We start from the raw sequence: 56,128 nt of genomic DNA on the forward strand, positions 1-56,128 counted from the left end.
CGCGGTGGCTGCCAGGATCGGCCTGATGTGTCCGCCCCACTCGGAGGTGGCCATCCAGCGCCCCTCTTCGGCGGCCGGATAGTCGTTGGCGCCGGCCCAACCGCAACCGCACCGGGCCCGGTAGCCGACGGTGTCGGCCGGTGCGGTGGCGTCGGTACTCAGCGTCCCGTCCGGCAACCGGAACCCGATGAGGTTCGCGTGCCCCGGAACCATCTCCTCCGCCATCCCGCAAGCATATGCATGTCAGGGTTCCCTGACTCGCTATGTCAGGATAGCCTGACGCCAGTTGTCCGGGCTGGTCGTCGTCCGGGCCCGACACTCCCGAAGGAGAGCACATGTCCGTGGTCAGCGGCACCGTGGCACCGGGTTACGAGCCGGTCCGAGAGGCGTTCCTGGCGAACTTCGACACGCGGTCCGAGATCGGCGCGGCCCTCAGCCTCTACCGGCACGGCCGGGAAGTGGTTCACCTGTGGGGCGGGTTCGCCGATCCCACCACCGGCCGCGCCTGGCGGGAGGACACCCTCCAGGTGGTCTTCTCGACCACCAAGAGCGTGCCGGCGGCCTGCGCACACCTGCTGGCCCAGCGCGGGCAACTCGACCTGAACGCACCCGTCGCCGAGTACTGGCCAGAATTCGCGGCTGCCGGCAAGGGCATCATTCCGGTCCGCTGGCTCCTCTCCCACCAGGCAGGGCTACCGGTGCTCGACCGTCCGGTCCCGCTGGCGGAGGCACTCGCCTGGGAGCCGGTCGTCGCCGCGCTGGCCGCCCAGCGACCCGCCTGGCAGCCGGGCACCGCACACGGCTACCACGGGCTCACCTACGGCTGGCTGGTCGGCGAGGTGGTACGCCGCGTCTCCGGCCGTACCCTCGGCACGTACTTCGCCGACGAGATCGGAAAACCACTCGGCCTGGACTTCTGGATCGGCCTGCCCGCCGCCGAGGCACACCGGGTCGCTCGAATCGTCGATCAACCGGTCGCCCCGCCCACCACCGCCGGGGTGGTCCCGGAGGCGCTGCGGGAGGTGCTCGCCGCGTACACCGATCCAACCTCGCTGGTGGTCCGGTCGATGATGGTGACCGACCCGCCGCTCGACCTCGCCGAGCCACGTACCTGGGCGGCGGAGATCCCCGCGGTCAACGGCATCTGCACCGCCTCGTCGCTGGCCCGCTTCTACGCCGGACTGATCGGCGAGGTCGACGGCGTCCGGATCCTCGACGCGACCACTCTCGCCGCCGCCACCCGTGAGCAGGCCAGCGGAGTCGACCGGGTGCTGATGGTGCCGACCCGACCGGCGCTCGGCTTCGGCCTGCCACTACCGGAACAGCCATGGTGGTCGCCCACCGCCTTCGGCTTCCCCGGCCACGGCGGCTCCCTCGGCTACGCCGATCCGGCCAGCGGTATCGCCTTCGGGTACGTGATGAACGGACTCCGCGTCACGATGGCCCCGGACCCCCGCACGACCAGCGTGATCGAGGCAGTCCGAGCGGTCGCGTCCAGCCAACCGGCCTGACCCCTGCCAACGACACCCTCAGCGGACCCGGTCAGTTGCGGTTGACGTACGCGGCGAGGCCGCCGAGTTCCTCGTCGGCCAGGAACACCGAACGGACGTTGATCAGGGCCTCTTCGACGTGCTCGGCGCAGCTCCACGCGGAGTCGCCCCACGAGTCGGCGAGCTTCAGCTCCGCCGGTCGGGGGCAGGGGTTGCGGGCACCGCCGAGCTGGCAGTGCTCCGGGTGCGGCACCCGGCGGTGGACCGAGGCGGCGTCGCGTACGCGGGTGGTCAGGTCGGCCGTGGCGGCGACCGCGCGCCGCTGCGCGGCGGCGGCGAGTTCCCGCTCCGCGCGTACGGCGAGGATAGCGGCCAGGCGCAGGTCCAACTGCTTCGTGACCAGGGCGGCGAGCTGGGTCAGCACCGCCGTCTGGTTCCCGGTGACCTGCCGGCGTTTGCGGTCGATCACGTTGACCGTGCCCAGCCGGAACCCGTCGGCGGTGACGATCGGTGCCGCCGCGTAGAACCGCACCCCGAGTTCGCCCCGGACCAGCGGGTGGTCGCGGGTGCGCGGGTCGAGCGCCGCGTCGTCGACGACGTACGGGCCGTCGGCGAGGAGGGCCGAGGCGCACAGGCCCGGTTCGGTGCCGAGCTCGGTGACACCGTCGAGGCCCTTCGCGGCGGCGAACCAGAGCCGGTCGGCGTCGACGATGGTGACGGTGGCGATCGGGGTGCCGCAGACCATCGCGGCCAGCTCGGCGATCTCGTCGAACGTGCCGTCGCGGGGCGCGTCGAGTATTTCGTAGCGACGTACGACCGCCAGTCGGGCGGCCTCGTCCTCCGGCGACAACACGGGGGCTTCGAAGGGCAAGAGGTTACCGCTTTCCGGGTCGGGGATGGGCAGGGACGGAAAGCGGGAACGCCAGGTGACCGGATAGATGGCGATCTGTCACTGCCGACTCCGAGGTTATACCCTGCGGAACCGGACGGCACACCGGCCGACGCCACCAACGCGGGGTGTCACCGCTCACTCACCCGGCACCCGGCGACCGGCCGCCGGTCGACGTGGTGCCCCGGTTGACGTGCATCCGGCTGCGCCGGCCGGGGCGTACGCCCCACGCCGCGTCCGCCGTCAGCACCACGCCGAGCAGCACCCACCAGCCGCTGACCTCACCGCGCAGCCAACCGGCCACGACCAGGGACAGAATCGGTACGAACAACAGCAGGCGCAGCCCGCTGAGGATCCGCCGCCACCTCGCTCGGGGATGGTAGTGATCACCCCGTGGCGGCTTCGCCGTGTACTCGCGTACGGAGTGGACCACGGCGGCGGCGAAGCCCAGCCGTTCGGTGCGTACGGCACCGGGGACCGTGGCCGCCCAGTCCGCCAACTCCCCGGCGGTCCGGCCGATGACGTCGACCGGTACGTCGAGCAGTTCCCCCAGTTCGGTGAGGGCCGCCACCGGTGCCAGGTCGGTACGCCGCAGCAGGGCGGTGACGGTCAGCGCCTGCTCCGGCACCCCGAACTCGTCGGCCAACTGGCGGCCGGTCCGCGCGGTCGCCTCGGGGGTGACCGGGGCGGCACCGCCCCACTCGTGTGCCCCGGCGACCCGGCTGTGGCGGGTCAGCACGAAACCGGCGGTCCGCTCGGACCACCAGTAGGCCAGGGTGGCCCAGCGTTTGTCGGCCAGCACCTCGGCCGCCAGCGCCAGGCTGGCCCGCTTGCCCCGACCGTCCCAGAGGTGCAGGCTGCGCAACGCGTCGACCGGTACCGTCCAGGCGGACTGGGTGGTCAGCGGGGCGTCGGCGGCGGCGACCACCGCGGGCGCGTACACCAGGACCACGCCGACCTCGGGTGCGGCCGGCGGCGCCCCGATCACGGTGACCGGTGCGGGCCCGGTGGGGGTCAGCAACTCCAGCGGCAGGCCGAGGGCGCGGCAGGCGTCGGCGAGCCGGGCCGCCGGGTGGTAGCCGGTCGACGGGCTGGTCAGCGCGCGGTGCAGCACGGCGGCGCCGTCCGGCAGCCCGAACAGGGTGGCGACCGACAGCGCGTCCGACTCGGCGCAGGTGTTGTCGAGCGGCCCGACCGAGGCACCGTCCGGCCCGTACGCGGACAGCCGCAGCCCGCCGTCGGCGTCGACCCACAACCGGCAGGCGGGGGTACGGGCGGCGACGGCGAGCCCGCCGAGGTCCACCCCGTCGGGGTCGGTCGGGCGCAGCCGGGTCCAGCCGTCCGCCTCGGCCAGCACCGGCAGAGGACCGGCTCCGGCTCCGGCCAGCACACCGAGGCGGTACGCGGTGGCCCGGACCACGCTGATCGTCTCGTCGGGCTCCGTCGCCGAGTCGGTCATGTCAGGACCGGGCCAGCAGCCGGCCGAGCAGGCCCCGGTGCGTCGGGTCGACATGCTCGGCCTCGTAGAGTCCGGGTTCGTCGCCGACGAGCATCGACCGTCCGACCGCCACGTCCGGCAGGTCGAACACCCGGCAGACCCGCCGGAGCAGGTCCGCGACCAGCGGCCGGGGTTGACCGGGTACCGGGTCGTTGCGGATCAGCGCCAGGTCGCCGCCCCGGTCCGGGTGACCGTAGGCGGTGGCGATCTCCCCGCAGTAGACGTCCCAGGCCTTGCGGTCGGAGAGGTACTCGGCCGGCTCCTCCGGCGGCTGCCAGTCCGCCGCCCACTGGAGGCTCTGCTGCCCGCCGTCCGGGGTCAGCATCGTCGCCTCCGCCAGCGACTCGTTCGCCAGCAGCATCCAGGCCGGCACACCGGTGTGCCGGACCAGGTCGCCGGCGGGTCTGGCCAACCGGCGACTGCTGGACCTGCTACCCGGTGGGGAGTCGAACAGCACGATGCTGCCGAGCGGATCGGGTGCGACGAAACCACCGACCCGGCCCGCGTGTACCGCGTCGCGTACTCGGGTCAGGGGTGCCTTCGTCACGACCGCGTACGTTCCCACTGCCGGTCTCCCGTCATCGGTCTTGGCTGCGGAAGCTACCCCAGCGTGGTCGATCGGTCCATGGCCCGGTGTGTGTCGTTTCCGGCGCCGACAAGAATCGATCATCTATGCACCGCCCGTACGCATTCGCCGCCCTCCCGGCCGGCGGATTGTTTGTGCTGCTGGTCGATGGTCCGACCCGACCGGGCGGCGGGCGGAACTGATGATCGGCTCAGTCGGGGAATTGTTCCGGACATCCGGGGTTCCGGCACTAATCCGTCGCCGTTTCCGACCCGGTTGAGTACAGTCCCCGAGCCGACGATGGTGAGGAGAACCGTGGAACCGACCGGGACGATCGGTGCGCGACGCACCGGACAGGCGCTTATCTTCGACGCCGACGACACGCTCTGGGAGAACAACATCCTGTTCGAGCGGGTGATCGACGACTTCCTCGAATGGGTGGCCCACCCGACCCTGGACCGGGTCGAGATCCGCGCCATCCTCGACGACATCGAGCGGGCGAACGTGGTGACCCACGGGTACGGCAGCGCGATCTTCCTGCACAGTCTCGGCGACTGCCTGGCCCGGCTGCGGGAACGGCCGGCCACCGAGGCGGAACGGCGCCAGATCGAGCAACTCGCGGTGGCGCTGGTCGAGCGCCGGGTGGAACTCGTACCGGGGGTGGCGGAGACGCTGACCGAACTGGGCCGACGGCACGACCTGCTGTTGCTGACCAAGGGAAACACCGAGGAGCAGCAACGCAAGATCGACGCGTCCGGGCTGGGGCACCACTTCCGCCAGACGTACATCGTGACCGAGAAGAACGTCGAGGTGTACCGGCAGGTCGTGGCCGAGCACGGGCTGGTGCCGGACACCACCTGGATGATCGGCAACTCCCCGAAGTCGGACATCCTGCCGGCGCGGGCGGCGGGAATGAACGCGGTCTACATCCCGGACCCGTACCCGTGGGCGTTGGAGCACGCCGACCTCGATCCCGACGACAACCGGATCCTCACCCTGTCGACCTTCCCCGACCTGCTCGACCACTTCTGACCGGGGACGCGTGGCCGGGTGCTGCGGCTGGTCGACTGGGAGACCCGGTGGCCCGGCCCGTTCCGTCAGCGCCGGGGCGGCAGGGTCTGCTCGCCGAGTCGGGGGCCGGACTGGGAGATCTCGAAGCCGACCACCACCGCCAGGACGACCCCCGCCAGTCCGCTGGACGCCAGCGTGGGCAGGCCGACCATCGCCGGGGCGGCCAGGATCAGCACCGCCAGCCCGACCAGGCGGGGCATGGCCGCACGGGTGAACACCCGCCGTCCGAGCAGCGTGTGCCCGGCGAGGAACAGGGCCGGGCCGCCCAGGATGGTCGCGACCCCGGCCACCGAGGCCGAGTCGTTCGGATGCAGGATCACCATCTCGTCGCCGACGGTGATGCCGACCACGCCACCCACCATGATCAGGTGAGCCAGGGCGGCTTCCTTACTGCGGTAGCCCGGCTCGTGCGCGGCGGAGAAGGCCGGGCCCAACTTCTCCCGGATACGGTGGAAGTAGATCCAGTACAGCGACACGGTGACGCAGAAGGCCAGGACGAACGCCGTTCCCCGGTGCAGGCTGAAGTCGCTGGCGTGGAAGGTCCGGCCGGTGATCGCGACCGTCTCGCCGAGCGCGATGATGATGAACAGCCGGTACCGCTCGGCGATGTGCTCGTCGGCCAGGTTCCACTCCGCCGAGCCCGTCCGCCCCAGCTTCGGCACCGGCCAGCCGACCAGCGCGGCCACGTAGTCGATCACCAGCGCCACGCCCCAGAGCACCAGCCGGCCGCCATCCTCGACCAGCGCACCGGCGAACCAGGGCAGCGCCGAGACCGCGAACCAGACCGCGCCCCGCAGTGGCCGGCGGCCCAACTCGTGGTGCCGCAGGGCGAACGCGAGGACCGTACTGCGCCCCAGGTTGATCGTCACGTACGCGATCACGAACAGCAGCCCGCGCTGCTCGAACGCCTCCGGGATGGCGGTCGAGATCACCAGGGCACCGAACATGGTCGCGATGACCAGCGTCTGCAAGCGCAACAGCCGCGAGTCCAGGGTGTCGGTCAAGAGATTGGTGTACGACCACACCCACCAGACCGCCATCAGCAGGATCACCGTCTGGTAGACCCCGACCCAGTCCAGCCGGGCCTGCAACGCCTGGGAGAGCCGGAACAGCGTGAAGACGAACACCAGGTCGAAGAAGAGCTCGATGTAGGTGACGCCCTTCGGCTGGCCCAGGTCACGGAGCAGCCCGGAGCCCGGCCCCGTCTCCATCGCCACCCGTTCGCCACCGCCCGACGCTCCGACCGCTCGGAACAGTCGTACCACTCCGGTCGGGCGGCGGACCGGAGATTGCGCCGATCCGCCGCCCGACGACGAAGGGAATGGTCAGCGCAGGGCGGCCCGGGCGGCGACCGCGGTGTCCGGGTGGTCGCTGAACACGCCGTCGAGGCCGAGGCTGAAGAACAGCTCGTACTCGGCCGTGATGTCGCCCCGGGCGTTCGGGTCGGCGCCGAGCCGGAAGTCGGTCGGCAGGAACTGGTTCTCCGCCCGGAACGTCCAGGCGTGCACGTCCAGGCCGACCCGGTGGGCGTCCCGGACGACGTTGGTGGGGGCGAGCAGCTTGCCGCTGGCGTCACGCGGCACGAGCAGGTTCTTGGCCGCGCCGATCCCGTCCGCGTACGTGCTGATCCACTTCAGGTTCTCCGGCTTGACCAGGTCCTGGTAGGTACGCGGGTCACCGGCGACGGTGAAGTCGTACGGCCGGCCGGAGGCGTCGAGCAGCTGGCCCAGGCGTACGTCGGTCAGCTTGCTCAGCTTGCGCAGGTTGGCGGTCTCGAACGACTGGACGAACACCGCGTCCTTGCGACTGTCCAGCCCGTTGCGGTCCAGGACCCGGACCAGCGGCTCCTCCAGGGCCAGCCCGATCGACTGGAAGTAGGTGGGGTGCTTGGTCTCCGGGTAGATGCCGATGGTCCGGCCGAGCCGCCGGCTCTCCGACTTGGCCAGGTCGATGACCTCCTGGAGGGTCGGGATCTCCAAAGTGCCGTCGAAGGCGGTGTTGGTCGGGCGGACCTGCGGCAGCCGCTCCTTGGCCCGCAGCGTCTTCAGCTCGGCCAGGGTGAAGTCCTCGGTGAACCAGCCGGTGACGGCGGTCCCGTCGATGGTCTTGGTGACCCGGCGGCCGGTGAACTCCGGGTGGTCGGCCACGTTGGTGGTGCCGGAGATCTCGTTCTCGTGCCGGGCGACGAGCACCCGGTCGCGGGTGGACACCAGGTCGGGCTCGATGAAGTCGGCACCGAGGCGGATCGCCAGCCGGTACGACTCCAGGGTGTGCTCGGGCCGGTAGCCGCTGGCGCCACGGTGGGCGATCACCAGTGGCTTCGCCGAGGCGCGGGACGTGTCCGCGTGCCGCGCGCCCGACTCGTCGTCACGGGCGGCGTACGACGAGGTGGGGATGGCCACCACCGTCGCCAGCATGACGCCGGCCAGGCCGAGAATGGAAAGGGTACGTCGCACCGAGGATCTCCTGACATGGGTTCGGGTGGAACCCGATCCAACCGCCGACGGGCGACGGTCAGGAGGTCGATGGTTGACCGTGAGATGAATATCTGTCCGGTTCGATACCGGGTGACCTGCGGCGACGGTCAGCCCGTGGCGAGGAGTTGGTCGACCGGGGCGTACTCGTCGGTGAGTACGATCGCGTCGTCGACGAACCCGTCGAGGTCGGGCCCGTCGAGCACGGTGACCGGTTCGTCGGTGGCGCCCAGTTGGAGCCGGAGCGCGTCGAGCGGCAGTGGATGGTCGGCGGCGACGATGAGGAAGTTGGCGCCCCGCGCGCCGGTGATCGCGTTCGGCGGCGCGACCAGCGCGACGTGGGGGAACTCGGCCATCACGGTGGCCAGTTCGGCGCGGATGAACCGCAGCGGCGGGTAGTCGATGACGTTCTGCACGTAGATGCCGCCGGGGCGGACCACCCGCCGGATGTCGGCCGCCATCTCCCGGGTGGCGAGGTGCCACGGCACGACGAGGTGCCCGAAGGCGTCGCCGACCACCAGGTCGGCGCTGTCGTCGGGCAGGTCGCCGAGCAGCATCCGGGCGTCACCGACCACCGCGCGCAGCTCCGGGCCCGGCCGTACGCCCAGTTCGCGGCGACCCAGCTCGACCAGCTCGCCGTCGATTTCGAACACCGTGTTGACGGTGCCGGGTCGGGTGGCGGTCAGGTACGTCGGGATGGTGAACCCGCCGCCGCCGAGGTGCACCGCGTCCAGCCGTTGCCCGGCGGGAGCGGCCACGTTCGCCACCGCGCCGATCCACTGCGTGTACGCGAACTCCAGGTGCGTCGGGTCGGCCAGGTCGACGTAGGAGTGCCAGGCCGAGTTGAGGATGAGCAGCCGGCCGTCCGGGTTCTCCGCGTCGGCCTCGACGCTGGCGCAGTGGTACGCGGTCTCCACGTCGCACGGGTTCGGTGCCACCGTGGCCAGTCCCGCCCCGACGAGTCCGAGCAGCGCCAGCGCGGCCTTGACGCCGGGCCGACCCGGCACCGAGGTCCGCTCCTGCCGCCACAGGTACCAGCCGAGCCAGAGCCCGGTCAGCCCGAGCAGGACCGCGAGCCCGACCATGATGACGGTGCTCGGCAGCGCCGCGACCAGCACGAATCCGGTGCCGAGGGTGGCGGTGATGCCGCCCAGGGTGCCGATGCTGGACAGTCGGCCGACCACCTGCCCGGTCCGGCGCAAATCGCTGAGCTGGAGTTTCACCACCAGCGGCGTGACGGCGGCGAGCAGCGCGGCGGGCAGGAAGACCGCCAGCGCGGTCAGCAGCAGGATGCCGGCGGTGGCTCCGCCGCGCAGCACCTCGCCGGCGTACCGGACCACGGGCAGGGTGATCGCGGTGCTGATGCCGGCGAGGACGAGGGCCGGGGCGAGCAGCGTACGCGGGTCGCGCCGGTCGGCGAGCCAGCCGCCGAGCCAGGCCCCGTACGCGATCGCGCCGAGCGCCACCCCGATCACCGAGCTGGTGACCTGGAGGGTGACGCCGAGGTACGGGCCGACCAGGCGCAGGGAGACGGTCTCCAGTACGAGCACCGCGCCGCTGGCGAGGAAGACGAGGGTGGCGGCAAGGCCGTTCGGCAGGGCGCGGGCCCCGGCCGCCTCGGTCACGGGTGGACCGGTCGGTGTCACGGGCGCGTCCGCCGGGGCGGGTACGTTAGCGGGTGTTGTGTCCATCGGTGGGATGGTACGCAGGCCGGCGGGCGGTTCGCGTCAAACCATCGAGAGATGAACATGGTTCGTGTGGTCGCCGGCCGGGCTGCCGCCGCCGTTGTAGGACCGCCAACCGGTGCCGGGCATCCAGATCTGTCGGTACCAGATGACGTAGAGCACGCCGAGCGAGCCGGCGTTCTTCACGTAGTACGCGGCCAGGTTGTTGCCGTACGTGCGGTCGCCCCCGGTGGCGTCGGCGTCCTTGAAGCCGTCGGTGGCGGAGGAGAAGTCGCAGGCGCGGCCCTTGGGGTGTTCGCCGCCGCCGCTGGGGCGGTGGCAGGAGACGTACCGCTTGTAGCCGGCGGCCTTGGCCTGGTTCATCGCGTGCAGGGTGCGCGGGGTGATGCAGCCAGAGGTGGTCGGGTCGTCGACGCTGCACGACTCCTTCGGCCAGGAGCCGTCGGAGTTCTTCTGTGCCGGCTTGGCCGAGGGCGAGTTGGCGGCGACGAAACCGGCCGCGTTCTTGCCACCGACGGCGGCGAGGGCGCGTTCGGCGTCGGTCTTGCGCTTGGCGATGACGGCGAGCTGCTTCTGCTGTTCGCGTACCTCGTTGTCGATCGCGGCCTTGGCCCGGGTCGCTTCCTCGCGGGCGGCGGTGAGCGCCCGCAGCTGCTTGTCGTCGCGCTGGGCCATCACCTCCAGCCCGGCGGCCCGTTCCAGGAACGCCTCGGGCGAGGCGCTGTTGAGCAGGGTGGCGACGGCGCTGAGCCGGCCGAGCCGGTACGACTCGACGGCGACCTCGGCGACGACCGCGTTCAGCTCGACCAGTCGGGCCTCGACCTTGGTCAGTTCGGCGGTGAGCTGCGCCTGACGCTTGACCGAATTGTCGAGTTTGGCCTTGGCCTCGATGTGTCCCTTGGAGACGGCTTCGAGCGTGTCCCGCAGCGCCTTGCTACCGCCCTCCTCGCCGGGACCGCTCGGCGCGAACGCGAGTGGCCCGTGACCGAGAGTGCGCGCGGCCGGCGCCACGGCGGCGGCGGGGGTTCCGGTGGCGACCACCACGGCGGCGAGCGCTGCCGCGAGCGTTACCGACGCGCGGCGCCGGATCCTGGCCGTCCTGCGAGGCACGAAAGCCATTCCTTCCGTCGGCCGCCTACCCCCGTTACCTGGTAGCTCTTTCGGCGGCGGCCTCCGCCGGCACCGGATGCGGCGCCTTCGGGCGAGAGACCGGAGGTCACACTACCGGACCCCGGTCGCGCTGTCGGCCCTGAGCGCCTACCACATTGCACGGTCCCCGGTGAATGAAACACGTCATTCACTCTGTGTATCAGCGATCACACCGAAGGTGCCGTTGATCGCACCGAACGCATCGATCAGACGACCGGGATCAGCGTCTCGCGCACCGTGTGCCAGGTCCGCTCGTCGGCGGCGACGAGCAGGCCGTCCCGGTCGTCGGCCGGGTGGTACGGCTCCCCGTCCAACCGTCGCGCCACCCCGCCCGCCTCCCGCAGCAGCAGCACACCGGGCGCGTGGTCCCAGGGCAGGGTGCGCCAGAACAGGGCGAACTGCTGGACCCCGGTGAGGATGTCCGCGTACTCGCGGCCGGCGCAGTGCTGGCCGGGCAGGACCGTACCGAGCCGGTGGGTGCCGGCCTCGACCGAGGACCGCCAGGCCGCCGGCAGGAAGCGGGTCATCACCGCGCCGCGCAACGCCGTCGCCGGCTCGACCGTCGGCCGCGCCACCACCCCGTCGACGTACGACCCGTGCCCCGCCTCGGCGGTCAGCAGCCGGTCAGCGATCGGGTCGAGGATCCAACTCGCCCGGATCACCCCCGCCTCCAGCAGCGCCACCATCACCGCGAACGGCTCCCGTCCGGCAGCGAAGTTGGCGGTCCCGTCGAGCGGGTCGACCAGCCAGACCGGGACCGTACCGTGCAGGTGCGTCAGGAGCGCGGGGTCGGCGGCGACACCCTCCTCGCCGACCACGACGGACCCGGGCAGCAGCCTCGACAGTCCCTCGCCGAGCAGTTGCTCGGCCCGCCGGTCGGCGACCGTCACCAGCTCACCGGGAGCCTTCTCGGACACGTCGGCCCGCCCCAGATGACCGAAGAGCGGCAGGATGACCTCGGCCGCGACGGTCCTGAGCAACGCACCCACTTCGTCGATCATGGCGTCAGCCCCGCGGCGGGAGCTTCACCACACTGACGAAGAACTCGTCGATCTGCCGGACCACGGTGATGAACCGATCGAAGTCGACCGGCTTGGTCACGTACGCGTTCGCGTGCAGCTGGTAGCTGCGCAGGATGTCCTCGTCGGCCTGCGACGTGGTCAGCACCACCACCGGGATCCGGCACAGCTGCTCGTCGTTCTTGATCTCCCGCAGCACCTCCCGGCCGTCGCGGCGGGGCAGGTTGAGGTCGAGCAGGATCAGGTCCGGCAGCATGACGTCCGCGTACTGGCCCTCGCGCCGCAGGTAGGCCAGCGCCTCGGCGCCGTCGGAGACCACGGTCAGCCGGTTGCGCAGCTTGTGCTCCTCGAACGCCTCCTGCGTCATGAGCACGTCGCCGGGGTCGTCCTCGACGAGAAGAACCTCTATCGGACTCTTCCCGTCCGCCGGTGCCGTCATGCCACGATCTCCTTTGTCTCACCGGGCTTCGAACCGGCCGGCCCACCGGCCGCCGGGCCGCCCGGCCCATCCGAGTTGTTGTCGTCCTGCTCCCCGGCCGACTCCGGCCCGCCGTCGGCCGGCAGCCCGTCCGGGCCACCGGACTGCTCCGGTACGGCCGGCGTACCGGCCAGCTCCGGCTGTCGGGCCTGGACCGTCACCGGCAGGGTGAACCGGATCACGGTCCCCTCGGGGACGTCCAGGTCCACCCAGATCCGCCCGCCGTGGTACTCGACGATCTTCTTGACGATCGCCAGCCCGATCCCGGTGCCCGGGTACGCGTCCTTCGAGTGCAACCGCTGGAAGATCACGAAGATCTTGTCGACGAACTCCGCCTCGATCCCGATGCCGTTGTCCGCGCAACTGATCTCCCACTCGTCGTCGACCCGGCGGGCCGAGATCCGTACCCGAGGCGGGACGTCCGGGCGGCGGAACTTGAACGAGTTGCTGACCAGGTTCGCCAGCAGGTTGGTCAGCAACGCCTCCTCGCCCAGCACCACCGGCAGGTCGGACCAGGTCAGCTCGCCACCGGCGTACTGCCGGGCCGCCTCGGTCTGCCCGGCGACGTCACCCATCACCTGGTTCAGGTCGACCTCGACGAAACCGGTGGTGAGCCGGCCGATCCGGGAGAAGGCGAGCAAGTCGTTGATCAACCGCTGCATCCGCTGGGCACCGTCGACCGCGAACGCGATGTACTGGTCGGCGCGCTCGTCGAGCTGGCCGGCGTACCGGCGTTGCAGCAGCTGGCAGAAGCTCGCCACCTTGCGCAGCGGCTCCTGGAGGTCGTGCGAGGCGACGTAGGCGAACTGCTCCAGGTCACGGTTGGACCGGACCAGCTCCTCCGCCTGCTTCTGCAACTGGCTGTTGACCCACTCGATCCGGGTACGCGCCTCGCGTACCTCCGCCAGGTCGGCGGCGATCTTGCGGCGCATCGCGTCCACGTCCCCGGCGAGCTGGGCCAGCTCCGGCGGACCCGCCTTCTCGATGTCGCGCTGGTAGTCGCCCCGGGCGACCGCGCGCACCTGCTCGGCCAGGTTGGTCACCGGACCGATCACCGTACGGTTCAGCGACACCAGCAGGGCCACCCCGGCGAGGACCACCACCACACCGGCGAGGATGAGCAGCAGGACCAGGGTGTTGCCGGTCTTGCGGGCCTTGACGGCGACCTCGTTGCGCAGGTCGAGGATCAGATCCTGCAACCGGTCGGTCGAGCCGCGCAGCGCGTCGAACTGCTGCCGTCCCCGCTCGTTGACCAGGGCCTGCCCAGCACTCGGACCACCGCTGGCGGTCGCGTCCACGATCGGCTGGGCCACCTCCGCCCGCCACTGGGCCGCCTGGTCCCGGACCAGGTGCAACTGCCGGCGGATCTCCGGATGGTCGTCGAGCAGCGCGTCCATCCGGGCGATCAGGGCAGCCTCCTGCTTCCGCCCGTCGTCGTACGGCGCCAGGTCCGCCCGGTCGCCGCTGACCGCGTAACCGCGTACCGCCGTCTCCTGGTTGACCAGGGCGGTCGGCAACGACTCCGCGTCGGTACGCAGCGGCCCGGTCTTGGTCAGCAGGGTGTCCAGGTGTGAGCGGTTCGCGTTCGCCACCACCGCCTCGCCGACGGCGAGCAGTGCCAGCACCGAACCCACCACCACGAGCAGCGCGGTCACCCGGCGACGCAGGCTCCAGCCGTACGGGCGCAGCGCCGAGGTCGTCGTGTTCATTCCCATCTGCATCAGCGGCCCCCGCCCCGGGTCACCAGCAGCATCGCCACGTCGTCGGCGAGCGGGCCACCGTTGAGCTCCTCGGCCCGGCTGACCAGCCAGCCCGGCAGGTCCGCCAACGGCACCGCCCGGCCTTTCGGGTCGGCGACCAGCCCACCGAGCCCCGGTACGTCGAGCCGGTCCGGCCCCTCGCCGATCCGCCCCTCGATCAATCCGTCGGTATACAGCAACAGGGACCAGTCCTCGGTGTCGAATGCCAGGTCGAAGGCGATCGGCGGGCGGGGACGAACCCCGAGCAGCAACCCGCCCGGAACCGGCACCGGGGTGACCCGGCCACCGGAGAAGAGCAGCGGCGGCGGATGTCCGGCGAGCCGAAAGGTGGCCCGGTTCGCGGCCAGGTCCAGTCGTACGGTGGCCACCGTCGCGAAGATCTCCCGGAGCCGGCGCTCGCTCATCAGCACCTGCTCCAGCGCGGGCAGCACCTCGTCGTCCGGCACCCGGGCGAGCACCAGGGCCCGCCAGGCGACCCGCAACTCCACGCCGAGCGCCGCCTCGTCCACCCCGTGCCCGCAGACGTCGCCGACGATCAGGTCGACCCGGTTCGGCGTGGTCTGCACCACGTCGTAGAAGTCGCCGCCGATCAGCGCGGCGTGCCGGCCCGGCCGGTAGAAGGTGTGCACCTCGACCTGGTCGGTGTCCATCAGCGGCTGCGGCAGCAGGCCGCGCTCCAGCCGGGCCGACTCCGCCTGGCGCAGCTCCACCTCACGCAGCCGCCGCGCGTTCTCGTCGGCCCGCTTGCGCTCGACCGCGTACCGCAGTGCGCGGGACAGCAGGACCCCGTCGACCTGCCCCTTGACCAGATAGTCCTGGGCGCCCTCGGCGACCGCGTCGACGCCGAGCCGCTCGTCCTGGCGGCCGGTGAGCACACAGACCGCCGCACCGGTCGACATGGCGAGGACCTGACGGAGCCCGTCCAGCCCCTCGGCGTCGGGCAGACCGAGGTCGAGCAGGACGCAGTCGACCCCGGCGATCTGCTGCCGGGCCTGGTTGAGGCTGGTCGCCACCAGCAGCTCGATCGCCGAATGGGTCTCGGCGAGCAGCTCACCGACGAGGAAGGCGTCACCCTCGTCGTCCTCGACCAGCAGCACCCGCAACCGTTCACCCGCCGGCAGGTTGGGGTGCCGGCCGAGCCCGCCGTGCGGGTAGGTCCGCTGTGGCACCACGGAGGAACCGGTCATGCCGGCACTCCGCACCGCCGCGGACCGGTCCCGGATCGGGGGTCCTCGATACTGATCTCCTGCTCCTTCGCGATCAACCTGCTGATCCTGTACCACCCCACGCTGCCACACAACACGGGGAACGCGGCGACCCGCGCCGATCGGCCGATCATCCGAGCGGTCCTCCGTCCGGTGACATCCGCGCGGCCCGGGCGGCGATCACCTCGCCGAGGATCCCGTGCAGCCGACCGCAGTCGAGACAGTGCAGGTTGTCGTCCAGCCGGCGGCTGCCGCACTGCGCGCAGCAGCCCCGGTCGGCCGGGTCACGATAGCCGGCCAGCGCGGCGCCCAGCGCCCGGACCAGGTACGGAGTGAGCGAAAGACGCTCGGTGGCGTGCCGGTGCCGAAGCTCTACCGAAGCCACCGGGGTAGCCGACGGATCCGGGTCGTACGGCGCCACCCGCTCGACGAACTGCCGCAGCAACTCGATCGGATCAGGCTCATGGACCGGGGTCATACGCCCAACGCTATGCGACAACCGGGGCCAACCGTCAGTCACCCACCGGCACCCGACCCCGGACGGGATGGCGCACACCGTACGCGCCGGTAACACTGATCACCCACGCCCCAGGAAGCCCTCTTCCCCCAGGAGGAACCGTGGCCGCCCCCGTCCAGTCACCGCCCGAACACGCACCATCCCGAGCGGTCCGGCCCGCCCGACGCTGGCCGGCCGCCACCGCCGCCCTGGCCGTACTGGTCGCGATCGGTGCAGCCGCGCTGCTCGACCTGCGTACCCCCGCCCCGGTCGGCGCAGACGCACCCGCCGGCCGGTTCAGCGCCGGCCGGGCCGCCGGACACCTGGGAATCGTCGCGGCGCGTACGCACCCCGCCGGCAGCCCCGCCAACGACGAGGTACGGGCGTACCTCGAACGAACCCTGCGCGACCTCGGCCTGCCCACCGAGGTTCAGGACACGGTGGCCGAGGAGGCCGGCGAACTCAGCGGCGGGGCCGGCGGCGCCACCCTGGCCCGGGTACGCAACGTGGTGGCCCACGTCCCCGGCACCGACCCGACCGGCCGGGTGTTCCTGGTCGCCCACTACGACTCGGTGCAGTCCGGCCCCGGCGGCAACGACGACGCGGTCGGGACCTCGGCCATCCTGGAGGTGGCCCGCGCGCTGAGCACCGGTCCCCGCCCCCGCAACGACATCGTGTTCGTGCTCACCGACGCCGAGGAGGCGTGCCTCTGCGGCGCGTCGGCGTTCGCGTCCGACCACCCGCTCGCCGCCGACGGCGGCGTGGTGCTCAACGTGGAGGCGCGCGGCAGCACCGGGCCGGTGATCATGTTCGAGACCTCGGCGGACAACGCGGGCCTCGTCGGCGTCTTCGGCCGGGCCGCACCACACCCGGCCGGGACGTCGTTCGCGGTCGAGGTCTACCGGCTGCTGCCCAACGACACCGACTTCACCGCCTTCCTCGACCACGGCTTCACCGGCCTGAACTCGGCCTACCTGGACGGCGGGGCGATCTACCACACCCCACTGGACACCCCGGAGACCGTCGACCGGGGCAGCCTGCAACAGCACGGCGACAACGCGCTGGCACTGGCGCGCGAGTTCGGTGCCACCGACCTGGCCGACCTGCGCGCCGGCGGCGACGCCACCTACTTCCCGGTGCCGGGCGCCCTGGCCCGCTACCCCGGCTGGCTGACCTGGCCGCTGGCGCTGCTCGCGGTCGTCGCGGTCGGACTGTTCGGCTGGTTCAGCCGGCGCCGGGGGCACGCCTCCTGGCCCCGGATGGCCGCCGGCTTCGGGCTGGCCCTGCTGCCGATCGTGGTCGCACCGGTGCTGGCGCAGCTGCTCTGGCTGACCGTCACCACCATCCGCCCCGGTTACGCCGAACTGCTCGACCCGTACCGGCCGCTGGCGTACCGGCTGACGGTGCTGGCGCTGGCCGCCGCCGTACTGCTCGGCTGGTACGCGCTGTTCCGCCGCCGGATCGGGGCGGCGGCTCTGGCCTTCGGCGGGTTCGGCTGGCTGGCCGTACTCGGGGTGCTGCTCGCCGAGCTGACTCCGGGCGGGGCGTACCTGGCCACCCTGCCGGCGCTGGCCGGCGCGGTCGGCGGGCTGGTGGCGCTGGCCGTACGGCCGGGCAGCCGGTGGGCGGTGGTCGCGGTGACCGCCGGTGCCGCCGTCGGGGTGGTCGTCCTGCTGCCGACCGTCATGCTGCTCTTCCCCGCGCTGGGCATGGCGATGGGCGGGGTCGCGGCGCTGTTCGCCGTGATGCTCGGGCTCGGCGCGCTACCGGTCCTCGACCTGCTCCACCCCGCACCGCCCGCCGAGGCGGCGACGGCCATGGGAAAGCGGTGGCGGGTCGCGGTTCCGGGGCTCGTGGCGGCGCTCGCCGCCCTGGTGCTCGCCGGGACCGGCCTGGCGGTCGACCGGTTCGACGCCGCGCACCCGGTGCCGACCCACCTGATGTACGCCCTCGACGCCACCACCGGCACCGCCCGCTGGCTCAGCCACGAGACCGAACCGCAACCCTGGACCGACCCGTACGTCGACACCCCCGTGTCGCTCGTGGCCGACTTCCCGGCGCTCGGTGGCGAGACGCTGCTCGCCGGCCCTGCACCGGCGGCCGCCCTGCCCGCCCCGGCACTGACCGTGCTCGCCGACTCGACCGACGGTGCCGCACGCACCCTGCGGCTGCGGCTGACCCCGCAACGGCAGGTACGCCTGACCACCCTGCACGTGGCCGCGTCGACGACGGTGGTGCGGGCGACGGTGGCGGGGCGCAACGTACCCGCGGGTGGCGGCGGGACCGACCGGCCGTGGGGGTTCGGGCTGGTCTTCCACGCCCCGCCGGCCGACGGGATCGAGATCGAGCTGGTGCTCACCCTCGGGGACGGCCCGGTGTCGCTGCGCGCGATGGACGCCAGCGACGGCCTGTCCGGGCTGCCCGGTTTCCGTCCCCGCCCGGCCGGGGTGGGCGTGGTCGGCTCGCACAGTTCGGAGATGGTCGCCGTCGCCCGCACCTACTCGTTCTGAGCGGCGAGTTCGTTCTGAGCGGCGAAGACTCGTTCTGAGCTGCGCGGAAGGGCCCTTCTCGGGCAGGGGCCCTTCCGCGCAGCCGGGTCAGTGGTGCCGGTGGGCGTCCCCGTTGTCCTGGTCGGCGACGAACGCCGCGATCCAGGCCAGCGGGGCGTTCCAGTTGATGGTCAGCTCGTTGGTCGACCAGGACTCGATGTCGTCGAGGTAGCAGAACTGCGGCGCGCAGCCTTGCAGTTTCTGCTGCGCCACCGGGTCCTGGATGGCCGAGTTCGGGCCGCCGGAGAGGGTGCCCCGGGGCGGGTTGGGCAGGTCCGGGTTGAGTTGGCGGGCGTACCAGCGGCTGTGCTGGTTCTGCGCGGCGACCTCGCCGTAGCCGGTGACGTACGACTGGTTCAGCGCGTTGCGGCCGAACAGGTAGTCCATCGCCTTCAGCACCCCGTCGCGGTAACGGTCCCGGCCGGTCAGGTCGAAGGCGGTGGCGAGCACGATCGCGTTGTTGACGATCAGGTTGTTGGAGCCCCAGTCCCACAGGTTGTCGGCCGGCGCGTACGGCACCCCGTACGGGTGGGCCTCGATCGTGGCCAGGTAGCGGTCGGCGCCCTGGACCACCGAGGCGCGTACCCGGTGCCGGTCCGGCAGTGAGCTGGGCAGCGTGGCCAGGTCGAGCCGGCCGAGTGCGGCGGTGTTGCCCCAGTCGAAGCCCCGGTCCCGCCAGACGTCGGCGGTGTGGTGCGGCGAGGCGAGGACCGCGTCGCGGTATTCGCGTGCCCCGGTGGTGAGGAACAGTTCGGCGGCGGCCCAGTAGAACTCGTCGCTGACGTCGTTGTCGTTGTAGGCACCGCCGCCGTTGGCGTCGGCCGGGTCGGCGTAGATCGTCGGGTTCGCCACGGCCGCGGCCCAGGCGGTCTTCGCCGCGCGCAGGTTCCGGTCGGCGAAGGCCCGGTCGTACGGGCGGAAGACGCGCGCCGCCTGGGCTGCGGTCGCGGCCAGGTTGAGCGTCGCGGCGGTGCTCGGCGGGTGCAGTTCACGCCGCTTGTCGTCCAGGTGCGGCAGCAGCGGCAACCCGGTCCACGAATCGTCGTGGATCTTGTGGTGGGCCATGCCGGCCTTCGGTTTGCCGGCCGGGACCTGCATGCTGAGCAGGAACTCCTGTTCCCAGCGCGCCTCGTCGAGGATGTCCGGCACCCGGTTGCCGCTCTCCGGCAGGTCGAGGGTCCGGTCGCCGAGCCGCTCCGGCTGCGCGGTGTCGGCCCGCCGGGAGCGCTCGTACTCGCTCATCAGCTGGTGCACGGAGATGCCACCGTTGACGACGTACTTGCCGTGGTCGCCGGCGTCGTACCAGCCGCCGGAGACGTCCAGGGTGTAGTCGCAGACTCCGGGTTGGCAGGGTACGGCGGTGTCGCCCTGGTTCGGGGCGAGGCCGACGTGACCGGCCGGGCGGCCGTAGCCGGGGCGGAGTCGGTCGAGGATCTCCACCCCGCTGCGCTGGGTGTAGTAGAACTTCAGCGCGTCGGTGCGCAGCCGTTCCCAGAAGTCGGTGCCGAGGTCGAACGGCCGGCTGGTCTCCCCGTCGGCGACCAGGGTGTAGCCGGTCCCGGTGCCGGTGTAGCGGCCGAAGTCGATCGAGTGGACCCGCTGCCCGGAGGAGGGGTCGAGCCCGCGCGGGGTGGTCCGGCCGGTGGCCACCACCCGGCCGGCCCGGTTGCGCAACGACCACGGCAGCGCGGCGGCGGCGTCGGTGACGACGGTGGCGTTCTTCGGCCCCTTGGGCAGGTAGCCGACCTGGTTGACCCGGACGCGCGGGCCGGTCTCCGGTACGTAGACGTCGGGTGCCGCGCCACCGCGCAGCGAGACGTTGTCCAGGCAGACCGTCCACGGCTCGACACTGCCGCCGAGTTGGAAGGCGACCTGCGCGTTCGGCAGGTCGACCGGGGAGGTGAAGGTGTAGCGGTAGTCGTTGCCGGAGACGCTCAGCTCGGGATTGGCCGAGAGATACTGCGTGTACGGGTCGACCGGCAGTTGCACCAGCGCCTTGCCGACCTTGTTCGGGGTGGCGGTGCCGAAGAACCGGAACTCGTACGTCTCACCGGCGACCAGCGGGACGTTGTCCTGGCCGATGATGACGTCCCACGGGTTGACCGTGCCACCGGGTACGGCGGCGCAGAGCCGTCCGCTGCTGCTGTCCAGGGTCAGGTTGCCGGTGCCCCACCAGGGGACGTGACCACTGTCGAAGGTGCCGTTGACGATCTGCTCGGGTCCGGGCTCGGGGTCTTCGGCGTACGCGGCCGGTGCGCTCAGTGCGGTGCTGGCCAGTGCGGCCACGGTGAGTACGGCGAGTGGTGCGGCACGCCGGGTGGGTGGTCGGTTTCGCACGGGAGTCCTTTCGGTGGAGGACACGGTCCGGCCAGGGCGCGACGTCGGCGTCGTGTTCGGGTCACGGCACCCCCGTCATGGAAGCGCTCCCAGGGCTACGGCGATATTGACAGCGAGTTTCAGGCATGTCAATGTATCGACCCATTGAGTAACCAGTAGTAGTTGTCAGATCACAGTCAGTTGAGATGAGTGTTCCATGCCACCCGCTACGGTCCGAGAAACCCCAGCTCAGACGGGGATCGTCGCACCCTGGAGGCCCTCCTATGTGGACCAAGACAATCAACTCGATCGTCGCCGTGACCGCCGTACTGGCCGTTGTCGCCGGGGCCGGACCGCCTGCGGGTGCGGCCACCGTCGGCCGAACACAGCTGGAACCGGCGAGCCGGGAATCCGTGACGAACCAAGCGGAGGGAGTCATTCTGGGCGACCTCAACGGGGACGGGTTCGTCGACCGGGTCACCCTCGGCTCCACCCCCGACGCCTGCGGGGCCGTCGTCGAACTGGGCACCCGGACCGGTGGCTACCAGTCGCCGGTGCTGAGGTCGTACCAGCCGCCGAACCCATGGGAGCCCTCCTACTCCTGCCCGGATATCGGCGTCGTCCTGGACCTGGGCGGCGACGGCGCACCGGAGCTGGTGCTGAGCTGGGGCAACCCGCCGAATGCCTATCAACTCGTGGCACTGCGCGACTTTCAACCGGTCTTCACCATCCGCGGCGACATCCAAGCAACGGACCAGACCCTCAACATCGCCGACCTCGACGGAGACGGACGCCAGGACATCTGGATCACGAAGGGCATGGGACTGGAGACCTACATCAACACGGCCGAGGGCACGCTCGTCAGCGGTTTGCAGGAAGTGTGCACGGTCGCGCTGAACACCGCGCTGGCCGACTTCGACCACGACGGTGGCAGCGAGATCGTGGTGGTCACCTACGACGACTGCGGCACGCCGGAGACACCGTCGCTGGTCCAGGTGTTGTTCGCCGACGGCCGGAAGGTCACCCTCGACGACGGGGCCGACTTCCCGGACGTGACCACACTCGACGCCAACCGTGACGGTCACCGGGATGTCCGGACCACCGGCTGGTACAACGGCGTCACCACCTACTTCGGTCGGGGCGACGACACGTTCGTGGCCGGGCCGGTAACCAACGACGACGTCGCACAGGCCTACCGCAACACCCCGAAGGTCATCAAGGTACGCGACAACGACTTCGCCAGCAGCAACGCGAAACTCACCATCGTCACCCCACCGAAGTACGGCCGCCTCGACAACAGCGACCCCCGGTACGAGATCCGGTACGTCCGTACCGCCACGCACAAGCTCGCGGACACCTTCGTCTACCGGCTCACCGACAACGGCAAGCGGGACACCGCCACCGTCACGGTGAAGATGAAGGACTGACCCACGCAAAGAAGAGTGGCCAACCGGTGCCGATTGGCCACTCTTTTCGGTCAAATCCTATTTCCAGCGAAAGTGTACGAAGACTCGGCCGAAGTTGTTCGAGTCCTTCTCCACCCGATGGTAGATCTGCTTGATCTCCTTCTGGTCGAGGAAGCGCAGCACCCGCTTCTTCAACTGACCGGAGCCCTTGCCGGGGATGATCTCGACGAGGGTGGCCTTCTTCGCCACCGCCTCGTCGATGATCCCGCGCAGCGCGCGGTCGATGTCGTGGCCACGGTTGAAGATGTCGTGCAGGTCGAGCTTGAGCTTCATCGCACGCCCATCCCCCGGTCAGCTCCCATGGCAACCCATCGTAGGCAGCTCACCTCAGCGGGAGCCGCCGACCTTGCCCTCCACCCGCCGCAACGCGGTCTGGTAGTCGTCGTTCTCCGAGTGCATCGCCGCCGCGATCCGCAGGTGCCGCAGCGCCTCCGGCGCCCGCCCGACCCGCTCCAGGGTCCGGCCGAGCACGTGGTGCGCGTAGTGGTCGCTCGGGTCGCGGTCGACCAGCACCCGCAACTGCTCCTCGGCCCGACCGAGCTGGGCCGACTGGAAGTACGCGCGAGCCAGCAGCTGGCGTACGGACGCGTTCGTGGGCTCCGCCTCGACGATCGGCTCCAGCAACCGGGCCGCCCCGCTCGGATCCCCGGTCTCGAAGAACATGGTCGCCCGCCGGTACTCAGCCAGAAGATCCACTAGACCAACCCCCTCGTCCCGTACGAACCGGTCCCCACTGACGCTGACACAACACCGGGCCGATCGCGACTGTTCCCGCCGCCGAACTCGTCCGACCCGTGCCCCGCCCCGCTCAGCCCGCCGAGATCGCCCAGGCCCGGACACCACCGACAATGCCCGCCGTGTTCGGTACGACCACCACGTCATCGCCCATCCGGGCGAGCTGCTCCGGGCGGATCAGCCGCGAGTTGCCGCCACCGAGATAGAGCCGGTCCCAGTGGAAGACCGGGCGCAGACCCTCGACGACCCCGCGTACCCGGCGGGACCAGAAGCCGTCGCCCAGCCGGCGGCGTTCGTGCTCGCCGATGTAGGTGTCGTAGCTCATCCCCCAGCGCACCGGCGCCTGGGACAGCTCCAGGTGCGGGGCGAGCCGGCCACCGTCGAAGAGCGCGCAGCCCAGGCCGGTGCCGAGGGTGAGGACGAGTTCCGAACCGGTCCCGGCGACCACCCCGGCGCCGTGCACCTCGGCGTCGTTGAGCACCAGCACCGGCAGGCCGAACGCGTCGGTGAGCGCGGTCCGGGCGTCGAACCCGGCCCACTCGGCGGTCAGCTCCGGGTCGGGTTTGGTCCGGGGACCGGCCCGGGTGATGTAGTGCGGGGTCGCCACCACCACACCGTGCCGCAGCATGCCGGGCATGCCGATGGTGACCCGGTCCGCCGCCGGCAGTTGGCCGCCGAGATCCACCAGGGTCTTGACGAAGAGCGCGGGCGGCAACGGGTACGGGGTCGGCACCCGGATCGGCCGGGACCGCATCGTCCCCGCCTCGTCCAGCACCGACGCCTTCAACCCGCCGCCGCCGCAGTCGATCGCGAGAGTCGTCGCCACCGACCCAGTCTGCCCCGCCACCGGCCCCGGCCACCCGCCGGCCGGCGGATATCCCCGGCCGCGCCGGGCACCTGCCCGTGTGGGTCGCCGGTGCCGCGACGACCGACCGGATAACATCGGCGTTCTCATGAGTGCCACGCTGATCGCCAAGGACCTGACCGCCGGGCACGGGGACCGAGTCCTGTTCACCGGGCTGGACCTGGTCGTCGCCCCGGGCGACGTGATCGGGCTGGTCGGGGTGAACGGCGCCGGCAAGTCGACGCTGCTGCGCATCCTCGCCGGGCTCCAGCCGCCGGAACAGGGCACGGTGCAGCTCACCCCGCCCGGCGCCAACGTAGGGCACCTGCCCCAGGAGCCGGAACGGCGACCGGGCGAGGCCGTCCGGGACTTCCTGGCCCGGCGTACCGGGGTCACGACGGCGCAGGCCGACCTGGACGAGGCCACCGAGGCGCTCACCGCCGGTCTGCCGGGCTCCGACGACGCGTACGCGACCGCGCTCGAACGCTGGCTCGCGCTCGGCGGCGCGGACCTCGACGAGCGGGCCGAACAGGTGGCCGCCGAACTCGGGCTCACGGTCGACCTGGACGCCCTGATGACCACCCTCTCCGGCGGCCAGGCGGCTCGCGCCGGGATGGCCTCGCTGCTGCTCAGCCGGTACGACATCTTCCTGCTCGACGAGCCGACCAACGATCTCGACCTGGCCGGGCTGGACCGGCTGGAACGGTTCGTGACCGGCCTGCGGGCCGGCACCGTGCTGGTCAGCCACGACCGGGAGTTCCTCACCCGGACCGTCACCGCCGTGCTGGAACTGGACCTGGTCCAGCAGCAGGTGCGCCTCTTCGGCGGCGGTTACGCCGCCTACCTGGAGGAACGGGAGGTGGCCCGCCGGCACGCCCGAGCCGAGTACGACGAGTACGCCGACACCCGCGCCGGGCTGGAGGCGCGGGCGCGTACCCAGCGGGCCTGGATGGAGAAGGGCGTACGCAACGCCCGCCGCAAAGCCCCGGACAACGACAAGGTCGCCAAGCACGCGCGGGGCGAGACGAGCGAGAAGCAGGCGGCGAAGGCGCGGCAGACCGAGCGGCTGATCGAACGCCTCGACGTGGTCGAGGAGCCCCGCAAGGAGTGGGAGCTGCGGATGGAGATCGCCGCCGCGCCCCGCGCCGGTACGGTCGTCGCCGCACTGCGGGGTGCGGTGGTGGACCGGGGCGGCTTCACCCTCGGGCCGGTCGACCTCCAGATCGGCTGGGCGGAGAAGGTGGCGATCACCGGGGCCAACGGTGCCGGCAAGTCCACCCTGCTCGGCGCCCTGCTGGGGCGACTGCCGCTGACCGCCGGACACGCCTCGCTCGGGCCGGGGGTGGTGGTCGGCGAGGTCGACCAGGCCCGGGGACTCTTCCTCGGCGACCAGCCGCTGGTGGACGCGTTCGGCGCGGCCGTACCCGAGTTGGCGCCGGCCGACGTACGGACCCTGCTGGCGAAGTTCGGGCTGCGGGCGGCGCACGTACTGCGCCCGGCGGCGACGCTGTCACCGGGTGAGCGGACCCGGGCGGCGCTGGCCCTGCTCCAGGCCCGTGGGGTGAACCTGCTGGTGCTGGACGAGCCGACGAACCATCTCGACCTGACCGCGATCGAGCAGCTGGAGTCGGCGCTGGACGCGTACCCGGGGACGTTGTTGCTGGTCACGCATGACCGCCGGATGCTTGCGGCGGTCCGGACCACCCGGCACGTCGAGGTCGACGCCGGCCGGGTCACCGAACGCTGACCTAGCCCCGGCGGGTCGCGGTCGTTCTCGCCTTGCCGACCTGCCGGAATAGACGACAATGAGCCCATGGTCCAGTTCGAGTACGCCTTGCTCGTACGGCGCCGGCAGGCCCGGCTAGAGGACACCGGTTGGGAACTCATCTACACCTGGTACGGCCCGGACGGCTCGATGCTCGACGTCTCGGCGTACGGCGAGACCGCGCTGGAGCACCTGAACCGGGCCGGTCTCCAGGGCTGGGACCTGGTCGCGGTCACCGATGACAGCTCGATGGAGGGTACCGCCGAACTGCACCGCTACCACCTGAAACGGGTGCTGCCGCCGACCCCGCCCCGGCAACGGATCCGGGCCGCCCGGCTCGGCCGCCGCCCCTCGCCCCGCTGACACCACAGCCCGGCAAAGGTGCCCGGGCATGATCGGCCCATTTCTGGGTAGCCCGCGCCGGGAGGTGGGCCCATGGTCGCGTTGGCACGTACGGCGTGCTCCGGCGAGCGGCTTCGGGAGATCGACGGGTTCCTCACCGAGGCGTGCGCCGATCTGGCCGAGCACGATGACCGGCTGCGCGGGGTGGCGGTGGACGTCCGCTTCGACCGGGGTGTGGCGCACCTGACCGGCGACGTCGCCGACCTGCGGCAGCTGCGGATGGTCAAGCAGTTGGTCGGGCGGTTCGACGGGGTGCTCGCGGTCTGGTCCCGGATCCGGGTCGGTGGCCGGGAACCGGTGGTGATGGACCTGGGCTGCGGCGCGGCGAAGCAGTACCCGGAGAACCTGGGCCTGGACCTGCGCCGGGCGGACGGGGTGGACGCCCAGGCGGACCTCTCCGGAGCGCTGCCGCTGGCCGACAAGTCGGTCGACGTGATCTTCACGGTGCACATCCTGGAGCACCTGATCGACTTCCTGTCCCTGGTCGACGAGTGCCACCGGGTGCTCCGGCCGGGCGGCACCCTGCACATCATGAGCCCCTGGTGGGGGCATGTGAACGCGGTCGCCGACCCGACCCACGTACGGCTGCTGGACGTACAGACGATCAAGGGGATCTGCTCCCGGCCACCGGGCACCCCGCGCTGGTACCCGCTGCACGCCGGTTGCGACGGCGCGTCGATCTTCGCCGACCTGACCCCGCTGGAGCCGGGCGATCCGGAGCCGACGAGCAGCCACCTGGCCCGCTTCTTCGACTGAGCCACTCCCCGGGAATCGACGCGTACCAGCCGTGAGACGCTGGTCCGGCCAGGTAGTCGTACCACGACAAGAGGGGACGTACGCGGCATGCCCAAGCTGCACGTCATCATCGCCAGCACCCGCCCCGGCCGGATCGGTCTGCCGGTCGGCGAGTGGTTCTTCGACCGCGCGACCGGGCACGGCGCCTTCGACGTGGAGCTGATCGACCTGGCCGAGTGGAACCTGCCGATGATGGACGAGCCGAACCATCCCCGGATGCGCCGGTACGAGGGCCAGCACGCCCTGGACTGGAGCGCGAAGATCGACGCCGGGGACGCGTACGTGCTGGTGATGCCGGAGTACAACCACGGCTACACGGCGCCGCTGAAGAACGCCATCGACTACCTGCACAACGAGTGGCAGTACAAGCCGATCGGCCTGGTCAGCTACGGCGGCCTCGCCGCCGGTACGCGGGCCCAGCAGCAGATCAAGCCGGTCCTGCTGGCGCTGAAGATGGTGCCGCTGAACGAGTCGGTGATGATCCCGTTCGTCGGGTCGCTGCGCGACGAGGACGGGACCGGGATCCGGCCGACCGAGCAGATGGAGAGCCAGGCGACGGCGTTGCTCGACGAGCTGGCCCGGTGGGCGCTGGCGCTCAAGCCGATGCGCGAGATCCCCTCGGCCTGATCCCCGCACCCCGCGACGTGACGACAGGGTGACACGAGTCTGTCGAGTGTGGATTCGCGCGGATAGCATCCGTTCGTGACCCCGAACTCGCGGCGGCTGTCCGCCCTGTGGAAACCGTTGCGAGGTTGGGCGCCGGCACTGGTGCTGCTGGCGGCGGTGGTCGTGGCGACCGGAGTCGTCGCCGTCGGGCTGCGCGGTTCCCCCACCCCACCGTCGCGGGCGGTGCTGGTCTCCAGCGGATCGTGGGCACCGTTCGTCGGCCCCGAGCTGCCCTCCGGCGGACCGGTCACCCGGTTGGTGGTCGAGGTGCTGAGCCGGTCCGGTTACTCCCCCGAGATCGGGTACACGTCGTGGTCGCTCGCCGAGGAGCAGGTCTCCTCCGGCGCCTCGATCGGGGCGTTCCCGCTGGTCGGCAGCGAGTCACGGCGGGCCGACTTCCTCCTGTCCGACCCGCTGGTCGACTTCGAGTACGTCCTGTTCCACAACCGGGCCGCCGGTGCCCCGACGATCTCGTCCGCCGCCGACCTGGCCGCGCTGCGGGTGGGCGGCATCACCGGGTACGACTACTGGGCCGAACTGGAGGCGGCGGTCCCCGAATTCGTCCGGTTCGGTTCGGCGCTGGAGGGCTTCCGGGCGCTCGCCGAGGGCCGGATCGACCTGCTCGCCGAAGGGCTGCTCTCCGGCCGGGCGGTGCTCGCCGACCCGTCCTTCGCCGGGGACGCCGAGCAGTTCGGTCACCTCCAGGGTGACAACCCGCTGGTCCGCTCGGTGCAGGGCCTGTACTTCATGATGGCGGACAGCGACGAGGCCACCTCGGTGATGGCAAGGTTCAACACGACCCTGGCGAAAATGCGCCAGACCCAGGAGTACGCGGACATCGTCGCGGACCTCGAACCGGCCGCGCCGCGCGAGGTGACCCTGACCCCGGTCGGCGCCACGGGTCTGGTGGAACTCCTCGACGCCGACGGCAACCTGGTGCTGCTCGCCCCGAGGGGCACCCGCGCGCAGGTCCTGGCCTGGCCCGAGGCGTTCGCCGCGACCGCCGCACCACCGCCGGCCCGGATCCTCGTCCGAGTGAAGATCACCAACGGTCCGGCGCAGGGCCGGGTGCTGCACGTCGACGCCCGCGCCCTGCTGCTCGGAACGGAACCGTCATGATCCAGCTACGGATCCTGGCCCCGGTGGTCGTGGACTACTACGCCGTACCCGGGGCTTCGCTGCGAGATCCGCACGGGTACGCGCAGTTCTGGGCCGAGTTGCAGCCGGCGGTGGACGAACTGCTCGTCGAACAGGCGCCGGAGCCGGCACCGGACCGCCCCCGACGGCCGCCGTCCATCGTGTTGCAGCACACCCAGCCGACGAGTTCGCTGAACCTCTACCGCACCATCAGCGACCACGCCGTCGAGCGCACGATGCACGTCCTCACCGGCACGCTCCACCCGGAGCATCTGCCGGGTGAGTTCGACGGCGTCACCACCGCCCCGCACACCGGGGTCACCGAGATCACCTTTCGGCTCTTCGACCACGGCGTGATGCTGCTGGAGATGTTGGCGGACGTGGATCCGAGGCCCACCGAGGACCCCCACGGCCTGGCCGGGCGGTTGGACGACCTCCAGGCGGCGGCGGTGTCGATGGGTGAGCGGGTGGCCCTGGAGACGGTCGCCCGGTACCTCGACCCGGTGCTGCGGCTGCTGCGTCGGGCCGACCGAGGCAACCGGATCCTGGTGGCGGCGACGCCGGAGGACGACCCGGTGACGGCGGAGTTCGGCGAACCGCTCTGGGTCACCCGCAGTCTCGTACTCGACCCGGCCGAGCCGGGGGCGGACGCGGTCACCCGGCACTGGGTCAAGGACGTGGTGATGGCCGGCGACAACCGCAGCCCGGCGGACCGGCTCCTGGGCGGGGAGCTTGAACACCTGGTCCGCTGGCTGAACTACATCTTCATGGACCGTACGGGTGCCGGCGGCCGGATGCTGCCCGGTGACCCGTTCCGCGACCAGTGGGACGCGCTGCGCTACGCGCAGGTGTTCTACGGCACGCTGGACAGGATCGACACCCGACTGTCGAAGATCCTCGCCGACTCGGCGGCGGCCACCTCCCGCTGGGACCTCGAACAGCTCAGGGAACACCTGTTGGCCCTGAGCCAGCGCGCCGAGCTGATCATCATGGAACGCCAGGACCTCTCCAAGTACCTCAAACGCTCGGTACGGGTGGAGATGGACGCCATCCTGGAGTTCTGGGACTACGAGGGCCTGCTGGCGCAGCCCGTACGCTTCAAGATCGAAATCTGTGACCGGCGGCTGGCCGAACTCGCCGCGCGACGGACGGCCCGGTCCGGGATGTTCACCGACCTCATCCTGCTCGGCATCGGTGTCACCTCCATCCTCGCCACCGCGCTCGCGGTGACCGAGTTCGGGCGGTCGATGGCCAACGACCCGGACATGGCCGTCTACGACCTCGGACGATCGTCCATGGTGGAATGGGTCGCCGCGCAGCCGGCCGACGCCATCCTGATCGCCTCCGGGGTGGTGTCGCTGCTGCTGGTCGTCATGTACCTCTTCTTCCGCCGCGACCGGACCTGACGGGGCGCGACCGGACCCGATGAGAACAGCCCTGCGCAGCCGCCCGATCCGGATCCTCACGATCACCCAGTTCCTGCTCGAAGTGCAGTTCTGGTTCCCCATCTGGCTGATCTACCTGCTCGACCTGGGCTTCCCGCTCACCACGGCCGTGCTCGCCGACGGGGTGTTCCGGATCGTCTCGGTGATCTGCGAGTTCCCGGTGGGACTGGTCGCCGACCGGATCGGCCGACGCCGCACCTACCTGACACTGGCCGGCGCGACCGTACTGACCTTCACCGTCATCACGCAGATCCAGTCGGTGCAGGTGCTGTTCGGGGCCTGGATCCTCTGGGGCGTGCTGTGGGCGCTGTCGTCCGGCGCCGCCAGCACCTACCTCTACGAACTATGCGCCGCCGACGACCTCGACATCGACCCGGCCAGGGCGTTCGGGCTGGTCCGGGCGGTCGGCAACGGTTCCGTACTCGTCTCGCTGCTGGCCGCGGGCTACCTGTACGAGGTGGACCACCGGCTGCCGTTCGCCGTCACCGCCGTACTGGCCGCGCTGGCGCTGCTGCTCGCGTACCCGCTGCCGGAGATCGCCGGCTCACGGATGGTGGCCACCGTCGGCTCGGTGCTGGCCGACATCCGGGGGGCGGCAGCCGACCACCGGGTACGCCGGGCCGTGTGGCTGGGCGCCCTGCTGCTGCTCTTCGGCTGGAGCGCCCGCATCCTGTTCCAACCCCTGGCCCTCGAACTGGGCCTGTCCGCCCGTGTCACCGGCTGGATGTACGGGGTGTTCGCGGCCGCCTCCGTGCTCGGCGGGCTGGTCGCCGGATACGTACGACCACCGCGCCGCCCGGCCGCACTCGCCACCGCGTTCCTGCTCATTCTCGCCGCGCTGGTGGCGACTAACCAGGTGGACCGGCTCGGCCCGTTCCTCTTCCTGCCGCTGATGGGATTCGGGTACACCCTCGGCCTGACCGTGCTGGAGGTCTTCACCAACGAGGTCGCGCCCCGAGCCGTACGCGCCACGATCTTCGGGGTGGTCGCCTGCGTCGGCGGGATCGGCATCGCCGTGGCCCGGCCCGGTCTCGGGGTGCTGGCGGAACAGCACTCCACGTCCTTCGCGTTCGGCATCTGGGCCGGCGTCGGTGTGCTGCTCGTCGGCCTGGCGGTGCCGGGCATCCGCCGCATCGGCGCGGCCGTCCGTCCTACCCCCGAACGGTGAACGGTGGCGACCCGGCGGGCGCCCGGTGACGCAGCCGGCTCTCGACGAGGAGCGCGGTCGCGCAGAGCAGTTCCTCGCCGAAGGCCGGACCGACCAGTTGCAAACTCGGCGGCACGGCCGAGTTCGGCGACACGGCCGAGTTCGGCGACACGGCCGAGTTCGGCGACACGGCCGGATTTGGCGGTATGGCCGGCACCGAGATCACGGCCGGCACTGGGATCACGGCCGGGACCGGCATCGCGATGGCGGGCAACCCGGCGAGGTTGACGGGTGCGGTCAGGGCGGTGAGCGGGAAACCGGCGAAGTCGGTCGACAACGGTGGTGGCGCGACCAGCGTCGGCAGGGCCAGCAGGTCGACCTCGGCCAGGGCGGCGGTCACCTCCCGCTGCCAGGCCCGCTGCGCCGACCTCGCCTCGGCCAACTGCTCGCCGCTCACCGCGCGACCCGCGCGCAGCGCCCCGTTGGCGAGCGGACTCATCCCCTCCGCGTCGAGCAGCGCATGATGCGCCTGCCAGAACTCGCTGATCACGATGGTGTCGAAGGCCACGTGGGTGGCCTCCCACCCGTCCAGCCGTACGGCCCGAACGGTGAGCCCGGCGGCGTCGAGCGCGGCGTCGACGGCCTCCTCGACCGCGGGGTCGACCCCGCCGATCCGCAACCGGCCGACGGTTCGGGCGGCTGCGGGAGCGATGGTCCACCCCGGTTCGAGCAATCGCATCCCGGTCACCACACCGGCCACGTCCCGGGCGAGCGGGCCGACCGTGTCGAGACTCGGCGCGAGGGGCCACACCCCACCGGTCGGGACCCGTCGCCAGGTCGTCTTGAGACCGACGACGCCGCAGCAGGCGGCCGGGATGCGGACCGATCCGCCGGTGTCCGTACCCAGGGCTATGTCGGCCTCGGCGGTCGCCACCGCCACCGCACTGCCGCTCGACGAACCACCCGGAATGCGATCCGGCGCCAGCGGATTGACCGGGGTGCCGAGCACGGCGTTGTCGCCGACCGGGCTGAGGCACAGCTCGGTCAGGTTGGTCTTCCCCACGATGTGCGCACCGGCCGCCCGTACGCCGGCCAGGCAGGCGGCGTCGGCGGGAGCGGGCACGGCCCGGTCCCGTACGGCCGCACACCCTGCGGTGGTGACCGCGCCGGCCACGTCGATGGCGTCCTTGACCGCCACCCGGAGCGTGCCCGGGACAGGATCAGGATCGGCGCGAGGCGCGAACCGCTCGATCCAGGTCGTCACGGGAGGAAGCTACTACCCGCCGCAGCTGCCGGGCGAGCCGTTTCCCACCCGATCCGGGGTGCGCCCGTTCAGAAGGAGCAGTTGACGAGGTCGCACTCCGGGTTCAGGCGGACGTCGTACCGGGCCTGCACACCGTCGCGGATGTGCGCCGCGAACTTCATCACGTCCGCCGTCGTGGCGCCGCCCCGGTTGGTCAGGGCGAGCGCGTGGCGGCTGGACAGGGCGACGGTCCCGTTGCCCCAGTCCCGGCCGTAGCCGGGCGGGAAACCGGCGTGCTGGATCAACCACGCCGCGGAGAGCTTGGTTCCCTTGATGTCCGGGTGACTCGGGGCCTCGGCGGCTCGCGGGGGCACCTCGGCGAGCACCGGGTTGATGAAAAACGACCCTACGCTCCAGGTGTCGTGGTCGTCCGGGTTCAGCACCATTCCCCGGTCGCGGCGCTGGGCGATCACGGCCTCGCGTACGTCCGCCGGAGCGGCGGTGCCACCCACCTCGATGCCCAACCGCTCGGCGACCTGCGGAAAGGTGACCGGATTCGACTGGCCGTCGCGGCGCAGGCGCAACGTCACGTCGAGCACCACCCACCGGTCGCTGTGCTTGAAGACCGACTGCCGGTGGCTGCCGAACCCGCACTGCTCGGGAAGCCAACGCTCCACCGAACCCGTCTCCCGGTCGTAGACCGTGAGCGAATCGAGCACATCCGAGGTGAGGCTGCCGTACGCTCCGACGTTCTGCACCGGCGTACCGCCGACCGAGCCCGGAATTCCGGACAGCGCCTCGATGCCCGCCAGGCCCTCCCCCACCACCGTGCTGACCAGCTGGTCCCACTCGACCCCGGCGGCGGCGGTGACGAGGTCGCCGTCGATGTCCAGCTCGGTCGACGCCATCTTGAGCACGGTGTCCGGCCACCCCACGTCGCCGACGACAAGGTTCGACCCGCCACCCATCACCAGCAGCGGATCTCCGGCGCTGGTCACGCCCCGGAGCAGCTCGATGGCGTGCGGAACGCTGGTGGCGACGTGCAGCTGCCCTACCGGGCCGCCGATCCGCATCGTGGTCAGGTCAGCAAACGTGGTGGTCACGGCTGCATAGCTTACCGAGCGGCCCAGTACGGGTACCGGCCATCGGACCGCCGCGTCCCCGGCCGGCGGTGGGTAGTAGCGGACGGGCCGCCGGGCGGGTGGGGGATGCTGGGTCGGTGCAGATCACTATCCTCGGCCCGCTCGCCGTCGACGGCCAGCCGGTTAGGGGCGAGCGGCTCGCGGCGGTGGTCCGCGAACTCGTCACCGCGCGCGGACGGGCGGTCTCCACGGCGGCGCTGATCGACGCCGTCTGGGACGGCACACCACCCGACGACGCGACCGGGGCGGTCCAGGCGCTCGTCTCCCGGGTACGCCGCCTCGGACTGCCGGTGGTCGCCGTACCCGGGGGCTACCGGGTCCCGGCCGAGCAGGTCGAGGTCGACGCCGTCGAGGCCCGCGCGCTGGTCGAGCGGGGGCGGACCGCACTGCGTACGGATGACCCGGACAGCGCACGCCGGCTGGCCGACCAGGCCCGGGCCCTGTTTCCCGAGGTCCCGGAGCTGGGCATCGGCGACGACACCCGCCTGTTCGCGGATGTCGTCGCGCTGCGCGCCCGGGCGGCACTCGCCGGCTCCGGGCCGTTCGACGAGGCCGACCTGCGCCGACTCGTCGCACACACCCCACCGGACGAGCCGTCGGCGGCACTGCTCGTCCGGGTCCTGGCGGCCCAGGGCCGCGACGCGGAAGCTCTGGAGGTGATCGAGCGGCTCCGCGCCGAGCTGGCCGACCGGTACGGCTTCGACCCGCCCCCGGCGATCGCCGAGGTCCACCTGGCCCTGCTGCGCGGAGAACTCGCCGCCCCGGCCGTCGTGGAGGCACCCCGTCGACCGACCACGATCGCCCTGCCCGCCGCGTGGCGCCGATCCGCCACCGCCCTCGTCGGCCGGGAGCAGGACGTGACCTCGGTCACCGGAGCGCTGGTCAACGTACCGCTGGTCACCATCGTCGCGACCGGTGGCGCGGGCAAGACCCGGCTCGCCGCCGAGGTCGCCCGGCGTACGGCAGCCGCCGGGCGGACCGTACGCGTGATCGAGCTCGCGGGTCTGCGCGCGCCGGACGAGGTGCTGCCCACGGTGCTCGCGGCCCTCGGCGGCGCCGACACCTCCGCGACCGGGGCCAACCTGGGCCTCGACCGGCGGGTGCTCAGCCCCGAGGAACGGTTGCGGGCGATCGCGCCGGACCTCGACGGACTGCTGGTGCTGGACAACTGCGAGCACGTCCTCGACGCCGTCGCCGTCGTCGTCGCGGACCTGCTCGCCGTGGCCGCACCGGAGGTCGCGGTCCTCGCGACCAGCCGGGCCCCGCTGGGGCTGGTCGGGGAGCTGGTCCACCGGCTGACGGCACTGCCGGACGCCGACGCACTCGGGCTGGTCGAGACCCGCGCCCGAGCCGGCGGAGCGGTGCCGACCTGGGACACCGCACGCGCACTCACCCTGTGCCACCGACTGGACAACCTGCCGCTGGCCCTCGAACTCGCCGCCGCGCGGCTGCGCCACATGCCGATCGACGACGTCCTCGCCGGCCTGACCGACCGGTTCGCGCTGCTCGACGACGCCTTGCGCGGGCTGCCCGAGCGGCACGCCAGCCTGTGGGCGATGGTCGACTGGAGCCACGAACTCCTCGCTCCCGGCGACCGTGAGCTGCTGCAACGCCTCGCCGTCATCCCGGCGCCGTTCACCGCCGACCTCGCCGAAGCGGTCGCGCAGACCCCCGACGTACGGCGCGGGCTGGCAACGCTGGTCGAACAGTCCCTGCTGACACTGGTCGAGGGCGACGGTCCGCCCCGGTACCGGATGCTCGAAACGGTCCGCGAGTACGGCGAAGCCCGCCTCGACGCGGCCGGCGACCGGGAACCGGCGATGACCGGGCTGGTCGGGTGGGCCAGGGAGCTGTCGGTCGCGCTCGCCGCCCGGTTCATCGGCAGCGGGCAGCTCGACGCGCTCGCGCGCTGCGCCGCCGAGCAGGACAACCTGATCGCGGGCCTGCGCTGGGCGCTCGGGCAGGACGACGAACCCGCCTCGGTCGACATCGGCACCGCACTGTTCCACCTGTGGGCCGTACGCGGCCTGCACCTCGAAGTCACCGGCTGGGCCCGTGGACTCCTGCACGCCGATGAGCCGGAGCTGCGGCGGCGGTCGGCGATCCTGCACGGGCGGGCCGCCGGCAGGCCGCTGCCCGACGCCGACCGGCTCGCCTGGATCTGCCTGCTGATCGGGACCAACGCCGGCATCACCGGCCCGCTCCGGGTGGCCGTGCTCGCCCGACGGGCGTTGCGGACCCTGCTCGCGGAACGGCCCGGCGAGGTCTCGCCGAGGCAGACCGTACTCGCGACGGCGCTGCCCGGTCTCGACAGGTTCGACAAGTTCAACCCCGAGGCGAGCATGAAGGGCGCCGAACAGATGATCGCCCACCCGGACCCGTACGTGCAGGGGCTCGGCCTGTTCGCCCGCGCCGCCCTACGGGAGAACGGCGGCATGCCCGAGGCGTCGATCGCCGACGCCGAGCAGGCGTACCGCTGCTTCGAGGTGGCCGGGGACCACTGGGGGATGGCGGTCGCGGCGCAGGCCGTCGGGCAGTTCGGCAACTGGCAGGGCGACCCGCAGACCACCGAATGGCTGGCCCGTGGCGTACGCCATATGGACCTGGTCGGCGCGACGCAGGACGCCCGGTCGATCCGGGTGGTGCTGGACGTGCAACTGGCCTTGGCCGGCGACCCGGACGCGGAGCAGCGGCTGCGGGAGACGGCGGCGACCGGCCCGGCCGGGGAGATGGACACCGCGCAGTCCTACCTCGGGCTGGCCCAGCTCGCCTGGCAACGCGAGCGGTACGACGAAACAATCGCCTACGGAGACCTGGTGGCCCGGTCGGCGGCCGGGTTCGACGCCCTGCCGCCACAGCCGCGCATCATGTTCCGGGTCGCTGCCGCGGTCCTCTACCTGAGGGTGGCCGAGGTGTGGACGCCCCAGGGAGAGGATCCCGAGGCCCGAGCGGTCGCGCTGCTGACGCTCGCCCGCGACGAGGCGCTGTCCGGGCACGACCTGCCCCTGGTCGGGGCATGGGCGCTGGGCGGCGCCATGCTGGCCGCGTACCGGGGGGATCTCGCGACCGCGCGCGAACTGTGGGTGCTCGGCAGACGGATCGGGGCCAACCTCAACCGCCTCCTCCCACCCGGCGACGGCGAACGGCTCACCGCCGCCCTCGGGAACGAGGAGCAGCGGGAGCCGTTGCTGGTCGCCTGGCGCGAGCAACCACTCGCCGCCGTCGACGCCCGCATCCGCGAACTCATGGACGACCTGCTCGCGTAGCTACACCTTCTTCCGGTACGCCCGCAGCGCCAGTGGCATGAACAGCGCCACGAATCCGGCGCACCAGGCGAGGGTCCACCAGACGTGCGAGCCGACCGGGGTACCGAGGAAGAGTCCGCGTACCGCCGCCACCAGGTGCGTCATCGGGTTGACGTCGACGAACGCCTGCATCCAGCCCGGCAGGGTGTTGGCGTCGACGAACACGTTCGAGGCGAAACTCAACGGCATGATCAGGGCGAACATCAGACCCTGTACGGCACCCGGTGTGCGTACCTTCATCCCGACGAAGACCGGCAGCCAGCTCAGGCAGAGCGCGAACAGCACCGCGAGCAGGCAGCCCGCGATCGCGCGCAACGGGTCGGAGTCGATCCGGAAGCCGAGCAGGTAGCCGATCGCGAGTGTCGAGATCGTGACGATCACGTACCGGACGACGTCGCCGAGCACGGCGCCGAGCAGAGGTGCGGAGCGCGGGATCGGCAGCGACCGGAACCGGTCGAAAATACCCTTGGCAATATCGGTGTTGAGGTTGACGCCGATCGCTATGCAGCCCGTGGCGATAGTCTGGGCCAAAATCCCGGGCAGCAGGAACTGCAGGTAGTCGTGGGTCGAGCCGGCGACCGCGCCGCCGAAAATGTAGACGAAAATGACGAGGAACAGCACCGGCTGAAGCGTGACGTCGATCAGGGCTTCCGGCGTACGCCAGGTTTTGATCAAACTACGCTTGGCGAGCGCCAGCGAGTGCCGGACCAGCCGGAACCGGCGCGGATTCGGGGCCACCGTCGACAGTGCGCCGCTCGCCCTCGGGGCAGTCTCGACCATGGTGCTCATGCCGCCACCTCCGTCTTCTTCGTCGGGTCCTCGGTCCTGGTCGTGTCGTCGGCGGACGCGGTGCGGCCGGTGAGGGTGAAGAACACCTCGTCCAAACTGGGCAGGTGCAGGGAGAGTTCGGTGACCGCGATCCGGGCGGCGGCGAACCGCGCGACGCTCTCGGTCAGCGCCCCGTCGTCGGTCACCGGCACCGCGAGCACCCCCTTGCGGATCTCGTCGGCCGCCGCACCCGACGACACCTCGGACAGGATCGCCGCCGTACGGTTCAGGTCCGCCGGATCCGACGGCCGTACCTCCAGCGTCTGGCCGCCGACCACCCGCTTGAGCCCCTCCGGCGTGTCGTACGCGATCACCCGGCCGTGGTCGATCACCGTGATCGCGTCAGCGAGGGCGTCAGCCTCCTCCAGGTACTGCGTGGTGAGCAGCACGGTCGCACCATTCGTGACCAGCGACCGCACCACGTCCCACATGTCCTCGCGCTTGGCCGGGTCGAGCCCGGTCGTCGGCTCGTCGAGGAAAATCACGTCCGGCGAGCCGACCAGACTGGCGGCCAGGTCCAGCCGCCGCCGCATCCCACCGGAGTACGTCTTCGCCGGCCGGTTCGCGGCCTCGGTCAGGTCGAACCAGTCGAGCAGCTCGGCGGCCCGACGGCGGGACCCGGCCCGCCCCAGTTCGAGCAGTGTGCCGAACAGTTCCAGGTTCTGCCGGCCGGTCAGGTCCTCGTCGACGGAGGCGTACTGCCCGGTGAGACCGATCGCCTGCCGTACCCGCTCGGCGTCCCGTACGACGTCGAAACCGCTGATCCTGGCCGTACCGGCGTCGGGGGTCAGGAGCGTGGAGAGAATCCGTACGGCCGTGGTCTTGCCCGCGCCGTTCGGTCCGAGCACCCCGAGCACAGTCCCCCGAGGTACGGCCAGGTCCACGCCCTGTAACGCCCTCGTCTTCCCGAATTGTTTGACGAGACCCTCGGCCTCGATCACCAGATCCGCTGTCATGTTCCCCAGGTTGCAAGGCTCGGCTGACACCGCCCCGACATGCCACCGACACGGAGTCGATGCCGTATCGATGGCCCACAAATCAGCGCCGGAGGTCGCCGAACGGGCCGGTCACTCGGTGGATCAGACCAGCTTGCGCGTGGTGGTGGACTACTGGTGGGCACCCTTCCACGACGCCAAGCGAGACATTGCCACCGCTGTCCTCACCCGCACACCATGGGTGCGGCACTACCTTGGCTACCGCTGTCCCCGACAGGAAGAGTCGGGAGAGTTCAGCGTTCAGACGAACCTGACCCGGCCCGTCTCACAGACCTGCCAGCACTGTTCGGCGTCCCTGCGTGAGAGCCGGGACGCTCCCCAGGTTCGTCTTCTGATGGACCGCGATGATCACCGTCAGGACCCGAGAGGCCGTGGCTGACGCTGCGGGCTCTCGTGTTTTGCACCCTCTGGGCTGAGCAAACGCTGTCCCACAGGGCATCAAGATCATTGCACGTATTTTGCACGGCCCTCGACAAACGGTGGCTACAGGCAGCCTACGAAATCAAATCGGCCAGGGAGCATTCCCGCTGACCAGAGGACGTTTTTGCTGATCTTCGAGGTGCCCCCGGCAGGATTCGAACCTGCGACACGGTTGCCGAACGCCACGGCGCCGGGCTTGTCAATGCTTGTCACATCCTGCTTGTCACATCCTGGCATTGAGCTGCACAAACGCCGCCACGCGATCCTCATCGTTTGTCGTTGATAGTCGACGCTTAGGGGCAGTTTTCGGGGGGTAAGCGGGGCACCAACCCGCCGGTGGTGGCTGGGGCCGGGGGCGGGGGCGGGGGCGGGGGCGGGGGCGGGACGGTGGCGCAGGTTAGCGCCCTGCCGGGGGCACCAACCTTCGACGAGTTCCGCAGCTCAAGGCCATGATCGCTACGAGGTGATGGTCGTGAACTCGGATCGAGGGCCGGTCGGCTGGTCGCGCCGTGGCAGTTTGCCCAGCTCAACGGCCATCGGGCCGCCTCCAGAATTGTCGCAGGTTCGCGTCCTGGGTGACGCGCAAAGCATCTCGGCCAGCTGACGAGGCGATCTTCGACTGAAACGAAGGCTGGTACAAAACCCGCCGCCGGCACTCCACCCTCGACTACCTCCGTCCCGCTGCCTACGAACCCGCTGGGCGTATCGCGCCACCAGTCCGACAAGTAGCGTGACAACGAACTACTGACCCTGTCCGTCAAACCGGGTCAATCCCAGCCCACCCCTGCCCGGGTCGATTGACGATCAGTTGGGAAGGGGTTGCTATTCCGGCCGGTGTGGATCCTGACCACAATGGATGGAGCACTAGCCACTCCGAAGGGACCCCCGTGAAACGCCAACTTCTGTCCGTACTGACGATCGCGGCTATCAGCCTCACCGGCACGGCCGTGGTGGCCGCGCCGGCCCATGCCAGCGACGCACCCGGCTTCCTCTGCAACCTGACGCAGAACACCTGGCTGCGGGCCGCACCGCACGGCCACGTCCTGCGTACCCTGACCGCCGGTCGCGGGTTCCGCGCGCACGCGGGCTGGAGCGAGAACAACGACAACTGGGTCTACGGCCACGGCGCCGAGGACCCGTCGCTGGACGGCTGGGTCCCGCTGGGCAACACCACCTGCTGAACGGGCACGCCGGCACGGGGGTGGTCGCGGAGCACCTGCGACCACCCCCGTATCCGTCTTCGCGGCTGGCCGCACCGGCGCCATCTACCAGCTTCCTCGGCATGGACGTACAGGTCGGACTCGCGCGAGTTGCACCTCTAGCCTGCTTCAGTGAGTGTTCGAGAGGGGTGTTAGTCGGGCTGGTCGAAGGTGCGGGGTTATTGCCGGCGGGCTGGGCCTCCTCGGGTGAGTCGGCGGATCATCTGGTTGATCGCGGCCCACCGGATCAGGGCTTCGGACACCGCCGGGTCGCGTTCGTAGTCAGGGGCCAGCCGCCGGTACGAGGTGAGCCAGGCCAGGGTCCGCTCGACCACCCACCGCCTCGGGTGGACCACGAACCCTTCCTGGTCGGCCGGCTTCCGGACAATCTCAAGTTGAGTACGGAGAACATCGCGGCACCAGTCGACCAGACGGCCGGCGAAGCCCTAATCGGCGAACACGAACCGGATCGGCGTACCGGCGTAAGCGGCCAGCAGGGCACCCTTCGCCCCGTCGCCGTCCCGCCACGACGCCGCCAGGACCCACACACAGACCAGCAGACCGCGAGTGTCGGTCACGACGAACCGCTTCCGACCGTTGACCCTCTTCCCAACGTCGTAGCCGCGGGTGTCCCGGCCCACCGCGTCCGCGCCCTTCACCGACTGGGAGTCGATGAACCCCGCCGACGGCTGCGGGTTCCGACCCTCAACCAGGCGGACCTCCTCCCGCAACAGGTCCAGGATCCGCTCGGTGACCTGACGTTTCTCCCACTGCCTGAACTGCCAGTACACCGTCGACCACGGCGGGAAGTCCACCGGCAACCGCCGCCACGAACACCCGGTCCGCACCACGTACAAGATGGCCTCGACCACGTCCCGACGCGGATGCTTCGGCACCCGACCAGGCTCCTTGGCGTTACCGAGGGGATTCCGGGGGACGATTCAAAACCACATAGATGGATTTCGAAACCCTGACTGGCTTTTTGCTGGTCAGAGCCTCACGTTGGTGCCCCCGGCGGGATTCGAACCTGCGACACACGGTTACCGTGCGTGACGGTCCCGAGCTTGTCGTTGATCGTCAAAACTCGTTCGCTGACCTGCTCGAATCCGAGTGCCAACTTATCTACGTCTGTCACTCATAGGCGACACTTGGTAGGGGTTTTCGGGGGGTAAACGGGGGAGGAACATCGCGGTGCACGATGCCGTCGGGGAGCGCGACGCAGGCACAAGCTGGTGCCGCGCCGGGAGCAAATCACAGAACGGCAATAGCTCAGCGCGGACTGATCGACTGATCATTTCGGAAGGCTTCCATCTCAATCACCTGGGCGGACAGCCCAGCCGCCTACAGGGTCGGCTGTCCCCCGGTCTACGACCTCGTAGTGCTCCTGCAGCCTGCTGTACCGCCTTGACGAGCAGACCGCGTCGCTCGAGGCGGATGCGTGCCAGCAAGCCGTCCGGCTTCCGCACCGCATCCGGGTGTGATCCGCAGCCGTTACGGATCACGCGCGGGACACGACGAACTCCGACGCGGATGGCCTCCCCGTCGATGTCACCCCTCTGGGTAACCTGAGATCATCGCTCGTCTACGAGCTGAAGTGACGAATCGGGCGAGCAGAGGATGACGGTGAGTGCAGTCGAGCAGGTGTTTCTGGAGCGCGACGCGGTCTCCCCAGTTAGTTACGGCGAGGTGTTCACCAGGCGATGGGTCGTCGACGTGCTGCTCGACCTTACGGGCTACACGGCTGATCGCGACCTCGGCGACCTCTACCTCATTGAACCGTCCTGTGGCTCAGGGGCATTTCTCGGGCCCGCCGTCGAGCGTTTGATCGCCTCCGCGAGCTCCCGCAGGCGAGACCTCGCGACGCTGGCTGATGCGATCCGTGCCTACGACCTCCAGCCCGAGCACGTTCGTACGTCGCGGGCTCTGTGCCGGGATCTCCTTGTTGCCGCGGGCGCAGCACAGTCGACCGCGACATCGCTGGCCGCGACCTGGGTCCGAAACACTGACTTCCTGCTCGACGATGTGGGAGACCGCGAGGCCGATGTCGCGATCGGCAACCCGCCCTATATCCGCTACGACGATCTCGACGAAGTGACCGCCGCCGCGTACCGCCGAACCTGGTCCACGATGCGCGGCCGTGGGGATATCTACGTCGGGTTCATCGAACGCTGTCTCGCCATACTCAAGCCGGAGGGCCGACTCGGCTTCATCTGCGCCGACCGGTGGATGCGCAACCAGTACGGTGGCGCGCTGCGTGAGCTCGTCGCGGCGCGCTACTCGGTCGAGCACATTTGGACGATGCACGACACCGATGCGTTCGAGGCCCAGGTATCCGCCTACCCGGCGATCACCGTCCTCGCGAACAGGCCGCAGGGTCCTGTGATCGTCGCGGACACGACCGCGGATTTCGGAGCGGCGCAGGCGTTCGCACTCGCGAAGGCCACCTCGGACAGTTCGTTTCACGACTTTCTCGACGTCGGTGTCAAGGCGCACCGACTGCCGCACTGGTTCAACAGCGGGTCTTTCTGGCCGACCGGATCCCCGGCCAGACTCGCCCTGATCGAGCTGCTCAACGACCAGTTCGGCCCGCTCCATGACCGGGTCACCGGCACCAGGGTGTCTATCGGGATCGCGACCGGCGCGGACAAGGCGTACGTCACCAAGGATCGCGACGCCGTCGAGCCGGATCGGATGCTCCCGCTCTCGATGCGACAGGACCTGAAAACCGGCTCGTTCGCGTGGCAGGGCAACTACCTGGTGAACCCGTGGGACACCGACGGCCGCCTGGTCGACCTCGCCGACTACCCCCGGATGGCGGCGTACCTCGGGAAGCACCCGGGCCTAAAGGACCGCTTCGTCGCCAAAAAGGCACCGGGCTCCTGGTACCGGACTATCGACAAGGTGAACGCCACGGTCACGGACAGGCCAAAGCTACTGATCCAGGACATGAAGACCAATATCCATCCCGTCCTGGAGACCGGCGGCTACTACCCGCACCACAACCTCTACTACGTCGTCTCCGACACCTGGGACATGGAGGTGCTCGGAGGGTTGCTATTATCCAGGGTCGCGCAGGCGTTCATCGAGGCCTACTGCGTACGGATGCGCGGGGGAACCCTCCGGTTCCAGGCGCAGTACCTCAAGCAGATCCGCGTGCCGGCGCCCGACGCGATCCCCGATGACATCGGCGACGCGCTCCGTGACGCGTTCCGCAGGCGGGACGTCCTTGCGGCCACGGAGGCCGCAGCCAGGGCCTACGACATCGACCTCTCCAGCTACGAGCTCACCGAAGGACTCTGACTCATGGCCCGTGATGTGCAGCCGCTGCTTGAGAACTGGTGGAAGGCGAAGAACGCCGCCGTCGCCAAGCTGGCCGCCGACGGAAAGTCGAACACCGGGGCCCAGGCCCGCGACGCCAGGCACATGCAGAGCATCGCGGCGTTCGTCCGACAGATGTTCATCGACGCAGGGCTCCCCGAGCACGAGGTGACCATCGACAGCGTCGTCCCCGGCTACTTCCGCCGGTCGAAGAACTGGGACGTCGTAGCGATGTATAAGGGCCACCTGGTAGGCGTCGTCGAGCTGAAGTCGCAGGCGTCGAGCCCGGGCAACAACGCGAACAACCGCATCGAGGAGGCCATCGGCAGCTCCGTCGACGCCAAGACCGTCCAGGAGATGACCAAGGCCTTCGGCACGCTCGGGGTCTGGTCCGCCTGGTGCATCACGTTCAACCGCGACTGCGAGAGCGGCGTACCGATTAAGCCAGTTCCACCGAGGCAGTTGCGCGTGCCGACGATCGACCCTGCGTTCCAAAACATGACCTATGCGACCCAGTACGCGACCGCCATCGAGCGATTCATCTCGCAGAAGGTCTACGACGCCGGCTGGATGATCGTCACCTGGGTCAATGCCGACCAGACCGTCGGATACGACGAGCCGATCCCGACGGCCACCGCGGAGACCTTGTGGACGCAGATCGAGGCTCGCGTGAGGTTCGCCAAGCAGGCTCTGCGTAACGCATAACGTCGGCGTGCTGGCGCTCAGCGCTTCGCACGCTGGTTGCCGTGGCCGTTGACTGCGCATTTGATCAAGGCCGGCGGTGGTCCAGGCGCTGACAGCGCCCCGGCCAGAACACGCGGGCTGATGCCGAGTAGCGCGTCCCAGCCTCTGGCGATCGTAGGAGCAACGCACGACCGGGCAGGCGTAGCAGAGCTGCTGTAGCCGAGGGCGAGAGCGAGGATGAGGGCGGCGACGATCCGCAAAGCGTGGTGCTCGCCGGTGGGGTCGGCGGGCACCGTTATGGTGCTGGGCATTACTGCCGCAGCAGCAGCCGGTCTGCGCTCCGGCGGGTTCGGCGTCGAGCGTGACGAGGTTCAGTGGCGCGGCGAGCAGCCCTCCGGTGATGCCGGTGGCCAGCCTGCGTGACAGCGGCTCGACGGCCGGTGCGGGTCCGCAGCAGCTGTCGCCGGCGGCGGAGTCGTCGGGGTTGCTGTTGCCGACCCGGTCTCGGGCATGTCGCGGGTGGCGCTGCGCCTACGGTGTTCCGCCCAGGAGCTACTACTGTGTGTTTCGCCCGGCGCGGGAACGTTGGACTTGTAGGAGCATGCAGCCTTCCGAACGGTGGTCCTGCCTCGGTTCGCGGTCGCGATGCTGTTGGCCCGCAAGTTCCACGCCGCCGATAACCCCCACGACGCCATCTACTCCTCCCGGCGTGGCACCTGGCTGTCCCCGCAGAACGTGCGCCGCCAGTGGGCGTCAAGCCCGCGCCGACGCGGGCCTCGAATGGGTCACCCCCCGCACACCTTCCGTAAGACCGTCGCCACCCTGCTCGACAAGGAAGCCGACGCCAAGCGCGCCGTGAGGCCATCCAGGCCATCGCGGCGCACATCGGCGTTGTCACGATGGAGGCGGTAGGCGCATACGCGGTGGACAGCCCGTGCCGGCCGAATGCCGCAACCGCCGGCCGGCCGGCGGCAACCGGCGCTCAAGGAGGCGGTCGGCGCCCTGCCGCTGCGGCCGGCGGTTTGGGCTAACCAAGCGGCAATCGAGCCCGAGCTCCGCCACGTGACCCGCGCAGATCCGGATAGGCACGCAGGGACAGCTGCCGACGCCCCAGCAGGGGGCCCGCCGTAACCTGATCGCCCACACGTGTTACCGGGGGGGATTTTCGGGGGATGACTCAAATCAACATAGATAGACATCTACACCACGGCCAGCTTGTTGCTGGTCAGGACCTCGCACTGGTGCCCCCGGCAGGATTCGAACCTGCGACACACGGTTTAGGAAACCGATGCTCTATCCCCTGAGCTACGAGGGCGCGAGTCCTCAGGGTACCCGCCTGCGGTCGGTAGGCGTCGACAGGGAGCGGTAGACGTCGTTAGCTGCCGGTAGGCGTCGCAGGCCCGGCCAGGGACCCCACACGGACCCCACGCTATCCCGTGCGCGGCGCCGGCCTCATCGTCGCCCGGGCCGCCGACCCCGCGTTCGCCGGCCGAACCGGCGACTACCACGCCGTCCGAGGAGCGCGCCGCATCCAGCCCGTATCCCCGGGGAACGCCCCGCCGCTGCAGACACGACTCTGGGACGAGACCCGGAAACTGCTCGAGCGGCCGGCGGCCGAGTAGACCGAGCGGGTCCGGATCGTCTTGACCTAGAGTTTGATGTCTATCTATTGACCGCATGTGTGACGACGCCTACCGTCTATTCGTGATCATCGAATTCGACGGGCACTGGTCGTGACCATGAGGCGGCGTTCGTACCGCCGGATAGGTCGACTCCTGGTCGTCGCCGTGACGGCCTTCTCCGTGATCGCCGGCCTCGCGCCGGCCCCCGCCGTCGCGGCCGACGCGGACGACGTCACGGTCGACCTCGCCATCACGGAGGCGTACGACGCCGCCACCGTGGACCGGAAGATCCAGGAGATCGAAGGGCGCGCCCAGCCGCTGGGCGACTCGCTGCGCGACATCCTCGAGGCGTACCCGTCGGGGTTGCCCAGCGCCGGTGTCGACACCTGGATGAACTTCGACGGCGACCTGAGTCGTACGGCCACCGGTGTACGGATCGTGATCTTCGATGCCGCGCCGCACGTGGAGGCGAACTGGTGGCAGACCATCCTGGCGGGCGCGGTCGCGCTGCTGATCACGATCGCCGCCGACGCCGCCTGCGTGGCGTTTCTTCCGGCGGCCGCACCGTGGTGCACGGCGGTCGGCGCCGCGTTCGGTGAGTTCGTCAAGAGTGTGATCCTCATGGCGGTCGACGGGAAGCTGTCCGACGGCCAGGAGTGGATCAATACGCTGATCAACATGGCCTACGCGTTCGTCGGCGGGGTCGCCTGGGCACAAACCGGTATCGGTCGGTGGCTCGTGGAGAAGGGCCCGGGGACGATGCGGAGCCTCGGTCAGAACCTGAAGCGGATCGGTGAGACGTTCTCCGGCGTGATCCGGACGGCGTGCGGCGCCGGCGGCAGCTTCCTCGAGACCATCGCCCCCTACATTCCGGGTGCGGTGCAGCGGCTCGGCCGGCCCGTCGGTGCGTTGCGGGTGATGCCCCTCGGCGACTCGATCACCTACGGGATCGGCAGCCCCACCGAGGACAGCTACCGGCGCCAGTTGCAGAGCGGGCTTTCCACGCACGGTGTCGGCTACGACTTCGTCGGCTCCCTGAGCAACGGCTCCGCCGGTGTGGACCGCAATCACGAGGGCCACATCGCCTGGCGGATCGACCAGATCGCCGTCGAGGCGCGGTGCTGGCTCGCGGGCACCCGACCCAACGTGGTCACGCTCCACCTCGGCACCAACGACATGATCCAGAACTATCAGGCATCGACCGCTCCGGCCCGCCTCGGCGCCCTCGTCGACCAGGTCTTCGCGACCGTGCCCGAGGCCACGGTGATCGTCTCGTCGTTGGTTCCCTCCCGCACTCCGGCGATCGACACCCGGATCCGCGCGTTCAACCGGGCCCTCTACGACGTGGTGGAGAGCCGCCGGGTCGCCGGCCGGAAGGTGGTCTACGTCGACCTCGGTGCGGTCACGACCGCAGACATCGCCGATGACGTGCACCCCAACGACCGCGGCTACACCAAGATGGGCAAGGCGTTCACCATCGGCGTGCTGCGGGCCGCGACCAAGGACTGGATCAGCGCGCCGCAGGCCCCGACCACCTGCTCGGGCGAGCCGATCCCCAACGGGCGCGTCCTGCAGTTCGCCGACGTCAACGGCGACCGGCGCGACGACTACCTGGCCGTTGACCCGCGCAACGGATCGGTGCACGCCTGGCTCAACAACGGCGCGCACGATCCTGGCGACAAATGGATCGACGCCGGCATCATCGCCTCCGGCTACAACACCGGCGTCGGCACCGGCGCCCGGCAGGTGCAGTTCGCCGACCTCGACGGTGACCGGCGGGCCGACTACCTGGCCGTCGACCCGCGCGACGGATCGGTGCGGGCGTGGATCAACAACGGCGCGGACCGCCCCGGCGACCACTGGCTCGACCGCGGGGTGATCGCCTCCGGCATCAACACCGGCGTCGGCATCGGTGCCCGGCAGGTGCAGTTCGGCTACCTCGACTGGAACAGCACCGCCGACTACCTGGCTGTGGATCCCCGCAACGGCTCGGTGCGGGCCTGGCTCAACGACGGCGCCGCCTGGGCCGGCGACCACTGGATCGACGCCGGGACCGTGGCCTCCGGCTACAACACCGGCGTCGGCACCGGCGCGCGTCAGGTGCGGTTCGCCGACATCGACGGCGACCACTACTCGGATTTCCTGGCCGTCGACCCACGTGACGGCTCGGTGCGGGCCTGGCTCAACGACGGCGCCTTCCAGGGCGGCGACCGCTGGATCGACCGCGGCGTCGTCGCCTCCGGCTACAACACCGGCGTCAACCTCAACGGCCGCCAGGTGATGTTCGCGAAGCTCGATGTCGACCTCGACCACGACTATCTCGCCGCCGACCCGCGCAACGGCTCGGTCCGCGGGTGGCTCAACGACCTCGCCTGGCTCGGCGGCGACCGGTGGATCGACCGCGGGATCATCGCCTCCGGCTACAACACGGGCGTCGGCTGAGCCGAGCGTCATCAGCTGGCCGCGCACTCGACTCTGGTGGGACTGGACAGAAGTACGACGCCTCGCATGCCGGGGTGGACTTGTGGCCGAGGGGCCGCCGCGGCCAGGCCCTCGGGCAGGTCGACGTCGCCGGGGACGTCCTTGAGGCAGTGCACGGCGATCGTGACCTCCTCGGCGAACTGGGCGCGGTCCAGCTCCTGGCCGCCGGTGCACTGCTCTACCCGCAGCTGCCGCGCTGACCGAACGGCTGATTTCGACCGCCGCATAGACAGTTACCCTTGTCGATCGTAGACGCATCCTGGGGGGAGGATGGCGTGGACTTTCGGTTGCTGGGGCCGGTCGAAGCCTGGGCAAGGGAACACCCGGTGCAGTTGGGCGGGACAAAGCCACGGACTCTGCTCACCGTTCTCCTGGTCGAGCACGACCAGGTCGTACCGGGCGCCCGGCTGATCGACGCGATCTGGGGCAGTGCCCCGCCGGACCGGGCCCGCAACGTGTTGCAGACCTACATCTCCACCCTGCGCCAGGTACTGGCCCGGGCCGGCGCGGTCGACATGATCGCCACCCGTCCGCCCGGCTACGCACTGCGGCTGGCCCCGCACACCCTCGATCGTGACGTGTTCGAGCGGTTGCTGGCGCAGGGGCGCGCGGCGGCGGCCGAGCACCGGCACCGGGACGCGGCCGAGCTGCTCCGCGCGGCGTCGGCCCAGTGGCGCGGCGCGGCGCTGGGCGGCGCGGAGAGCGGGCTGCTCGCCGGTGAGGCCGCCCGCCTGAACGACCTGCGAATCGCCACGGTCGAGGACCGGATCAACGCCGACCTGGCCCTGGGCCGGTTCGACGAGGTCTCCGCGGAGCTGGCCGACCTGGTAAGCCGGTACCCGTTTCGGGAACGCCTGCGGGGGCAGCTCATGCGGGCGTTGTCCGGGCTGGGCCGGCGCCCGGAGGCGCTCGCGGTCTACCAGGACGCCCGGAGCGCGCTGGTGGAGGAGCTGGGGATCGAGCCGGGGCCGGAACTGCAGGCGGTGCAGCACGCGATCCTGCGTGACGACCCGGCCGTCACCGGGCCGGACGGCGGGCGGGGGCGGTCCCACCCGGTTCGGATGGAGCAGTCGGCGCCGGGACCGGCGGAGCAGGAACCGGAGGCCACGCCGCGCACGGCACCGGCTCAGCTCCCACCGGTACCGGCCGACTTCACCGGGCGCGAGGTCGAGGTACGCGCCCTCGCCACCGCGTTGACCGACCGCGCGCCCGTGGTGCCGGTGCACGTGATCGCGGGTAAGGGCGGTTCCGGCAAGTCCGCGTTGGCCGCCCGGGTGGCCCACACCGTGGCACCTGAGTACCCCACCGGCCAGCTCTACGCCGACCTGCGCGGAATGAGCGAGGCACCGGCGGAGCCCCGGGAGGTGCTGGGCCGGTTCCTCCAGGCGCTCGGGGTCGCGCCGGCCGACCTGCCGGAGACCACCGAGGAGCGGGTCGCTCGCTACCGTACGTTGATGGCCGGCAAGCGGATGCTGGTGCTGCTGGACGACGCGGGGAGCGAACGGCAGGTACGCCCCCTGCTCCCGGGCACCCCCGGCTGTTCGGTCATCATCACCTCGCGTAGTCGGCTGATGGGGCTCGCCGGCCTGTCGGTGACCGAGCTGGACGTGCTGGGCCCGGACGAGTCGATGGCCCTGCTGGCCAAGATCGTCAGCGCCGAACGGGTCGAACACGAGCCGGCCGCGGCCCGCTGGATCGTCGCCCAGTGCGGCGGCCTTCCGCTGGCCATCCGGGTGGCCGGGGCGCGGTTGGCCAGCCGGCAGCGTTGGCCGCTGCAACTGTTGGCCGACCGGCTGGCTGACGAACGTCGGCGGCTGGACGAACTCAGCGTCGGCGACCAGGAGGTACGGGCCAGCATCTCGCTGAGCTACCGTACGCTCGATCCGCAGGCACAGTCGGCGTTGCGGATCCTCGGCCTGCTCGGCCTGCCCGACTTTCCGTCCTGGATCGTCGCCGCCGCGCTCCGCCTCGCCGAACTGGAGGGCGAACAGGCGGTCGAGCGGCTGGTCGACGCGCAACTGGTCGACTTCACCAGCGTCGACGGTCTGGGCGACCTGCGGTACCGGATCCACGACCTGGTGCGGATCTTCGCCCGGGAGCGGGCCGAGGCGGAGGAGACGGTCGCCACCCGGAACCAGATCGTCTCCCAGGTGATCGGGCACTGGATCTGGCTGATCCAGACGATCACGGTGGGGTCGCCGTCGGGGCAGTTCGACATCCTGGAAAAGTCACGGGTGGCCTCCGCCCCCTACGAGGAGGTGACCCGGCGGGTCGCCGCCAACCATCGGGTCTGGCTCGACGTCGAACACAACGCGTTGATCACGGCGGTCGAGGTCGCCGCCGGAATGGGGCTCGACCAGGTCGCCTGTGACCTGGCCCGCGCGCTGTCGACGGTGGAGTACTCCAAGGCGAACCGGTTCGACGCGTGGACCCGTACGCACGACGCCGCACTCCAGGCGGCCCGGCGCAGCGGGAACCGCTATGGCGAGGCGATCCTGCTCTCCGGCTTCGGGCGGTTGCGCTGTGCCCAGGACCGCTACACCGAGGCGAAGGACTACCTCCGGCAGGCACTGGACGCCTTCCGCCAGGACAAGGACGAGCGGGGGGAGGCGACCACCCTCGCCGAACTGGGAGAGGTCTGCCGGGAGCAGGGACACCTGGCCGAATCGCTGCACTTCTTCGGCCGGGCGGCGGTGATCGTGGAGGGGCTCGGCGACGACAACGCCATCGGCTATCTCCGGCGACTCGCCGGCTCGGTCCGGGTCGAGCAGGGCGACTACCCGGCCGCGTACCAGGACCTGACCGAGGCGTTGGCCGCCTACCGCCGCTCCGGCAGCCGGCGGGGCGAGGCGATGACGCAACGCTCGTTGGCGTTGTACCACCGGTCCCGGGGGGAGCTGGACGAGGCGTTGGAGCAGTGCTCACGGTCGCTCGACGGGTTCCGGCAGGTCGGCGACACGCTGCTGGAGGCGTACGGGCTCAGGGCCCTCGGCAAGACGCTGATCCGGCTGGACCGCCCCGGCGAGGCGGAGCAGCCGCTGCACCGCTCACTGGCGATCAGTCAGGAGGCCGGCGACCGCTGGGGCCAGGCGGCAACGTTACGGGTGCTGGGCGAGCTGGCACTGAGTACCGGTGAGTTGGACCGGGCCGAACGCTTCCTCACCCTCGCGTTACGGGGGTGGGACGAGTTGGGGCTGCTCCTGTGGCGGGCCCGGACCCTGCGGGTCCTGGCCGGGCTGCAGACCGAGCGGGGCGACCCGAAGGCCGCCGGGGTGGCGGCGGCCGAGGCGCTTTCCATCTTCGAGAGTTTCGGCACCAGGGAGTACGGCGAACTCGTCACCGCGTTGCAGGAGAAGCTGTAGCCGCTTCAGAATCCGCTGAAGCGGCTTTGGGGTAAAGCTTCAGCACCCACCGCCAACCTTTCCGCATCGGGCAACGGGCCCGGGTCGGAAAGGAACTGGTAGCCATGCAGAAGCTCTCCCGGCGTACCCGGCTACTCCGCGGGGTGGCCACCGCCGTCGCGGTCGCGGCAACCACCGTCGGTCTCGTCGGCACCAACCTGGTGCTGACCGCGCAACCGGCCTCGGCCGCCTCCAGCGTCAACGGTTCGATCACCCGGGCCGAGGTGCTCGCCCGCGCGCAGTACTGGGTCGACCGTAGATTCACCTACAGTCAGTCCCGGTCGGCGCCGGACAGCAGTGGTCGGGACTACCGCACCGACTGCTCCGGCCTGGTCTCGATGGCCTGGCACCTGGGCACCAGCTACAGCACCGACAGCTTCCCCGGCTCGGGGCAGATCAGGACCCTGCCCAGCCTGCACTCGCTCAAGCCGGGCGACGCGGTGCTGCGCAGCGGGCACATGGAGCTGTTCTCGCACTGGAAGAACCCGAACGACCACGGCCAGGGGGCGTACGTCTACTCGTTCAACTCGGACGGGCAGACGGTGCAGAACCCGTACGCGCCGAACAACGTGGGGAGTCTCGGCTTCAACTCGTGGAGCGACCTCAACACCTTCGCCCCGATCCGGTACAAACGGATCATCGACGGCGAGCCGGGCGGCGATTTCAACGGCGACGGCAGGGCGGACGTGATCGCCCGGCACGCCACCAACAAGGACCTCTACCTCTACAAGGGTGACGGCTCCGGTGGCTTCGCCGGCAGTCAGGTGATCGGTAACAACTGGTCCGCCTTCGACATACTCTCCACCTCCGCCGACTTCAACGGCGACGGTGACGCCGACATCCTGGCCCGGCACGCCACCAACAAGGACCTCTACCTCTACCCCGGCAACGGCACCGGCGGCTTCGAGGCCAGCCGCGTCATCGGCAACAACTGGTCCGCCTTCGACGTGATCTTCTCCGCCGGGGACTTCGACGGCGACGGCAACGCCGACATCCTCGCCCGCCACGCCACCAACAAAGACCTCTACCTCTACCCCGGCAACGGCACCGGCGGCTTCGAGGCCAGCCGCGTCGTAGGCAACAACTGGTCCGCCTTCGACCTCGTCTTCTCCGCCGGGGACTTCAACGGGGACGGCAAGGCGGACGTGATCGCCCGGCACGCCACGAACAAGGACCTCTACCTCTACCCCGGCAACGGCACCGGCGGCTTCGGCGCCAGCCGGGTGATCGGCAACAACTGGTCCGCCTTCGACGTGATCTTCTCCGCCGGGGACTTCGACGGCGACGGCAACACCGACATCCTCGCCCGCCACGCCACCAACAAGGACCTCTACCTCTACCCCAGCAACGGCACCGGCGGCCTCGGCGCCAGCCGCGTCATCGGCAACAACTGGTCCGGCTTCGACCTCATCTTCTGAGCCACCGCCCCGCCCCGAAGGGGCAGCGCTTCCTCACTCCACCCATTCGAAGGAGAAACCATGACCACCGTCGGACGTACCCGTCGTCTGCTGAACGGCGCCGTCAGCGCCCTCGCGGCCCTCTCGATCGGCGTGGCCGGCGCCGTCCTCCCGGGCCAGAGCGCCCAGGCGGCCGGACCGCGCCCCCTCTTCCAACTCCCGGTGAACTGCGGTGAGACCTGGCGCCTCGCCACCTACGTCGGCCACGACAACTACGACATCGACATGACGCCCACCTCGGGCAGCGCGTGGGGCCGGCCGATCCTCGCCTCGTTCGCCGGCACCGTGGTCGCCTCCGGCATCGACGGGACGCTCGGCGGGCGGACGCCGCAGAACCCGAGCGGCCCGATGGGGACTGGCGGCGGCTACTACGTGAAGATCGACCACGGCAACGGCTGGCGCACCCTCTACCTGCACATGCTCCAGTCGCCGATGGTACGCGTCGGCGACACCGTCACCCGTGGTCAACAGCTCGGCAAGGTGGGCAGTACGGGCCGTTCCTCCGGCCCGCACCTGCACTACGAGCAGCAGCGGGACGGCGCCAAGATCGAGTCCCATTTCGACGGGGTGGCCTCCGGGATCACCCACGACGACGCCAACTACAGCGTCAAGCGGACCAGCAACAACTGCGGCAGCGCCCTGCCGGTGGACTTCAGCGGCGACGGCAAGGCGGACGTGCTGGCCCGGCACGGCACCAACAAGGACCTCTATCTGTACCGGGGCAACGGCTCGGGCGGCTTCGCCGGCAGCGCCGTGGTCGGCAACAACTGGTCCGCCTTCGACACCATCTTCTCCGCCGGGGACTTCAACGGCGACGGCGACGCCGACGTCCTGGCCCGCCACACCACCAACCAGGACCTCTACCTCTACCCCGGCAACGGGTCCGGCGGCTTCGACACCAGCCGCGTCATCGGCAACAACTGGTCCGCCTTCGACACCATCTTCTCGCCGGGGGACTTCGACGGCGACGGCCACGTGGACGTGATCGGCCGGCACGCCAGCAACAAGGACCTGTACCTCTACCCGGGCGACGGGTCCGGCGGGTTCGGCGCCAGCCGGGTGATCGGCAACAACTGGTCCGCCTTCGACAGCATCTTCTCGGCCGGTGACTTCAACGGCGACGGCAAGGCCGACGTACTGGCCCGCCACACCACCAACCAGGATCTCTACCTCTACCCGGGCAACGGGTCCGGCGGGTTCGGCGCCAGCCGGGTGATCGGCAACAACTGGTCCGCCTTCGACACCATCCTCTCCCCCGGCGACTTCAACGGCGACGGCGACGCCGACGTACTGGCCCGCCACACCACCAACCAGGACCTCTACCTCTACCCCGGCAACGGGTCCGGCGGCTTCGAGGCCAGCCAGGTCGTGGGAAACAACTGGTCCGCGTTCGACCTCATCTTCTGATCACCCCCCACCGACGGTGGCCACCGCCCGCTCGCCCCGGGCGGTGGTCACCGTCTCCACGGCCCGGCCCACCCATTGAATCCGGAGAGAGAGGACCAAGACATGTCACGCTTCACCCATTTTCGAGGCCGCCTCGTCGTCGCCGTCGCCGCGCTCGTGGCGACCGTCGTGGGCCTGGCCCCCGCTGCCCCGGCAAGCGCCGCACCACCCGGGTACGCCGTCCACGGCATCGACGTGTCGGTGTACCAGGGAACGATCAACTGGGCCTCGGTCGCGGGCGCCGGCACCGACTTCGCGTACGCCCGGGCCAGTCTCGGCAGCGGCTACACCGACCCCACCTTCACCGCGAACCACAACGGCGCCAAGTCGAACGGTCTCTACTTCGGGGCGTACCACTTCGCCCGGCCGGACCAGAGCAGTGGCCGGCAGCAGGCGGACTACTTTCTCGACCGGGCCCGGGTGGTGGACGACGGCCGGACCCTGCCCCCGATGCTCGACCTCGAATGGGGTCCGGACAGCGTGCCCACCTGCTTCGGACTCACCCAGGTCCAGATGGTGGCCTGGATCGGCGAGTTCCTCGACCGGGTCAAGGCCCGCACCGGCCGAACCGCGATGATCTACACCAACCGGAACTGGTGGAACCCCTGCGTGGGCTCGACCGCCTTCGGCGGGCACCCGCTGGCCCACCCCTGCTACTGCGCCAGCCCCGGCACCCTGGCCAACGGCTGGTCCCGGTTCACCGTCTGGCAGTACACCTCGACCGGCTCGGTCCCCGGTGTCTCCGGAAACGTCGACCAGGACGTTTTCAACGGCTCGCTGGCGGACCTGCGGGCGTTGGCGGCGGGCTCCGCGCCGGTCCGCGACTTCAGCGGTGACGGCAGGGCGGACGTCGTGGCCCGGCACGCCACCAACCAGGACCTCTACCTCTACCAGGGCGACGGCACCGGCGGCTTCGGTGCCAGCCGGGTGATCGGCAACAACTGGTCCGCCTTCGACGTGATCTTCTCCGTCGGCGACTTCGACGGCGACGGCAACGCCGACATCCTCGCCCGCCACGCCACCAACAAGGACCTCTACCTCTACCCCGGCAACGGCACCGGCGGCTTCGAGGCCAGCCGCGTCGTAGGCAACAACTGGTCCGCCTTCGACCTCGTCTTCTCCGCCGGGGACTTCAACGGGGACGGCAAGGCGGACGTGATCGCCCGACACGCCACGAACAAAGACCTCTACCTCTACCCCGGCAACGGCACCGGCGGCTTCGACACCAGCCGCGTCATCGGCAACAACTGGTCCGCCTTCGACACCATCCTCTCCGCCGGCGACTTCGACGGCGACGGCAACGCCGACATCCTCGCCCGCCACGCCACCAACAAAGACCTCTACCTCTACCCCGGCAACGGCACCGGCGGCTTCGACACCAGCCGCGTCATCGGCAACAACTGGTCCGCCTTCGACGTGATCTTCTCCGTCGGCGACTTCGACAGCGACGGCAACGCCGACATCCTCGCCCGCCACGCCACCAACAAAGACCTCTACCTCTACCCCGGCAACGGCACCGGCGGCTTCGACACCAGCCGCGT

Annotated in this window: 42 protein-coding genes, 1 tRNA gene and 2 pseudogenes (1 of these 45 cut by a window edge); 22 read left to right on the forward strand and 23 right to left on the reverse strand. The window is 70.5% G+C overall.

The annotated features are described in order from the left end of the window. Window positions 1-225, reverse strand: the start of a protein-coding gene (locus ACZ6QQ_RS23315) for a hypothetical protein (RefSeq protein WP_465879010.1). It extends 252 nt beyond the left edge of the window; 225 of the gene's 477 nt are visible here — the first part of the coding sequence; the start codon lies at window positions 223-225; its stop codon lies beyond the left edge, outside the window. A 110-nt stretch (window positions 226-335) separates the two neighbouring features. On the opposite strand from ACZ6QQ_RS23315, the gene ACZ6QQ_RS23320 reads away from it, so the two are divergent. Next, a complete protein-coding gene (locus tag ACZ6QQ_RS23320; RefSeq protein ID WP_465879011.1) occupies window positions 336-1,511 on the forward strand; it encodes a serine hydrolase domain-containing protein in 1,176 nt (391 codons plus the stop codon). Between the two features lie 31 nt (window positions 1,512-1,542). Here ACZ6QQ_RS23320 and ACZ6QQ_RS23325 read toward each other — a convergent pair whose 3' ends face one another. From ACZ6QQ_RS23325 to ACZ6QQ_RS23335, 3 genes are all read right to left on the reverse strand, one after another. Next, window positions 1,543-2,343, reverse strand: a complete 801-nt coding sequence (locus ACZ6QQ_RS23325; RefSeq protein WP_465879013.1) for a GAF domain-containing protein — start codon at window positions 2,341-2,343, stop codon at window positions 1,543-1,545. Between the two features lie 178 nt (window positions 2,344-2,521). Continuing rightward, window positions 2,522-3,838 carry a hypothetical protein gene (locus ACZ6QQ_RS23330; protein WP_465879015.1) on the reverse strand — a complete coding sequence of 439 codons (1,317 nt, stop codon included), beginning with the start codon at window positions 3,836-3,838 and terminating at the stop codon, window positions 2,522-2,524. 1 nt (window position 3,839) lies between these two features. Continuing rightward, a complete protein-coding gene (locus ACZ6QQ_RS23335; protein ID WP_465879017.1) occupies window positions 3,840-4,424 on the reverse strand; it encodes a hypothetical protein in 585 nt (194 codons plus the stop codon). A 318-nt stretch (window positions 4,425-4,742) separates the two neighbouring features. Here ACZ6QQ_RS23335 and ACZ6QQ_RS23340 point away from each other — a divergent pair, with 318 nt between their 5' ends. Further along, window positions 4,743-5,474: an HAD family hydrolase gene (locus ACZ6QQ_RS23340; RefSeq protein ID WP_465879019.1), complete on the forward strand. Its 732-nt coding sequence runs from the start codon at window positions 4,743-4,745 to the stop codon at window positions 5,472-5,474. A 65-nt stretch (window positions 5,475-5,539) separates the two neighbouring features. On the opposite strand, the gene ACZ6QQ_RS23345 is transcribed toward ACZ6QQ_RS23340, so the two are convergent. The 9 genes from ACZ6QQ_RS23345 to ACZ6QQ_RS23385 form a co-directional block, all read right to left on the reverse strand. Further along, the gene (locus ACZ6QQ_RS23345; RefSeq protein WP_465879279.1) at window positions 5,540-6,724 is read right to left on the reverse strand and encodes a low temperature requirement protein A; all 1,185 of its coding nucleotides are present in this window, start codon (window positions 6,722-6,724) and stop codon (window positions 5,540-5,542) included. Between the two features lie 114 nt (window positions 6,725-6,838). Beyond that, window positions 6,839-7,969 (reverse strand): glycerophosphodiester phosphodiesterase, encoded by a 1,131-nt coding sequence (locus ACZ6QQ_RS23350; RefSeq protein ID WP_465879020.1) that lies wholly within the window; start codon window positions 7,967-7,969, stop codon window positions 6,839-6,841. A gap of 128 nt (window positions 7,970-8,097) precedes the next feature. Further along, window positions 8,098-9,678: a fused MFS/spermidine synthase gene (locus ACZ6QQ_RS23355; RefSeq protein WP_465879022.1), complete on the reverse strand. Its 1,581-nt coding sequence runs from the start codon at window positions 9,676-9,678 to the stop codon at window positions 8,098-8,100. 36 nt (window positions 9,679-9,714) lie between these two features. Beyond that, on the reverse strand, window positions 9,715-10,791 hold the full coding sequence (locus ACZ6QQ_RS23360; protein ID WP_465879024.1) for a coiled-coil domain-containing protein: 1,077 nt from the start codon (window positions 10,789-10,791) through the stop codon (window positions 9,715-9,717). Window positions 10,792-11,027: 236 nt separating this feature from the next. Further along, entirely contained in the window at window positions 11,028-11,822 is a 795-nt protein-coding gene (locus tag ACZ6QQ_RS23365; protein WP_465879025.1) for an inositol monophosphatase family protein, read from the reverse strand. 4 nt (window positions 11,823-11,826) lie between these two features. Continuing rightward, window positions 11,827-12,279: a response regulator gene (locus ACZ6QQ_RS23370; protein ID WP_465879026.1), complete on the reverse strand. Its 453-nt coding sequence runs from the start codon at window positions 12,277-12,279 to the stop codon at window positions 11,827-11,829. Further along, window positions 12,276-14,027: a sensor histidine kinase gene (locus ACZ6QQ_RS23375; protein ID WP_465879027.1), complete on the reverse strand. Its 1,752-nt coding sequence runs from the start codon at window positions 14,025-14,027 to the stop codon at window positions 12,276-12,278. The genes ACZ6QQ_RS23370 and ACZ6QQ_RS23375 overlap by 4 nt, the downstream gene beginning before the upstream one ends. An 11-nt stretch (window positions 14,028-14,038) precedes the next feature. Next, window positions 14,039-15,265 carry a PP2C family protein-serine/threonine phosphatase gene (locus ACZ6QQ_RS23380; RefSeq protein ID WP_465879028.1) on the reverse strand — a complete coding sequence of 409 codons (1,227 nt, stop codon included), beginning with the start codon at window positions 15,263-15,265 and terminating at the stop codon, window positions 14,039-14,041. A gap of 148 nt (window positions 15,266-15,413) precedes the next feature. After that, window positions 15,414-15,761, reverse strand: coding sequence for a hypothetical protein (locus ACZ6QQ_RS23385; protein ID WP_465879030.1), 348 nt, complete (start codon window positions 15,759-15,761; stop codon window positions 15,414-15,416). A gap of 140 nt (window positions 15,762-15,901) precedes the next feature. Between ACZ6QQ_RS23385 and ACZ6QQ_RS23390 the strand changes: the two genes are divergently transcribed. Then, on the forward strand, window positions 15,902-18,289 hold the full coding sequence (locus tag ACZ6QQ_RS23390; RefSeq protein ID WP_465879031.1) for a M28 family peptidase: 2,388 nt from the start codon (window positions 15,902-15,904) through the stop codon (window positions 18,287-18,289). An 87-nt stretch (window positions 18,290-18,376) separates the two neighbouring features. On the opposite strand, the gene ACZ6QQ_RS23395 is transcribed toward ACZ6QQ_RS23390, so the two are convergent. Further along, complete coding sequence (locus ACZ6QQ_RS23395) at window positions 18,377-20,665, reverse strand: glycoside hydrolase family 9 protein (RefSeq protein ID WP_465879032.1); 2,289 nt, start codon at window positions 20,663-20,665, stop codon at window positions 18,377-18,379. 263 nt (window positions 20,666-20,928) lie between these two features. Here ACZ6QQ_RS23395 and ACZ6QQ_RS23400 point away from each other — a divergent pair, with 263 nt between their 5' ends. Continuing rightward, window positions 20,929-22,071, forward strand: a complete 1,143-nt coding sequence (locus tag ACZ6QQ_RS23400; protein WP_465879033.1) for an FG-GAP repeat domain-containing protein — start codon at window positions 20,929-20,931, stop codon at window positions 22,069-22,071. 57 nt (window positions 22,072-22,128) lie between these two features. Here ACZ6QQ_RS23400 and ACZ6QQ_RS23405 read toward each other — a convergent pair whose 3' ends face one another. The 3 genes from ACZ6QQ_RS23405 to ACZ6QQ_RS23415 form a co-directional block, all read right to left on the reverse strand. Beyond that, window positions 22,129-22,383, reverse strand: coding sequence for a Smr/MutS family protein (locus ACZ6QQ_RS23405; RefSeq protein ID WP_121158332.1), 255 nt, complete (start codon window positions 22,381-22,383; stop codon window positions 22,129-22,131). Between the two features lie 54 nt (window positions 22,384-22,437). Next, window positions 22,438-22,806, reverse strand: a complete 369-nt coding sequence (locus ACZ6QQ_RS23410; protein WP_465879034.1) for a tetratricopeptide repeat protein — start codon at window positions 22,804-22,806, stop codon at window positions 22,438-22,440. Window positions 22,807-22,918: 112 nt separating this feature from the next. Further along, window positions 22,919-23,671, reverse strand: a complete 753-nt coding sequence (locus ACZ6QQ_RS23415) for an ROK family protein (protein ID WP_465879035.1) — start codon at window positions 23,669-23,671, stop codon at window positions 22,919-22,921. A gap of 127 nt (window positions 23,672-23,798) precedes the next feature. Between ACZ6QQ_RS23415 and ACZ6QQ_RS23420 the strand changes: the two genes are divergently transcribed. From ACZ6QQ_RS23420 to ACZ6QQ_RS23450, 7 genes are all read left to right on the forward strand, one after another. Next, window positions 23,799-25,436, forward strand: a complete 1,638-nt coding sequence (locus tag ACZ6QQ_RS23420) for an ABC-F family ATP-binding cassette domain-containing protein (RefSeq protein ID WP_465879036.1) — start codon at window positions 23,799-23,801, stop codon at window positions 25,434-25,436. Window positions 25,437-25,502: 66 nt separating this feature from the next. After that, window positions 25,503-25,817: a hypothetical protein gene (locus ACZ6QQ_RS23425; protein ID WP_465879037.1), complete on the forward strand. Its 315-nt coding sequence runs from the start codon at window positions 25,503-25,505 to the stop codon at window positions 25,815-25,817. 72 nt (window positions 25,818-25,889) lie between these two features. Beyond that, window positions 25,890-26,612, forward strand: a complete 723-nt coding sequence (locus ACZ6QQ_RS23430; RefSeq protein WP_465879039.1) for a methyltransferase domain-containing protein — start codon at window positions 25,890-25,892, stop codon at window positions 26,610-26,612. Window positions 26,613-26,699: 87 nt separating this feature from the next. Next, on the forward strand, window positions 26,700-27,278 hold the full coding sequence (locus tag ACZ6QQ_RS23435) for an NADPH-dependent FMN reductase (RefSeq protein WP_465879041.1): 579 nt from the start codon (window positions 26,700-26,702) through the stop codon (window positions 27,276-27,278). Window positions 27,279-27,353: 75 nt separating this feature from the next. Then, entirely contained in the window at window positions 27,354-28,436 is a 1,083-nt protein-coding gene (locus tag ACZ6QQ_RS23440; RefSeq protein ID WP_465879043.1) for a substrate-binding periplasmic protein, read from the forward strand. After that, window positions 28,433-29,860, forward strand: coding sequence for a hypothetical protein (locus ACZ6QQ_RS23445; protein ID WP_465879044.1), 1,428 nt, complete (start codon window positions 28,433-28,435; stop codon window positions 29,858-29,860). Before ACZ6QQ_RS23440 ends, ACZ6QQ_RS23445 begins: the two co-directional genes overlap by 4 nt. A gap of 19 nt (window positions 29,861-29,879) precedes the next feature. Further along, window positions 29,880-31,067 (forward strand): MFS transporter, encoded by a 1,188-nt coding sequence (locus tag ACZ6QQ_RS23450; RefSeq protein ID WP_465879045.1) that lies wholly within the window; start codon window positions 29,880-29,882, stop codon window positions 31,065-31,067. Here the strand turns inward: ACZ6QQ_RS23450 and ACZ6QQ_RS23455 are convergent. Further along, window positions 31,051-32,310 (reverse strand): amidase, encoded by a 1,260-nt coding sequence (locus ACZ6QQ_RS23455; protein WP_465879047.1) that lies wholly within the window; start codon window positions 32,308-32,310, stop codon window positions 31,051-31,053. The two genes, ACZ6QQ_RS23450 and ACZ6QQ_RS23455, sit on opposite strands and share 17 nt — an antisense overlap. Window positions 32,311-32,378: 68 nt before the next feature. Next, entirely contained in the window at window positions 32,379-33,392 is a 1,014-nt protein-coding gene (locus ACZ6QQ_RS23460) for a UDP-N-acetylmuramate dehydrogenase (protein ID WP_465879048.1), read from the reverse strand. Between the two features lie 116 nt (window positions 33,393-33,508). Between ACZ6QQ_RS23460 and ACZ6QQ_RS23465 the strand changes: the two genes are divergently transcribed. Next, window positions 33,509-36,697, forward strand: a complete 3,189-nt coding sequence (locus ACZ6QQ_RS23465; protein ID WP_465879049.1) for a BTAD domain-containing putative transcriptional regulator — start codon at window positions 33,509-33,511, stop codon at window positions 36,695-36,697. Here the strand turns inward: ACZ6QQ_RS23465 and ACZ6QQ_RS23470 are convergent, their stop codons facing one another. Further along, a complete protein-coding gene (locus ACZ6QQ_RS23470) occupies window positions 36,698-37,525 on the reverse strand; it encodes an ABC transporter permease (protein WP_465879051.1) in 828 nt (275 codons plus the stop codon). After that, window positions 37,522-38,520 carry an ATP-binding cassette domain-containing protein gene (locus tag ACZ6QQ_RS23475; protein WP_465879053.1) on the reverse strand — a complete coding sequence of 333 codons (999 nt, stop codon included), beginning with the start codon at window positions 38,518-38,520 and terminating at the stop codon, window positions 37,522-37,524. Before ACZ6QQ_RS23475 ends, ACZ6QQ_RS23470 begins: the two co-directional genes overlap by 4 nt. Before the next feature lie 1,346 nt (window positions 38,521-39,866). Between ACZ6QQ_RS23475 and ACZ6QQ_RS23480 the strand changes: the two genes are divergently transcribed. Continuing rightward, window positions 39,867-40,160 carry a hypothetical protein gene (locus ACZ6QQ_RS23480; protein WP_465879055.1) on the forward strand — a complete coding sequence of 98 codons (294 nt, stop codon included), beginning with the start codon at window positions 39,867-39,869 and terminating at the stop codon, window positions 40,158-40,160. 197 nt (window positions 40,161-40,357) lie between these two features. Here the strand turns inward: ACZ6QQ_RS23480 and ACZ6QQ_RS23485 are convergent. Next, window positions 40,358-41,119 (reverse strand): annotated as a pseudogene (locus ACZ6QQ_RS23485) (IS5 family transposase). 682 nt (window positions 41,120-41,801) lie between these two features. On the opposite strand from ACZ6QQ_RS23485, the gene ACZ6QQ_RS23490 reads away from it, so the two are divergent. From ACZ6QQ_RS23490 to ACZ6QQ_RS23500, 3 genes and pseudogenes are all read left to right on the forward strand, one after another. Continuing rightward, window positions 41,802-43,478, forward strand: a complete 1,677-nt coding sequence (locus ACZ6QQ_RS23490) for an Eco57I restriction-modification methylase domain-containing protein (protein WP_465879057.1) — start codon at window positions 41,802-41,804, stop codon at window positions 43,476-43,478. Between the two features lie 3 nt (window positions 43,479-43,481). Beyond that, window positions 43,482-44,201: a PaeR7I family type II restriction endonuclease gene (locus ACZ6QQ_RS23495; RefSeq protein WP_465879058.1), complete on the forward strand. Its 720-nt coding sequence runs from the start codon at window positions 43,482-43,484 to the stop codon at window positions 44,199-44,201. A gap of 582 nt (window positions 44,202-44,783) precedes the next feature. Next, window positions 44,784-45,035, forward strand: a pseudogene (locus tag ACZ6QQ_RS23500) (tyrosine-type recombinase/integrase); the annotation flags it as partial. Between the two features lie 384 nt (window positions 45,036-45,419). Here the strand turns inward: ACZ6QQ_RS23500 and ACZ6QQ_RS23505 are convergent. Then, window positions 45,420-45,495 (reverse strand) — tRNA-Arg (locus ACZ6QQ_RS23505). Between the two features lie 472 nt (window positions 45,496-45,967). On the opposite strand from ACZ6QQ_RS23505, the gene ACZ6QQ_RS23510 reads away from it, so the two are divergent. From ACZ6QQ_RS23510 to ACZ6QQ_RS23535, 6 genes are all read left to right on the forward strand, one after another. After that, window positions 45,968-48,244, forward strand: coding sequence for a GDSL-type esterase/lipase family protein (locus tag ACZ6QQ_RS23510; RefSeq protein WP_465879059.1), 2,277 nt, complete (start codon window positions 45,968-45,970; stop codon window positions 48,242-48,244). Window positions 48,245-48,318: 74 nt separating this feature from the next. Further along, the gene (locus ACZ6QQ_RS23515; protein WP_465879062.1) at window positions 48,319-48,483 is read left to right on the forward strand and encodes a hypothetical protein; all 165 of its coding nucleotides are present in this window, start codon (window positions 48,319-48,321) and stop codon (window positions 48,481-48,483) included. A 75-nt stretch (window positions 48,484-48,558) separates the two neighbouring features. Further along, entirely contained in the window at window positions 48,559-51,645 is a 3,087-nt protein-coding gene (locus ACZ6QQ_RS23520; protein WP_465879063.1) for an AfsR/SARP family transcriptional regulator, read from the forward strand. Window positions 51,646-51,749: 104 nt separating this feature from the next. Further along, a complete protein-coding gene (locus tag ACZ6QQ_RS23525; RefSeq protein ID WP_465879064.1) occupies window positions 51,750-53,102 on the forward strand; it encodes an FG-GAP repeat domain-containing protein in 1,353 nt (450 codons plus the stop codon). Window positions 53,103-53,162: 60 nt separating this feature from the next. Next, window positions 53,163-54,548, forward strand: a complete 1,386-nt coding sequence (locus ACZ6QQ_RS23530; RefSeq protein WP_465879066.1) for an FG-GAP-like repeat-containing protein — start codon at window positions 53,163-53,165, stop codon at window positions 54,546-54,548. Window positions 54,549-54,650: 102 nt separating this feature from the next. Further along, window positions 54,651-56,128: GH25 family lysozyme (locus tag ACZ6QQ_RS23535; protein WP_465879067.1), on the forward strand; the 1,478-nt coding region annotated here is incomplete at its 3' end.

It is taken from the genome of Micromonospora sp. NPDC049529, from assembly GCF_055586685.1.

Coding starts and splice junctions, on each gene's coding strand:
- ACZ6QQ_RS23320 (WP_465879011.1), top strand. CDS start 336: ATGTCCGTGGTCAGCGGCACCGTGGCACCGGGTTACGAGCCGGTCCGA.
- ACZ6QQ_RS23330 (WP_465879015.1), bottom strand. CDS start 3,838: ATGACCGACTCGGCGACGGAGCCCGACGAGACGATCAGCGTGGTCCGG.
- ACZ6QQ_RS23340 (WP_465879019.1), top strand. CDS start 4,743: ATGGTGAGGAGAACCGTGGAACCGACCGGGACGATCGGTGCGCGACGC.
- ACZ6QQ_RS23345 (WP_465879279.1), bottom strand. CDS start 6,724: ATGGAGACGGGGCCGGGCTCCGGGCTGCTCCGTGACCTGGGCCAGCCG.
- ACZ6QQ_RS23355 (WP_465879022.1), bottom strand. CDS start 9,678: ATGGACACAACACCCGCTAACGTACCCGCCCCGGCGGACGCGCCCGTG.
- ACZ6QQ_RS23360 (WP_465879024.1), bottom strand. CDS start 10,791: ATGGCTTTCGTGCCTCGCAGGACGGCCAGGATCCGGCGCCGCGCGTCG.
- ACZ6QQ_RS23365 (WP_465879025.1), bottom strand. CDS start 11,822: ATGATCGACGAAGTGGGTGCGTTGCTCAGGACCGTCGCGGCCGAGGTC.
- ACZ6QQ_RS23370 (WP_465879026.1), bottom strand. CDS start 12,279: ATGACGGCACCGGCGGACGGGAAGAGTCCGATAGAGGTTCTTCTCGTC.
- ACZ6QQ_RS23375 (WP_465879027.1), bottom strand. CDS start 14,027: ATGAACACGACGACCTCGGCGCTGCGCCCGTACGGCTGGAGCCTGCGT.
- ACZ6QQ_RS23380 (WP_465879028.1), bottom strand. CDS start 15,265: ATGACCGGTTCCTCCGTGGTGCCACAGCGGACCTACCCGCACGGCGGG.
- ACZ6QQ_RS23385 (WP_465879030.1), bottom strand. CDS start 15,761: ATGACCCCGGTCCATGAGCCTGATCCGATCGAGTTGCTGCGGCAGTTC.
- ACZ6QQ_RS23400 (WP_465879033.1), top strand. CDS start 20,929: ATGTGGACCAAGACAATCAACTCGATCGTCGCCGTGACCGCCGTACTG.
- ACZ6QQ_RS23405 (WP_121158332.1), bottom strand. CDS start 22,383: ATGAAGCTCAAGCTCGACCTGCACGACATCTTCAACCGTGGCCACGAC.
- ACZ6QQ_RS23420 (WP_465879036.1), top strand. CDS start 23,799: ATGAGTGCCACGCTGATCGCCAAGGACCTGACCGCCGGGCACGGGGAC.
- ACZ6QQ_RS23425 (WP_465879037.1), top strand. CDS start 25,503: ATGGTCCAGTTCGAGTACGCCTTGCTCGTACGGCGCCGGCAGGCCCGG.
- ACZ6QQ_RS23430 (WP_465879039.1), top strand. CDS start 25,890: ATGGTCGCGTTGGCACGTACGGCGTGCTCCGGCGAGCGGCTTCGGGAG.
- ACZ6QQ_RS23435 (WP_465879041.1), top strand. CDS start 26,700: ATGCCCAAGCTGCACGTCATCATCGCCAGCACCCGCCCCGGCCGGATC.
- ACZ6QQ_RS23445 (WP_465879044.1), top strand. CDS start 28,433: ATGATCCAGCTACGGATCCTGGCCCCGGTGGTCGTGGACTACTACGCC.
- ACZ6QQ_RS23450 (WP_465879045.1), top strand. CDS start 29,880: ATGAGAACAGCCCTGCGCAGCCGCCCGATCCGGATCCTCACGATCACC.
- ACZ6QQ_RS23470 (WP_465879051.1), bottom strand. CDS start 37,525: ATGAGCACCATGGTCGAGACTGCCCCGAGGGCGAGCGGCGCACTGTCG.
- ACZ6QQ_RS23475 (WP_465879053.1), bottom strand. CDS start 38,520: ATGACAGCGGATCTGGTGATCGAGGCCGAGGGTCTCGTCAAACAATTC.
- ACZ6QQ_RS23495 (WP_465879058.1), top strand. CDS start 43,482: ATGGCCCGTGATGTGCAGCCGCTGCTTGAGAACTGGTGGAAGGCGAAG.
- ACZ6QQ_RS23525 (WP_465879064.1), top strand. CDS start 51,750: ATGCAGAAGCTCTCCCGGCGTACCCGGCTACTCCGCGGGGTGGCCACC.
- ACZ6QQ_RS23530 (WP_465879066.1), top strand. CDS start 53,163: ATGACCACCGTCGGACGTACCCGTCGTCTGCTGAACGGCGCCGTCAGC.